This window comes from Neoaquamicrobium microcysteis (assembly GCF_008180155.1).
GTDB classification, from domain to species: domain Bacteria; phylum Pseudomonadota; class Alphaproteobacteria; order Rhizobiales; family Rhizobiaceae; genus Aerobium; species Aerobium microcysteis.
This window is the reverse complement of record NZ_VSZS01000054.1, coordinates 56,606-109,624: the sequence shown is the minus strand read 5'-3', so window position 1 is coordinate 109,624 and position 53,019 is coordinate 56,606. Positions and strand designations below refer to the sequence as shown.

Annotated in this window: 64 protein-coding genes (2 of these 64 only partly in view); 35 read left to right on the top strand and 29 right to left on the bottom strand. The window is 63.7% G+C overall.

Annotated elements, in window-relative coordinates; all coding sequences use genetic code 11:
• The 3 genes in view from FY036_RS03745 to FY036_RS03735 are tightly spaced (at most 2 nt apart) and all read left to right on the top strand, a layout consistent with a single transcriptional unit that may run on beyond the window.
• A protein-coding gene (locus FY036_RS03745) for a hypothetical protein (RefSeq protein ID WP_148913358.1) crosses the window boundary here: on the top strand, window positions 1-154 show its 3' end. The gene continues 470 nt to the left of window position 1, outside the view; only the last 154 of its 624 coding nucleotides appear in the window; its start codon lies off the left edge, out of view; the stop codon is at window positions 152-154.
• Entirely contained in the window at window positions 154-696 is a 543-nt protein-coding gene (gene hpt / locus FY036_RS03740) for a hypoxanthine phosphoribosyltransferase (protein WP_148913357.1), read from the top strand. Before FY036_RS03745 ends, hpt begins: the two co-directional genes overlap by 1 nt.
• Window positions 697-698: 2 nt before the next feature.
• Window positions 699-1,061, top strand: coding sequence for a response regulator (locus tag FY036_RS03735; protein ID WP_148913356.1), 363 nt, complete (start codon window positions 699-701; stop codon window positions 1,059-1,061).
• 1 nt (window position 1,062) lies between these two features.
• On the opposite strand, the gene FY036_RS03730 is transcribed toward FY036_RS03735, so the two are convergent.
• From FY036_RS03730 to FY036_RS03715, 4 genes are all read right to left on the bottom strand, one after another.
• The gene (locus FY036_RS03730; protein ID WP_148913355.1) at window positions 1,063-2,052 is read right to left on the bottom strand and encodes an esterase-like activity of phytase family protein; all 990 of its coding nucleotides are present in this window, start codon (window positions 2,050-2,052) and stop codon (window positions 1,063-1,065) included.
• Window positions 2,049-3,938: a cobaltochelatase subunit CobT gene (gene cobT / locus FY036_RS03725; protein ID WP_148913354.1), complete on the bottom strand. Its 1,890-nt coding sequence runs from the start codon at window positions 3,936-3,938 to the stop codon at window positions 2,049-2,051. The genes FY036_RS03730 and cobT overlap by 4 nt, the downstream gene beginning before the upstream one ends.
• 3 nt (window positions 3,939-3,941) lie before the next feature.
• Window positions 3,942-4,928: a cobaltochelatase subunit CobS gene (gene cobS / locus FY036_RS03720; RefSeq protein WP_148913353.1), complete on the bottom strand. Its 987-nt coding sequence runs from the start codon at window positions 4,926-4,928 to the stop codon at window positions 3,942-3,944.
• A 76-nt stretch (window positions 4,929-5,004) separates the two neighbouring features.
• The gene (locus FY036_RS03715) at window positions 5,005-5,622 is read right to left on the bottom strand and encodes a J domain-containing protein (protein WP_148913352.1); all 618 of its coding nucleotides are present in this window, start codon (window positions 5,620-5,622) and stop codon (window positions 5,005-5,007) included.
• Between the two features lie 141 nt (window positions 5,623-5,763).
• Here FY036_RS03715 and FY036_RS03710 point away from each other — a divergent pair, with 141 nt between their 5' ends.
• A complete protein-coding gene (locus FY036_RS03710) occupies window positions 5,764-6,066 on the top strand; it encodes a BolA family protein (RefSeq protein WP_148913351.1) in 303 nt (100 codons plus the stop codon).
• Window positions 6,067-6,068: 2 nt separating this feature from the next.
• Here FY036_RS03710 and FY036_RS03705 read toward each other — a convergent pair whose 3' ends face one another.
• The 5 genes from FY036_RS03705 to FY036_RS03685 all read right to left on the bottom strand — a co-directional run bounded on the left by FY036_RS03705 (window position 6,069) and on the right by FY036_RS03685 (window position 9,761).
• Window positions 6,069-6,467: a type II toxin-antitoxin system VapC family toxin gene (locus FY036_RS03705; RefSeq protein ID WP_148913350.1), complete on the bottom strand. Its 399-nt coding sequence runs from the start codon at window positions 6,465-6,467 to the stop codon at window positions 6,069-6,071.
• The gene (locus FY036_RS03700; RefSeq protein ID WP_148913349.1) at window positions 6,464-6,700 is read right to left on the bottom strand and encodes a type II toxin-antitoxin system Phd/YefM family antitoxin; all 237 of its coding nucleotides are present in this window, start codon (window positions 6,698-6,700) and stop codon (window positions 6,464-6,466) included. Before FY036_RS03700 ends, FY036_RS03705 begins: the two co-directional genes overlap by 4 nt.
• Before the next feature lie 66 nt (window positions 6,701-6,766).
• On the bottom strand, window positions 6,767-8,038 hold the full coding sequence (locus FY036_RS03695; protein WP_148913348.1) for an HlyC/CorC family transporter: 1,272 nt from the start codon (window positions 8,036-8,038) through the stop codon (window positions 6,767-6,769).
• Window positions 8,035-9,162: a 3-dehydroquinate synthase gene (gene aroB, locus FY036_RS03690; RefSeq protein WP_148913347.1), complete on the bottom strand. Its 1,128-nt coding sequence runs from the start codon at window positions 9,160-9,162 to the stop codon at window positions 8,035-8,037. Before aroB ends, FY036_RS03695 begins: the two co-directional genes overlap by 4 nt.
• Window positions 9,159-9,761 carry a shikimate kinase gene (locus FY036_RS03685; RefSeq protein ID WP_235897504.1) on the bottom strand — a complete coding sequence of 201 codons (603 nt, stop codon included), beginning with the start codon at window positions 9,759-9,761 and terminating at the stop codon, window positions 9,159-9,161. The genes aroB and FY036_RS03685 overlap by 4 nt, the downstream gene beginning before the upstream one ends.
• A gap of 199 nt (window positions 9,762-9,960) precedes the next feature.
• Between FY036_RS03685 and FY036_RS03680 the strand changes: the two genes are divergently transcribed.
• Window positions 9,961-10,110 carry a histidine kinase gene (locus FY036_RS03680; protein ID WP_148913346.1) on the top strand — a complete coding sequence of 50 codons (150 nt, stop codon included), beginning with the start codon at window positions 9,961-9,963 and terminating at the stop codon, window positions 10,108-10,110.
• A gap of 32 nt (window positions 10,111-10,142) precedes the next feature.
• Here the strand turns inward: FY036_RS03680 and FY036_RS03675 are convergent, their stop codons facing one another.
• The 4 genes from FY036_RS03675 to FY036_RS03660 all read right to left on the bottom strand — a co-directional run bounded on the left by FY036_RS03675 (window position 10,143) and on the right by FY036_RS03660 (window position 13,058).
• Complete coding sequence (locus FY036_RS03675; protein ID WP_148913345.1) at window positions 10,143-10,322, bottom strand: hypothetical protein; 180 nt, start codon at window positions 10,320-10,322, stop codon at window positions 10,143-10,145.
• A gap of 399 nt (window positions 10,323-10,721) precedes the next feature.
• On the bottom strand, window positions 10,722-11,672 hold the full coding sequence (locus FY036_RS03670; protein WP_148913344.1) for a sensor histidine kinase: 951 nt from the start codon (window positions 11,670-11,672) through the stop codon (window positions 10,722-10,724).
• A gap of 275 nt (window positions 11,673-11,947) precedes the next feature.
• Complete coding sequence (locus FY036_RS03665) at window positions 11,948-12,115, bottom strand: DUF1328 domain-containing protein (protein WP_148913343.1); 168 nt, start codon at window positions 12,113-12,115, stop codon at window positions 11,948-11,950.
• Between the two features lie 148 nt (window positions 12,116-12,263).
• Window positions 12,264-13,058: a response regulator gene (locus FY036_RS03660; RefSeq protein ID WP_148913342.1), complete on the bottom strand. Its 795-nt coding sequence runs from the start codon at window positions 13,056-13,058 to the stop codon at window positions 12,264-12,266.
• A gap of 217 nt (window positions 13,059-13,275) precedes the next feature.
• Between FY036_RS03660 and FY036_RS03655 the strand changes: the two genes are divergently transcribed.
• Window positions 13,276-13,494 carry a NepR family anti-sigma factor gene (locus FY036_RS03655; protein WP_148913411.1) on the top strand — a complete coding sequence of 73 codons (219 nt, stop codon included), beginning with the start codon at window positions 13,276-13,278 and terminating at the stop codon, window positions 13,492-13,494.
• Between the two features lie 2 nt (window positions 13,495-13,496).
• A complete protein-coding gene (locus FY036_RS03650) occupies window positions 13,497-14,045 on the top strand; it encodes a sigma-70 family RNA polymerase sigma factor (protein ID WP_148913341.1) in 549 nt (182 codons plus the stop codon).
• 7 nt (window positions 14,046-14,052) lie between these two features.
• Here the strand turns inward: FY036_RS03650 and FY036_RS03645 are convergent, their stop codons facing one another.
• Window positions 14,053-14,430 (bottom strand): response regulator, encoded by a 378-nt coding sequence (locus FY036_RS03645; protein WP_235897502.1) that lies wholly within the window; start codon window positions 14,428-14,430, stop codon window positions 14,053-14,055.
• A 147-nt stretch (window positions 14,431-14,577) separates the two neighbouring features.
• Between FY036_RS03645 and FY036_RS03640 the strand changes: the two genes are divergently transcribed.
• From FY036_RS03640 to FY036_RS03625, 4 genes are all read left to right on the top strand, one after another.
• Window positions 14,578-15,333 carry a Crp/Fnr family transcriptional regulator gene (locus FY036_RS03640; protein WP_148913340.1) on the top strand — a complete coding sequence of 252 codons (756 nt, stop codon included), beginning with the start codon at window positions 14,578-14,580 and terminating at the stop codon, window positions 15,331-15,333.
• A 62-nt stretch (window positions 15,334-15,395) separates the two neighbouring features.
• Window positions 15,396-15,731 (top strand): DUF883 family protein, encoded by a 336-nt coding sequence (locus FY036_RS03635; protein ID WP_148913339.1) that lies wholly within the window; start codon window positions 15,396-15,398, stop codon window positions 15,729-15,731.
• Window positions 15,732-15,734: 3 nt separating this feature from the next.
• Window positions 15,735-16,187 (top strand): hypothetical protein, encoded by a 453-nt coding sequence (locus FY036_RS03630; RefSeq protein WP_148913338.1) that lies wholly within the window; start codon window positions 15,735-15,737, stop codon window positions 16,185-16,187.
• Window positions 16,188-16,281: 94 nt separating this feature from the next.
• Window positions 16,282-16,491 (top strand): hypothetical protein, encoded by a 210-nt coding sequence (locus FY036_RS03625; protein ID WP_148913337.1) that lies wholly within the window; start codon window positions 16,282-16,284, stop codon window positions 16,489-16,491.
• A 5-nt stretch (window positions 16,492-16,496) separates the two neighbouring features.
• Here FY036_RS03625 and FY036_RS03620 read toward each other — a convergent pair whose 3' ends face one another.
• The gene (locus FY036_RS03620; protein WP_235897500.1) at window positions 16,497-17,420 is read right to left on the bottom strand and encodes a diacylglycerol/lipid kinase family protein; all 924 of its coding nucleotides are present in this window, start codon (window positions 17,418-17,420) and stop codon (window positions 16,497-16,499) included.
• A 227-nt stretch (window positions 17,421-17,647) separates the two neighbouring features.
• On the opposite strand from FY036_RS03620, the gene FY036_RS03615 reads away from it, so the two are divergent.
• The 10 genes from FY036_RS03615 to FY036_RS03570 all read left to right on the top strand — a co-directional run bounded on the left by FY036_RS03615 (window position 17,648) and on the right by FY036_RS03570 (window position 27,603).
• A complete protein-coding gene (locus FY036_RS03615) occupies window positions 17,648-18,715 on the top strand; it encodes a PRC-barrel domain-containing protein (RefSeq protein WP_148913336.1) in 1,068 nt (355 codons plus the stop codon).
• A 202-nt stretch (window positions 18,716-18,917) separates the two neighbouring features.
• A complete protein-coding gene (locus FY036_RS03610) occupies window positions 18,918-19,853 on the top strand; it encodes a VOC family protein (protein ID WP_148913335.1) in 936 nt (311 codons plus the stop codon).
• A 3-nt stretch (window positions 19,854-19,856) separates the two neighbouring features.
• Window positions 19,857-20,471, top strand: coding sequence for an alpha/beta hydrolase (locus FY036_RS03605; RefSeq protein ID WP_148913334.1), 615 nt, complete (start codon window positions 19,857-19,859; stop codon window positions 20,469-20,471).
• Between the two features lie 15 nt (window positions 20,472-20,486).
• A complete protein-coding gene (locus tag FY036_RS03600) occupies window positions 20,487-20,783 on the top strand; it encodes a GNAT family N-acetyltransferase (protein WP_148913333.1) in 297 nt (98 codons plus the stop codon).
• Between the two features lie 8 nt (window positions 20,784-20,791).
• A complete protein-coding gene (locus FY036_RS03595) occupies window positions 20,792-21,088 on the top strand; it encodes a GNAT family N-acetyltransferase (RefSeq protein WP_148913332.1) in 297 nt (98 codons plus the stop codon).
• A gap of 75 nt (window positions 21,089-21,163) precedes the next feature.
• On the top strand, window positions 21,164-23,005 hold the full coding sequence (locus FY036_RS03590) for a sensor histidine kinase (RefSeq protein WP_148913331.1): 1,842 nt from the start codon (window positions 21,164-21,166) through the stop codon (window positions 23,003-23,005).
• On the top strand, window positions 23,002-24,330 hold the full coding sequence (locus FY036_RS03585; RefSeq protein WP_148913330.1) for a sigma-54-dependent transcriptional regulator: 1,329 nt from the start codon (window positions 23,002-23,004) through the stop codon (window positions 24,328-24,330). The genes FY036_RS03590 and FY036_RS03585 overlap by 4 nt, the downstream gene beginning before the upstream one ends.
• A 222-nt stretch (window positions 24,331-24,552) precedes the next feature.
• On the top strand, window positions 24,553-25,530 hold the full coding sequence (locus FY036_RS03580) for a tripartite tricarboxylate transporter substrate-binding protein (protein ID WP_148913329.1): 978 nt from the start codon (window positions 24,553-24,555) through the stop codon (window positions 25,528-25,530).
• Window positions 25,531-25,628: 98 nt separating this feature from the next.
• On the top strand, window positions 25,629-26,078 hold the full coding sequence (locus FY036_RS03575) for a tripartite tricarboxylate transporter TctB family protein (RefSeq protein WP_148913328.1): 450 nt from the start codon (window positions 25,629-25,631) through the stop codon (window positions 26,076-26,078).
• 13 nt (window positions 26,079-26,091) lie between these two features.
• A complete protein-coding gene (locus tag FY036_RS03570) occupies window positions 26,092-27,603 on the top strand; it encodes a tripartite tricarboxylate transporter permease (RefSeq protein WP_148913327.1) in 1,512 nt (503 codons plus the stop codon).
• A gap of 8 nt (window positions 27,604-27,611) precedes the next feature.
• Here the strand turns inward: FY036_RS03570 and FY036_RS03565 are convergent, their stop codons facing one another.
• Genes FY036_RS03565 through FY036_RS03550 form a run of 4 tightly spaced genes read right to left on the bottom strand, consistent with a single transcriptional unit; the run spans window position 27,612 to window position 32,253 of the window.
• The gene (locus tag FY036_RS03565) at window positions 27,612-27,857 is read right to left on the bottom strand and encodes a hypothetical protein (protein WP_148913326.1); all 246 of its coding nucleotides are present in this window, start codon (window positions 27,855-27,857) and stop codon (window positions 27,612-27,614) included.
• On the bottom strand, window positions 27,857-29,086 hold the full coding sequence (locus FY036_RS03560) for an aminomethyltransferase family protein (protein ID WP_148913325.1): 1,230 nt from the start codon (window positions 29,084-29,086) through the stop codon (window positions 27,857-27,859). Before FY036_RS03560 ends, FY036_RS03565 begins: the two co-directional genes overlap by 1 nt.
• A 1-nt stretch (window position 29,087) precedes the next feature.
• Entirely contained in the window at window positions 29,088-30,647 is a 1,560-nt protein-coding gene (locus FY036_RS03555; protein WP_148913324.1) for a phytoene desaturase family protein, read from the bottom strand.
• A complete protein-coding gene (locus tag FY036_RS03550; protein ID WP_148913323.1) occupies window positions 30,634-32,253 on the bottom strand; it encodes a phytoene desaturase family protein in 1,620 nt (539 codons plus the stop codon). The genes FY036_RS03555 and FY036_RS03550 overlap by 14 nt, the downstream gene beginning before the upstream one ends.
• A gap of 153 nt (window positions 32,254-32,406) precedes the next feature.
• Here FY036_RS03550 and FY036_RS03545 point away from each other — a divergent pair, with 153 nt between their 5' ends.
• The 3 genes from FY036_RS03545 to FY036_RS03535 are packed head-to-tail and all read left to right on the top strand — an operon-like array spanning window position 32,407 to window position 35,022.
• A complete protein-coding gene (locus tag FY036_RS03545; RefSeq protein WP_148913322.1) occupies window positions 32,407-33,192 on the top strand; it encodes a class I SAM-dependent methyltransferase in 786 nt (261 codons plus the stop codon).
• A gap of 12 nt (window positions 33,193-33,204) precedes the next feature.
• Window positions 33,205-33,888: a TetR family transcriptional regulator C-terminal domain-containing protein gene (locus FY036_RS03540; protein WP_407941121.1), complete on the top strand. Its 684-nt coding sequence runs from the start codon at window positions 33,205-33,207 to the stop codon at window positions 33,886-33,888.
• Window positions 33,889-33,939: 51 nt separating this feature from the next.
• Window positions 33,940-35,022, top strand: coding sequence for an extracellular solute-binding protein (locus tag FY036_RS03535; RefSeq protein WP_407941124.1), 1,083 nt, complete (start codon window positions 33,940-33,942; stop codon window positions 35,020-35,022).
• A 19-nt stretch (window positions 35,023-35,041) separates the two neighbouring features.
• On the opposite strand, the gene FY036_RS03530 is transcribed toward FY036_RS03535, so the two are convergent.
• From FY036_RS03530 to FY036_RS03515, 4 genes are read right to left on the bottom strand one after another with little or no spacing between them, the layout of a single operon-like run.
• Window positions 35,042-35,470, bottom strand: coding sequence for a hypothetical protein (locus FY036_RS03530; RefSeq protein ID WP_148913320.1), 429 nt, complete (start codon window positions 35,468-35,470; stop codon window positions 35,042-35,044).
• Between the two features lie 13 nt (window positions 35,471-35,483).
• On the bottom strand, window positions 35,484-36,557 hold the full coding sequence (locus FY036_RS03525) for an ABC transporter ATP-binding protein (protein WP_148913407.1): 1,074 nt from the start codon (window positions 36,555-36,557) through the stop codon (window positions 35,484-35,486).
• Window positions 36,558-36,564: 7 nt separating this feature from the next.
• The gene (locus tag FY036_RS03520; RefSeq protein ID WP_148913319.1) at window positions 36,565-37,389 is read right to left on the bottom strand and encodes an ABC transporter permease; all 825 of its coding nucleotides are present in this window, start codon (window positions 37,387-37,389) and stop codon (window positions 36,565-36,567) included.
• Window positions 37,386-38,303 carry an ABC transporter permease gene (locus FY036_RS03515; RefSeq protein WP_148913318.1) on the bottom strand — a complete coding sequence of 306 codons (918 nt, stop codon included), beginning with the start codon at window positions 38,301-38,303 and terminating at the stop codon, window positions 37,386-37,388. The genes FY036_RS03520 and FY036_RS03515 overlap by 4 nt, the downstream gene beginning before the upstream one ends.
• Before the next feature lie 292 nt (window positions 38,304-38,595).
• On the opposite strand from FY036_RS03515, the gene FY036_RS03510 reads away from it, so the two are divergent.
• Window positions 38,596-39,990, top strand: a complete 1,395-nt coding sequence (locus tag FY036_RS03510) for an aminotransferase (protein ID WP_201744690.1) — start codon at window positions 38,596-38,598, stop codon at window positions 39,988-39,990.
• Window positions 39,991-40,068: 78 nt separating this feature from the next.
• Window positions 40,069-40,719: a LysE family translocator gene (locus FY036_RS03505; protein WP_148913317.1), complete on the top strand. Its 651-nt coding sequence runs from the start codon at window positions 40,069-40,071 to the stop codon at window positions 40,717-40,719.
• A gap of 6 nt (window positions 40,720-40,725) precedes the next feature.
• On the opposite strand, the gene FY036_RS03500 is transcribed toward FY036_RS03505, so the two are convergent.
• On the bottom strand, window positions 40,726-41,928 hold the full coding sequence (locus tag FY036_RS03500; protein ID WP_148913316.1) for an aromatic ring-hydroxylating oxygenase subunit alpha: 1,203 nt from the start codon (window positions 41,926-41,928) through the stop codon (window positions 40,726-40,728).
• Between the two features lie 244 nt (window positions 41,929-42,172).
• Here FY036_RS03500 and FY036_RS03495 point away from each other — a divergent pair, with 244 nt between their 5' ends.
• Window positions 42,173-42,484, top strand: coding sequence for a hypothetical protein (locus FY036_RS03495; protein WP_148913315.1), 312 nt, complete (start codon window positions 42,173-42,175; stop codon window positions 42,482-42,484).
• A gap of 18 nt (window positions 42,485-42,502) precedes the next feature.
• Here FY036_RS03495 and FY036_RS03490 read toward each other — a convergent pair whose 3' ends face one another.
• Both FY036_RS03490 and rfbC read right to left on the bottom strand, forming a co-directional pair.
• A complete protein-coding gene (locus tag FY036_RS03490; protein ID WP_148913314.1) occupies window positions 42,503-42,757 on the bottom strand; it encodes a GlsB/YeaQ/YmgE family stress response membrane protein in 255 nt (84 codons plus the stop codon).
• Window positions 42,758-43,085: 328 nt separating this feature from the next.
• Complete coding sequence (rfbC, locus tag FY036_RS03485) at window positions 43,086-43,640, bottom strand: dTDP-4-dehydrorhamnose 3,5-epimerase (protein WP_148913313.1); 555 nt, start codon at window positions 43,638-43,640, stop codon at window positions 43,086-43,088.
• A gap of 100 nt (window positions 43,641-43,740) precedes the next feature.
• Between rfbC and FY036_RS03480 the strand changes: the two genes are divergently transcribed.
• The gene (locus tag FY036_RS03480) at window positions 43,741-44,985 is read left to right on the top strand and encodes a DUF2793 domain-containing protein (RefSeq protein WP_148913312.1); all 1,245 of its coding nucleotides are present in this window, start codon (window positions 43,741-43,743) and stop codon (window positions 44,983-44,985) included.
• Window positions 44,986-45,025: 40 nt separating this feature from the next.
• Here the strand turns inward: FY036_RS03480 and FY036_RS03475 are convergent, their stop codons facing one another.
• Entirely contained in the window at window positions 45,026-45,397 is a 372-nt protein-coding gene (locus tag FY036_RS03475; RefSeq protein WP_148913311.1) for a hypothetical protein, read from the bottom strand.
• 192 nt (window positions 45,398-45,589) lie between these two features.
• On the opposite strand from FY036_RS03475, the gene FY036_RS03470 reads away from it, so the two are divergent.
• Window positions 45,590-46,069 carry a hypothetical protein gene (locus FY036_RS03470; protein WP_148913310.1) on the top strand — a complete coding sequence of 160 codons (480 nt, stop codon included), beginning with the start codon at window positions 45,590-45,592 and terminating at the stop codon, window positions 46,067-46,069.
• 10 nt (window positions 46,070-46,079) lie between these two features.
• Here the strand turns inward: FY036_RS03470 and FY036_RS03465 are convergent, their stop codons facing one another.
• Window positions 46,080-46,811, bottom strand: coding sequence for an SDR family oxidoreductase (locus FY036_RS03465; protein ID WP_201744688.1), 732 nt, complete (start codon window positions 46,809-46,811; stop codon window positions 46,080-46,082).
• Between the two features lie 72 nt (window positions 46,812-46,883).
• On the opposite strand from FY036_RS03465, the gene FY036_RS03460 reads away from it, so the two are divergent.
• From FY036_RS03460 to FY036_RS03435, 6 genes are all read left to right on the top strand, one after another.
• On the top strand, window positions 46,884-47,513 hold the full coding sequence (locus FY036_RS03460) for a TetR/AcrR family transcriptional regulator (RefSeq protein WP_148913308.1): 630 nt from the start codon (window positions 46,884-46,886) through the stop codon (window positions 47,511-47,513).
• Between the two features lie 317 nt (window positions 47,514-47,830).
• Window positions 47,831-48,622: a phytanoyl-CoA dioxygenase family protein gene (locus tag FY036_RS03455; RefSeq protein WP_148913307.1), complete on the top strand. Its 792-nt coding sequence runs from the start codon at window positions 47,831-47,833 to the stop codon at window positions 48,620-48,622.
• Between the two features lie 237 nt (window positions 48,623-48,859).
• The gene (locus tag FY036_RS03450; RefSeq protein WP_148913306.1) at window positions 48,860-49,306 is read left to right on the top strand and encodes a hypothetical protein; all 447 of its coding nucleotides are present in this window, start codon (window positions 48,860-48,862) and stop codon (window positions 49,304-49,306) included.
• Window positions 49,307-49,590: 284 nt separating this feature from the next.
• Window positions 49,591-50,913: a tyrosine-type recombinase/integrase gene (locus FY036_RS03445; protein WP_148913305.1), complete on the top strand. Its 1,323-nt coding sequence runs from the start codon at window positions 49,591-49,593 to the stop codon at window positions 50,911-50,913.
• A gap of 209 nt (window positions 50,914-51,122) precedes the next feature.
• The gene (locus FY036_RS03440; protein WP_148913304.1) at window positions 51,123-51,947 is read left to right on the top strand and encodes a hypothetical protein; all 825 of its coding nucleotides are present in this window, start codon (window positions 51,123-51,125) and stop codon (window positions 51,945-51,947) included.
• 131 nt (window positions 51,948-52,078) lie between these two features.
• Complete coding sequence (locus tag FY036_RS03435) at window positions 52,079-52,273, top strand: helix-turn-helix transcriptional regulator (protein WP_148913303.1); 195 nt, start codon at window positions 52,079-52,081, stop codon at window positions 52,271-52,273.
• 136 nt (window positions 52,274-52,409) lie between these two features.
• On the opposite strand, the gene FY036_RS03430 is transcribed toward FY036_RS03435, so the two are convergent.
• Window positions 52,410-53,019: the 3' portion of a hypothetical protein gene (locus FY036_RS03430; RefSeq protein WP_148913302.1), read on the bottom strand. It continues 74 nt past the right edge of the window; 610 of the gene's 684 nt are visible here — the last part of the coding sequence; its start codon lies off the right edge, out of view; its stop codon occupies window positions 52,410-52,412.

Here is a 53,019-nt window from a genome sequence, read left to right as displayed (position 1 = left end):
GACCGCCACGGACGGCGAGACGACGCGCTATTTTCTGGGGACAAACGGAGACGAACTCCAGCCCGGCGGCCGCTACTCCTTTTCCAGCCGGCTTGAGGCTCCTAGGAACGGGGTCAGATCCGTTTCGGTCACCTTTCAGGAGGTCATCCGCTGATGCCTGTCGTACGTGGCAAGGACATCGAAGTCCTTTTCAGCGCCTCGGCCATTGCCCGGCGCAATCTCGAACTTGCCAAGGAGATCGCCGAGCGCGAGTACGACGACCTGCTCGTCATCTCGATCCTCAAGGGCTCGTTCATCTTCGCAGCGGACCTGATCCGCGCGATGCACGACACCGGCCTGTCGCCGGAAGTCGAGTTCATCTTCATATCGAGCTACGGCACGGGCACCACCTCGGGTGAGGTCAAGGTGCTGCGCGACATCGACAACGAGGTTGCCGGTCGCGACGTGCTGCTGATCGATGACATCCTGGAATCGGGCAAGACGCTCAAGTTCACCCGCGAGCTGATGATGTCGCGCGGCGCAAAGAGCGTTTCCATCGCCGTGCTGCTCGACAAGCACACCAAGCGCCAGACGGACCTGACCGCCGATTTCGTCGGGTTCGACTGCCCCGACTATTTCGTGGTCGGCTACGGCATGGACGTCGCCCACGCCTTTCGCGAACTGCCTTTCGTCGGCGTGGTCAAGGGAGACGCATGACCATGGCCCGCATTCTCATCGTCGAGGACGATGAATCGGTGCGCTCGTTTACCGCGCGCGCCATCGCCGCCTCCGGCCATGAGGTCGAGACCGCCGAGGACGGCGACGAAGGGCTTGAGAACATCCGCAAGGCGGGCGGCGGCTACGATCTCGTGCTTTCCGACATCCGCATGCCGGCGATGGACGGGATAGAGATGGCCAAGAGGGCCGCGAGCGAGTTTCCCGGCCTGAAAATCCTGCTGATGACCGGTTATGCCGAGCAGCGCGAGCGTGCAGCCGACCTTGCCGGCATCATCATCGACGTGGTGCCCAAGCCGTTCACCCTCCACGAGATCAGGCTGAAGGTGGCGCAGGCGCTGCAATAGGCTACCGCGACAGCACGAACTCCAGATAGATCGTGCGTTGCAGGAAGGACTGGTTGTCGTCCGATATCAGCGACACGATCAGCGCGCCGTCGGCTCGCTCCCACACGTCGAGACCTTCCATATTGTCGATGCGATAGGCGAGGTCGGCTTCCATCAGCACCGGCCCGTCGACCAGCGCATCGCTGCGGATCGTATCGCCGGGAATACGCCGCAGCCGCATCGCCACGCCCTGCGCCAGCGAGAACCGGCGCTCGAGCAGGAGCAGGTCGCCATCGGGCAGGAAGACGCCGTCGGTGACGTCGAAATCGTCGCTGCGCACCACCTTGAAAAGGCCGCGCTCCGGCCCCTCGAGAATGGCGGCGAAGATGTTGCCGGCCGGATCGACGCTGCGTTCCGCAACCACGATGCGCGCGCCTTCCTGAACGCCTTGCGCAGGCGCACGCGCGACGGTCTCGAAGCCCTGATTGTGGCGTAGCTCGCGCCGGGGCACGATGAAGTCGAGGTCGCGCAGCGGCCCCCTCATGCGGGCCGGATCGATCGCGTATTCGGACACGCGCGCGATGCGCTCGAAAGCCACCGTGGCGACGCCCTCATGCACGTCCAGCCCCTCGGCATCCTTAGCCGTCTTGTCCTCGATGACGTTGCCCCTGCCGTCCACCATCGCCTGCATGGTGAAGTCGCGGACGCCGACGGGCCTGTATTCCTCATCGCGCTCTATGGCGCCGAAAAACCAGTAGCCGTGATCGGCCACGCCGATGAAATCGCTGCCCGGCGTCAGGAAGCGCAGCGCCGAAAGCTGGCCGAACACGCGCTCGCCGCGCCGCATCTCGAACCCGCCGACGAATTCCAGTTCGCCGAAGCGGGTTTCGGAAGACCCCATGCGAAAATGGGTGATGGGTGTCGCGCGAACCTCGATGCTCTGGCGGGCCGAGCCCTGCGCAAGGGATGGGGCCGGCAGAACCGCCAGCACCGCGGCAACAAGCAGCCTCACCGCCGGCCCGCGCTGCGTCGGGTCTCGCGCTGGGTTTCCTCGCCGAACAGCGCCGCAAGCTGCTCGGTCATCGCGCCGGCTAGTTCCTCGGCATCGACGATGGTCACCGCACGGCGGTAGTAGCGCGTCACGTCGTGGCCGATGCCGATGGCCAGCAGTTCCACCGGCGAGCGCGTCTCGATCAGCTCGATCACGCCACGCAGGTGGCGCTCCAGATAGTTTCCGGGGTTCACCGACAGCGTCGAATCGTCGACCGGCGCACCGTCCGAGATCATCATCAGGATCTTGCGCTGCTCGGGCCGTGCGATCAGCCGCTGATGCGCCCACAAAAGCGCCTCGCCGTCGATGTTCTCCTTCAGCAGCCCCTCGCGCATCATCAGGCCGAGATTGCGACGCGAACGCCGCCACGGCGCGTCCGCGGACTTGTAGATGATATGTCGCAGATCGTTGAGCCGGCCCGGATTGGCGGGCTTGCCGTCCTTCAGCCACTTCTCGCGCGCCTGCCCGCCCTTCCACGCACGCGTGGTGAAGCCGAGGATTTCGACAGAGACGCCGCAGCGCTCGAGCGTGCGCGCGAGAATGTCGGCGCAGGTGGCGGCAACCGTGATCGGACGGCCGCGCATCGAGCCGGAATTGTCGAGCACCAGCGTCACCACCGTGTCGCGGAACTTGGTGTCGCGCTCCTGCTTGAAGGAAAGCGGCTGCATCGGGTCGATCACGACGCGCACGAGACGAGCGGGATCGAGCGTGCCTTCTTCCAGGTCGAAGTCCCACGAGCGGTTCTGCTGCGCCATCAGGCGGCGCTGCAGGCGGTTGGCAAGCCGGCCCACGACGCCCTGGAGGTTGGCGAGTTGCTTGTCGAGGAAGGCGCGAAGCCGGTCGAGTTCTTCCTCGTCGCACAGCTCCTCCGCACCGACGGTCTCGTCGAAGGCGGTGGTGAAGACCTTGTAGTCGATTTCCTTCGGCAGGTTTGTGAAGGGGTTTTCCTGGCGGCGGGTTTCGCCCGGCGTTTCGGCGTCGAGATCGTCGTCGTCGGCCAGTTCGTCCGCGCTGGCGTCCGAGCTTTCGGTCTCTCCGGTCTCCTGATCCTCGCTGGAGGCGTCGCTTTCCTCGGCCTGCGACTGGTCGGAGCCCTGATCGTCCTGCCCGCCCTCCTCGCTCTGATCCTCGCCCTGCGGCTCGTTTTCCTCGTCCTGGCTTTCTTCGCTCTGCTCGTCTTCGCCCAGTTCCTCCGCCATCTCCATGGAGGCGAGCATTTCGCGCACGACACGGGCGAAAGCCTGCTGGTCTTCGAGTTTTTCGGCAAGCCCGGCAAGGTCGCCGCCGGCCTTGTCGTCGATCCACTTGCGCCACAGGTCGACGACGCGCTGGCCGCTGCGGGGTGCCGCGCGGCCGGTCAGCTTCTCGCGCACCATGAGCGCGACGGCTTCCTCGAGCGGGGCGTCGGCTTGGTCGGCCACGTCGGCCAGGTTTGCCTTGGCGTATTTGTCCTCGAGCATGGAGCCGATATTGTCGGCCACGCCCTGCATGGCGCGGCTGCCGATGGCCTCGACGCGGGCCTGCTCGACGGCATCGAAGATAGCGCGCGCCTGCTTGCCTTCGGGCGCCAGCTTCATGTGAACGCGGGGGTCGTGGCAGGCGCGCCGCAGCGCCATGGAATCGCCGAGCCCGCGGGTGACCGCGATGTCCTCGGCCGACGCCTTCTTGGGAAGGTCGGGCAGGCGCGCGCGGCTACCCGCAAGCGCGGGCTTTTCCTTGGCAAAGGAAACGTCCAGTTCGCCGTCGCCTGAAAGCGCGCGCATGCAAACCGTCACCGCACGCTTGAAGACGTCGGTGTCGCCGCCCTTGCCGGGCCTGTTGCGCGTGTTGTCGCCGGCGCTTGCCAAGGACTACCCCAGCACCACGTTTGCCGCGCTCTCGGGCAGTTCCTCGCCGAAGGCGCGCTGGTAGAACTCGGCCACGACTGACCGCTCGAGCTCGTCGCACTTGTTGAGGAAGGTCAGGCGGAATGCGAAGCCGACATCGTTGAAGATTTCGGCGTTTTCGGCCCACATGATGACGGTGCGTGGGCTCATCACCGTCGACAGGTCGCCATTGATGAAGGCCGAGCGCGTCATGTCGGCCACGCGCACCATCTTGTTGACGATGTCCCTGCCCTTCTCGGTGCGGAAATGCTTGGCCTTGGCCAGCACGATCTCGACTTCCTTGTCGTGCGGCAGATAGTTGAGCGTGGTCACGATGGACCAGCGGTCCATCTGCGCCTGGTTGATCTGCTGCGTGCCGTGATAGAGGCCCGTCGTATCGCCGAGGCCGACCGTGTTGGCGGTGGCGAAGATGCGGAAGGCGGGATGCGGGCGGATGACCCGGCTCTGGTCGAGCAGCGTCAGGCGGCCCGACGATTCCAGCACGCGCTGGATGACGAACATAACGTCCGGGCGGCCGGCATCGTACTCGTCGAACACCAGCGCGACATTGTGCTGGTAGGCCCAGGGCAGGATGCCGTCCTTGAACTCGGTGACCTGCATGCCCTCGCGCACGACGATGGCGTCCTTGCCGACGAGGTCGATACGGCTGACATGGCTGTCGAGGTTGATGCGCACGCAGGGCCAGTTGAGGCGGGCGGCGACCTGCTCGATATGGGTCGACTTGCCGGTGCCGTGATAGCCCGACACCATCACGCGGCGGTTGTAGGCGAAGCCGGAAAGGATCGCGAGCGTGGTCTGGCGGTCGAACAGATAATCCGGATCGACATCCGGCACATGCTCGTTGGCGGCCGAATAGGCCGGCACCACCATCGAGGAATCGAAGCCGAAAGTATCCTTCACCGAGACGGTGGTGTCGGGAAGGTTGGCGATGTCGCGATCGTGCCTGTTCATCATGCCTCCACGCGCGGAAGCAGTGCTGCCGCCGGTGTTCCTGTCATTTTCGGGGCGTCTTTAGCAGACCGGAGACCTAACACAAACCTGCTTGTTTGAGCACGCGATAGGCCTGCAGCACATCGCGGAAACGGTCTTCCGAACCCCTGTCGCCGCCATTCGCATCGGGATGGTGGCGCTTCACGAGTTCCTTATAGCGCGACTTGATGTCCGCGCCAGTCGCGTTCTCGGCAAGACCAAGCGTTTCCAGCGCCTTGGCCTCAAGGGTCTTGAGCTTGCGCGTGCGCGGACGGTCCTGGTCCTTGGCGCCGTTGAACATGCCGTAGGGGTCGCGCATGCGGTTGTAGTAGCCGGCAGCACCCGAGCGCTTCTGCGCGAAATTCGGCGTCGATTGCGCCTGGCTGTTGGCCCCCATCTTCCATGTCGGGCGATGGCCGGTCAGCGCTTCCTTCTGGAAGCGCGCTATGTCCGTGTCGGCAAGCCCGGAGAAGTAGTTGAAGCCCTTGTTGTACTCGCGCACATGGTCGAAGCAGAACTTGAAATACTCGCCCTCCGCCATGCGGCCGACGGGCGCGCGATGGGTTCCAGCCTCGTTGCACCCGTCCCACTGGCAGACCGGCGCGCGCGACTTCACCTCCGCCTGAGGGTCGGGGCGGACCTTTATCTTCTCGAAATATTTCGAATAGGGTTTCATCCGTTCCTGAACCCGAAGCTGCGCCTGATTATGGGCTCTTCGCAGTGCGATACAAGAATTGACATTTGCGGGATCATCCCCCAACCGCATGAATCATGCCGCCGGTGCGGGAGTGTCCTCATATGGTGAAGGAACAGGGTCTTGTCCATCCAGTCCACGATAGAAGCCAAGCTTGCCGAAGCATTTTCGCCGCAGCGTCTCGCCGTCGTCAACGAGAGCCATCTGCATGCGGGCCATCACCACACGGGTTCGGGACACCACGAAACGTTCGACGGCACGGGTGAAACCCACTTTCGTGTCCGCATCGTGGCGGAAGCCTTCGCCGGCAAGAGCCGGCTGGACCGCCACCGCGCCGTCAACGCACTGCTTGCCGACGAACTCGACGCAGGCCTGCATGCGCTCGCAATCGAGGCATCCGCACCGGGCGAACCGACGCGCTGGTAGGTCTACCAGATCGTCCGGATTTGGGGATAGTTCCTTATCTTCTCGTCGGCGGTGACCAGAGGAACGGACAGCTTCTGGCTGGTTGCAGCAATGAAGCGGTCGGCTGGGTCCTTGTGAAAATCCGGGCCCAGTCGTGCTCCAAGGATAGCGATTTCGTTGTCCAGAGGAACGAACTTCACCCTCCCCGAAGCCTCGACCTCGCCCAGCCACTTCCGGGCGTCTATCGACAGTCCTATCCTGCCCCGGTCGTGTAGAAGCGTGATCTCCCATGCCGAAATGGCGGAAGCCCGAATTGCCCCTCCGTGACCGGCGTCGTCGAGAGCATCCACCGCCGCGGCGCTGAGCCTCGATGTATCGCCGGCGACCCACCAGAGAAGCACATGGGTATCGATGACGATCACTTGAGCGTGTCCCATTCCTCCTCATCCACCGGATCGAACGGCCGATCGTAAAACAGCAAAGAGCCTCGCAGGCGCTCCAGCGGGTCTCTTGCAGGCTTCGCCCCGATGGGTTTGAGTTCCAGTGCGGGCTTCCCGTGATCGGTAATCACGATCGGCTCGCCAGATGCCTCCACCTGACGCATGAGTTCCAGCGCCTTCGCCTTGAACCGCGATTTTGAAACATGCACGACCATGGGGCATCTCCAGCTGGCAAGCGAATATGAAGGCGGCCATGACCATAGTCAATGACTATGGTCATTTTACGCCTCGTCCGCCGGCCTGATCCTGATGCGGGTGATTCGGTTCTTGTCGCGCTTCATCACGATGAAACGCTTGCCGTGGAAGGTGAAGGCCTGCCGCTCGTTGGGGATCGACTGCGTCTCGTGGATGACGAGACCGGCGATCGTGGTCGCCTCCTCGTCGGGCAGTTTCCAGTCGAGCGCACGGTTGAGGTCGCGGATCGGCACCGAACCGTCGACGACGACCGACCCGTCGGCTTCCTGCTTCACGCCCTGCACGTCGACATCGTGCTCGTCGGCGATGTCGCCCACGATTTCCTCGATGATGTCCTCCAGCGTCACCAGCCCTTCGACCTCGCCATATTCGTCCACGACGATGGCGAAATGCGCCTTGCGCCGCAGGAACGCGTTTAGCTGGTCGAGAAGCGATGTCGTGTCGGGCACGAACCACGGCTTCGACGCAACCTTCATGATGTCGATGCGGGAGGGTTCGTTGCCCACCTCGTGCAGCGCGCGCAGCAGGTCCTTGGCGTGAACAACGCCGACGATGTTGTCGCTGGCGCCCTTCCATACGGGCATGCGGGTGTGCGAGCTGAGCAGGATTTCGCGCACCAGAACCTCCGGCGGATCGTCGGCGTTGATCGAGCGCATGTTGGTGCGATGGACCATGATGTCGGAAACTTCGAGCTCGTGCAGGTCGAGCAGCCCGCCCATGCGGTCGCGGTCCTGCTTGATGACGGCGCCCTCGCGATGAAGCACGGCCACCGCGCCGCGCAACTCCTCATGCGCAGACAGCATCGAGACGTCGCTGCTGAGGTTGAGGCCGAAGAGGGACAGGAAGCCGCGCACGAACCAGTTTACCGTGCTCGACAGCGCACCGAACAGCACGACCACCACGCGCGCGAAGGGGGCGACGAACAGGGCGAACGGCTCGGGCCGCGCCAGCGCCCACGACTTCGGCAGGATTTCCGAGAACACGACGATGACCACCGTCATCAGGATGGTCGCATAGACCACGCCGCTCTGCCCGAACAGGTCGAGCAAAACGCTGGTAGCCAGCGCCGAAGCCAGGATGTTGACGAGGTTGTTGCCGATCAGCAGCGCGCCGATAAGCCGGTCCTTGCGCTCGATCAGGCTCTCCACGAGTTTTGCGCGGGCATTGCCGCCGACCGACAGCGCATGCAGCCTTGCGCGCGACGACGCCGTCATGCCGGTCTCCGTTCCCGAAAACAGGAAGGACAGGAAGATCAGGCAAAGGATACCGCCAACGGTCATCCAGAATTCCGGCGTCATGACGCGAGCACCTCTTTCAGGAACGAGAGCACTTCCGAGGCCGGCACATTCCTTGCGACGAAGGATTGGCCGATGCCACGGGTAAGGATGAAGGTCAGCGCGCCGCGCGAAACCTTCTTGTCCTGCGCAATGTAGTCCAGCATTCGCTCCGCGCCAGGCAGTTCGCCCGGAATCTCGTCCACCGACACCGGCAGGCCGACCGCGCGCAGATGCCTTTCGACGCGCACCGCATCGTCGGGACTGGCGAGATTGAGGCGGGCGGAAAACCGGTGCGCGAGCGCCATGCCGATGGAAACACCCTCGCCGTGCACCAGCCGCGCGCTGTCATAGGAGGTGGCAGCCTCCAGCGCGTGGCCGAAGGTGTGGCCGAGATTGAGCAGGGCGCGGTCGCCGGTCTCGAACTCGTCGCGCGCGACCATTTCGGCCTTCGCCCGGCACGATTCTGCGATCGCGTGGGTGCGTGCCGCGCCGCCGGCGAAAACGTCCCGCCAGTTCTCCTCCAGCCATGCGAAGAAATCCGGCCGGTCGATGAGGCCGTATTTGGCTACCTCGGCATAGCCCGCCCGAAACTCGCGCTCGGGCAGCGTGTCGAGCACGCCCGTGTCGGCGAGCACCAGCGCGGGCTGCTGGAACACGCCGACGAGGTTCTTGCCGTGGGCGGTGTTGATGCCGGTCTTGCCTCCGACGGAAGAATCCACCTGCGCCAGAAGCGAGGTGGGTATCTGCACGAACCGCATGCCGCGCCGCACGATGCCGGCGACGAAACCGGCCAGATCGCCGACGACGCCGCCGCCCAGCGCCACCACCACGTCGCCCCGCTCCAGCCGCGCGGCCAGCACGCCGTCCACCACCTCCTGCAGCGTGGCGAAGCCCTTGCTCCTCTCGCCGGGTTCCACGACGATCGTGGTCGAGGCGATGCCGGCGGCTTCAAGGCTTTGAGCCAGCGCGCCCGCGTGATGGCCGCCGACGTTGCGGTCGGTGACGATGGCGGCGCGTACGCCCGGAAGCCTTGCTGCGATCTCGCCGCCCGCACGCGCGACGAGCCCGCCGCCGATGAGTATGTCGTAGCTCCGCGCGCCCAGTTCCACCCGGACGTTGCGCGGCTCACCCCCGACTGCGCTCATTGCGTTTCCCCTGCACTGCCGCTCCCGGCGCGGCCCTGAAGATGGCTTGCCAGCGCCTGAAGAGTTTCCTCGGTGATGGTCTCGCGCCTCGCATCGCGGGTTTCGACGGTCAGGTCGGCCTGCGCATAGACGGGATAGCGGTCGGCCATGAGCTTGGCCATGACGGCGCGCGGATCGGCATTCTTCAGCAGCGGCCGGTTCTGCTTCTTGGCGACGCGCTCCATCAACAGGTCGAGATCGGCCTTGAGCCAGATCGACACGCCGAAGGAGGCGATGGCCTCGCGCGTGTGCGGGTTCATGAACGCCCCGCCACCGGTGGAAACCACGCGCGGCCCCTCGCGCAGGAGCCTTTCGATCACGCGCTGTTCCAGGGCCCGAAATTCGGGCTCGCCGTAGCGTTCAAACAGTTCCGGAATGGTCATGCGCGAGACGGTTTCGATCTCGTGGTCGCTGTCGACGAAGGGCAGGTCGAGCAACTGCGCGAGCTTTCGGCCGATGGCCGTCTTTCCCGCCCCCATCAGACCGACGAAGACGACGACCTTGCGTCCGAGCAGCGCACGGACATCGGTGGCGGAATGCGGCACGGCAGCGAGCGTCACCGCACGCACCGGGCGGTGAGAACCAGGTCGCTCCAGACAACCGGACTCTCGGCTTTCGTCATCAATTCCGTCCTTTCGGGGCGGTATCGACATGAAAAGGCCGTTCGCGTCAAGCATCGCAGTGCGATCCTTGAAATGCAGCCGCAGCCGTCCCATAACGGGACGGGCTTGGAAGACATGGAAATCGTACGGGCGAACTATGCCGACACTGTTCAGGTTCCTGATGACGCTGGCCATCCTGGCCGGCCTGGCCTATGGCGCCATGTACGCGCTGGTACTCTACGTCGAGCCGAACAGGGGCGAGATGACGGTGCGTATTCCGGCCGAGCGCCTTAATCCGCAGCGTTAGATCCTGTCACTCAGGATGTTCCGATAGACCCGTTAGCCGCTGGGAAATGCGGCGAAAATGGCAAGCCCCACCAGCACGACGGGGATCAGCAGCAGGCCGTAGCGGAAGCCGCCGCCCTGCGATCGCCTGCGCAGCAGGATGGGTTCGGCAGCGCGATGGTCGGCCATCGCGAGCCGGGCGGCGTTCTGCACCGCGTTCATCTGCGAAATCATGCTCCCCTCCACGCGCTAGAGCATGTTGCAGACGGGCGGAATCACCCCGCGTCGCATACATGCGGCTAAATCGATAAGCTAGACCATGATGTCGTCCGAAAACCGGTTCCCAATTTTCGGCATCACGGTCTAAGCGATCTGATCGCCTTTGAACGTTCCTCCGTCGGAGATGTTCCCTCAAAAATCTTCACCAATGGTGGAACCATATGGTCAATCACCCGTTATGTCGATGCAAGCGGTCGTTCGCAGCCCCCAATCGCCCCCCCAAATGCGAACGAACGCCCAAAGAGGTGCGATTTCCCCCGATCGCCTTCTTAAAAAGCCGGTCTCACGACCGGCTTTTTCTTTTGCGCTTGAATTGTCGGAGGCGCGGCCCGGGGTAGCCCGAGGCTGGCAGTGTCAGTCAGCCTCGAAATTAGCTGCCGGAACTTCCAGCCGGTAATTCAGGCGATCGTCGGTGAATTCGAACTCGGCCTTGCCTTCGAGCGAGAGCGGCACGACCCGCTCGAGCGCCACGCTGCCGAAGCGCTTTTCCTCCTGCATCTCCGAGGCGTCGGTATGCTCGCTCCACGTCAGCACGAGCGACGGGGCGGCGCCATCGCCCTCCCCCGGCTTGAGCGTGCTGACGAGCCTTGCACGGCCGTTAGGGTGCGCCAGCGCGCCGTGGCTCATCGAGTTCACGACGAGCTCATGAAGGGCCAGCCCGATATGCAGCGCGGCATTGGGATTGAGGTACACATCGACGCCTTCCAGCGTGACGCCGTTGTGAGCCTCGCCGCGGTAGCGGGCGATCTGTCCTTCCACGAGCTCGCTCAGCATGGCGCCGCGCCAGTTGGACGACGTCACCAGATCCTGTGACGACGCAAGCGACTGCAACCGCCCGCGAAAGCGATCGAGAAACGCGTCGATGCTCGGCGAGTAGCGGCCGGTCTGGGTCGCGATGCTCTGGATGATGGCGAGGAGATTCTTCGACCGGTGGCTGACTTCGCGCAGCAGCGTGCGCAACGTCTGCTCGCGGCGTTTGCGTTCGGTGACCTCGACGATCGTCGTCACCACGCCGCTGATGACGCCGTCGTCATCGAGGTCGGCGTCGATCCACATGTCATACCAGCGCCCGCCATCCTCGGTTCCGGCGCGGAACTCGAGCATCTCCGGCGCGCCGGAAGCCAGCACCGCGTGCTTGCGCTCGATGATGCGATCTACCGAATTGCCGGGCATGAAATCGCTGTCGGTCTTGCCCGCGATGTCGTCGGCAGACCATTCCGCAGGAACGTTCTGGCCCCACCGCACACGCAAATCGGTCGTCTGGTAGATGACGATGATGCCGGTGTTGCGCAAGGCGCGCAACATTCCCCGCCTCACTTCCACTGGCTTACCCCGACTTCCAGCGAATACATTTTCGCGTCCTCACACAATGGCATCAAGCCCGACGCATACGAAACCTATGCTCCCGCTTCCACCCCGCTTATGCAACGAAGCTTACCGCCCCGGGTTCCTCAGAAACGCCGCCGGACGACGCAAAGTTGATCCTTTGCATCGTCCGACGGTTGGCGAAGTGCGAGCTGAGGGGTCTGCGAACTCCGCCAGCCCGGTGATGCCCTAGGGCAGCCACCGAGACCTGTCCTCTAGCCTGCCCGGCGCATCAGACCCGCAATCAGCGAGATCACCAGGAAGGCGAGGAATATGAAGAACAGGATCTGCGCGATCCCGGCCGAAGCGCCTGCGATGCCGCCGAAGCCAAGCGCACCGGCGATGATCGCGACGACGAGAAACACGAGCGTCCAGTAAAGCATGGTCTATCTCCTTGGAATTTGTGCATGAAAACGCCCTGTTCCGTCTTTTGTTCCGTATGCGGCAAGGGCGGCGTTTAATGGGGGTCGAACGAAAAAAGACCGCCGAAAACGGCGGCCTTTCTCGCTTGGGAAGCATGATGCGCTGCGCTTATGCTGCCGCCTTCGCCTGACGGTCGAAGAACAGCGCCTGGCTGATGAGCGCCTTCACCATGTCCGGATTGAACGGCTTGGTGACGAGGAAGGCCGGCTCTGGCCGTTCGCCCGTAAGCAGGCGTTCCGGGAACGCGGTGATGAAGATCACCGGGACCGGGGTGCCGGCGAGGATTTCGTTCACCGCGTCGATGCCCGACGAACCGTCGGCGAGCTGGATGTCCGCCAGCACCATCTTGGGCCGCTTGCTGGAAAACAGCGCCACGGCTTCCTTGTGGGTGCGCGCGGTGCCGACCACGCGATGACCGAGGCTCTCGACCATTTCCTCGATGTCCATGGCGATGAGAGGCTCGTCCTCGATGATGAGAACGTCGGTAGCCACCTGCCGGGAGATTTCGTCGCTGGCTTGCGACAGAAGTTCGGAGAAGCGCGAGGGATCGACATCCAGCACCTCGGCGGCCTCGTCTTCGGCGAATCCTTCGACGGCGACGAGCAGAAACGCCTGACGCGGCAGCGGCGCTAGCGCCGACAGGTTTGCCGCAGCGCGGCTTTCCCAGCCCGCCGCGTCCTCGACTTCGGGCACCCTGATGCTCACCGAGGTGAAGAGCTTGGTGAAGACCCGATAGAGCGCGATGCGGTCGGATGACAGTTTTGGAAACACGCTCACATCGGCGATGATCGCCTCAAGCGTGGCGGCGACGAGTGCGTCACCGCTGTTCTGCGAACCCGTAACGGCGCGGGAAAAGCGCCGCAGGAATGGCAAGTGCGGCGCGATCCGTGCAGATAAACTCATGATAAGGCGTCTCCCTCAGTGACGTTCAAAGAAGGCCGGATTAGGCATTCGAAGACCTGAAACGTGGTTCCGGCAAAAAAGTTCCAGAATTTGCGGAACGATTTCGCAGACCATACGTTTGCCCATCCGACTGGTCGACCTGCGGGTGACCGAAACAAGCAACGCGGATATGTGCCAGGCAATGAATGATGCGGCACAGCGGGGGCAAGGAAACAGCATGAAGCCAAATATGTCGGCCGCAGCGGGTGGCCAGGGAAAAGCGGGAAACCGCAGTGATACTCTTGGGCCGAATACCGAGATTGGCCGCAAACTCAAGCAATATTATGACGAACTCGTCTCCGATGATGTGCCGGACAGGTTTGCAGACCTGTTGAAGCAGCTCGAGGACAGGGAAGAGCCGTCCCTTTCGCGCGAACCCGAACGCGAAGGCAAGTGAAGATGGCCGACGAATCGACCTTCAAGCAGGATTTGCTCGGCGCCATCCCCAGCCTGCGTGCGTTCGCCATGTCGCTGGCACAGAACGCCGACAAGGCCGACGACCTCGTCCAGGAAACCCTGGTCAAGGCGTGGGACAAGCAGGCCTCTTTCCAGATGGGCACCAACCTCAAGGCGTGGGTGTTCACCATCCTGCGCAATGAGTTCTACTCCCAGATGCGCAAGCGCGGCCGCGAGGTGCAGGACAGCGACGGCGTCATCACGGCAAGGCTCGCCGTGCATCCCGCCCAGCAGGGATCGCTCGACCTCGACGATTTCCGCGCGGCGCTCGAAACTCTGCCGGAAGACCAGCGCGAGGCGATCATCCTCATCGGCGCGTCGGGCTTCTCCTACGAGGAAGCAGCCGAGATCTGCGACTGCGCCGTCGGTACGATCAAGAGCCGTGTGAGCCGCGCTCGCAGCCGGCTTCAGGAAATCCTCAACGTTTCGGGTGAGGCGGACTACGGTCCCGACGCGATTTCCGCCCAGGTGATGGGGTCCAACGCCGCCTGACCGGCAGCTAGCCTTTATTGGAGCGGGCCATCGCCCGCTCCAGCGCGGCGATCAGTTCGGCGGCCGAATAGGGCTTGCCTACGACCTCGACGCCAGCATCCACATGCTCCTCGAAATCGGTGTAGCCGGTCGCAAAGACGAACGGGATGCGATGCTGCGTCAGCGTGCGGGCGAAGTCGGTCGTCGAGGTGCCGCCAAGCATCACGTCGAGGATCGCGACATTGACTTCCTGCTCTATAGAGCGGCCGCCAAGCTCGTCGAGCCGGCGTACGATCGTCACGTCCGCGGCACCATGCTCACGGCACAGCTCCTCGACATCCATGGCGATAAGGAATTCATCTTCCATAACAAGGACATGCATGCCGGCGAGCGGTGCGTCGTGCAATGATGTAGCCTCCGTAAATTGCAATATGTGTCGGATATTCGCTTTGCTGTCATTTAAAAAAGATGCAGGCGCAACCTTACCATTGGTCAGGCGTTCACGGGCACGAGTGCGAGTCTGCAACGTCGTCCAGCAAGCGGGGGTATTGAGATGAAGGAACCGGCGGCGCGCTCCGAGCGCAAGTTTCCCTGTGAGCAGTGCCCCCTCATGCGCCGCAAGGTTTTCCGCGACTTCAACAAGAAGGAACTGGACTTCGTATCCCGGTTGAAACGGGGCGAACTCTCGGTCGACAGAAGCGCGACGGTCCTCGCCGAGGGAACGCGCAACCCGCATCTTTATACCGTGCTCATGGGTTGGGGGTTCCGCTACAAGCTTCTTCCCGACGGCCGCCGCCAGATCGTCAACTACGTCATGCCCGGAGACCTCATCGGCCTTCAGGGCAGCCTGATGGGCGAGATGCAGCACTCCATCGAAACGCTCTCGCCGATGACCCTGTGTGTCTTCGAGCGTAGCGAACTCATGTCGCTCTATCGCGAGCACCCGGATCTTGCCTACGACGTGACCTGGCTTGCATCGCGCGAGGAGTGCATGCTCGACGAGAACCTGCTGAGCGTGGGCCGGCGCACCGCGCTGGAGAGGCTCGCCTACCTCATCGCGTTCCTCACCAACCGGGCAAGCGCGGTCGGCATGTTCAACGGTTCCGCGCCGCTGCTTCCGCTGACGCAGCAGCATCTTGCAGATACGCTCGGCCTGTCGCTGGTGCATACGAACAAGACAGTGCGGAAGCTGGTACAGAAAAATCTGATCCGCTGGCGAGACAAGGGCTGCGAGGTTCTGGACCTCGACCAGCTCGCCGCGCTGTCGGGATGGGACCCGTCCGACGAGGGCATCCGCCCGTTCATCTGACAAGGCGGAACCTGCGCTATGGTGGCGCGTTGTGAGGCGGCAATACAACAAGGAGTATCGAGATGGCGACAGCACCCAGGGCAACCAGAAGCGGCAACGGCACCAAAGCCAATCCCGAGGATCTGGAAGCCGAAATCGCACGTCTCCGCGAAGATGTAGCCCGGCTTGCCGATCAGCTGTCGAAGACGGGCGAGCACTCCTACTCTGCCGCTAGACGCGCGGCGGCAGAGGGTGCGGAGCAGCTTCGGGTCAAGGGCGAAGCGGCGGTCGAGAGCATCCGCGCCAACGCCAACGACATCGAGGCGCAGGTGACGGACGCGGTTCGCGAGAAGCCGATCACGTCGCTGGCGATCGCGGTGGGCGTGGGCTACTTCCTCGCCCTGCTTTCCCGCCGATAAAAAGTGCAGATGCTTGCAACCATACTGGCTTCGGTCGTTTCAGGTGAAGCGACCGAGGCTATCGGGCGGGCCCGGCGCACGGCCGTCGCGTATCTGATCGCCGGCCTGTTTGCGTTTTGCGGCGCGGTGTTCCTGCTTGTGGCGGGATATATCGCTGCGGCGCGCGAGTTGGGACCATTGCCTGCTGCGCTGTGGTTCGGCGGTGGCTTTGTCCTGCTGGCGGTACTGGTCATCGTCATTCACTCGATTTCGACCAGCGTGCGCAAGCGGCGTATAGCCAAGCGTCGGGAAACCGAGATGAAGGCAGTGGCGAGCGCGGCTGCGATTGCGATGCTGCCGGTGGTCGCCAGCCGCGTCGGCGGGCTGGGGCTCGTCGTTCCGGCTGTGGCCGCCCTCGCATGGGCCGTCTATCGCGAGAACAAGTCGCGAAAGCCCGGCGACACCGATCCACGCTGAAGCTGGGGTCCAACCCGCCCCCGAGATGACGGAACCGATGCGCCGCGCGGCGCATTGGGTTCCCGAATGCGTTCACGAATTTCCGGAGAATCCAATGACCAAGATCATCGACAAGAACAAGGCGCGACAGGGCCGGAGCGGCTGGCAGGTGCTGGTGATACTGGTTTGCGCGCTCGCTCTCGCGCTCGTCGTATGGTGGGGCGTGGGCATTTTCGGCAGCGCGATCCAGCCGGAAGATCCCGTCGGCGGTGCACCCGCCGAGCAGCCCGGCGAAGTGACCGAGCCCGCTCAACCCAGCCAGTAGGCCGCCTACGCTTCGGGCGGTGGCGTCAACACTTTGAGCGCGCGTGGATGGATGTGCAGCACGGTTTCGGTTTCGAGATCGCACAGCTCGCCGTCCATCGCGCAGCCGAAGCGTTCGTGACGCGAGAGCAGCCTTAGCGTCACCGTTCGGGCCTCATGGACGTCGACCTGCTGGTTCGACTTCCACCGCCCCAAAAGCATGTTCAGCGCCAGCCACACCATGTCGCGCTTGCGGCGCGTGCGGGTGACATACACGCCCAGCACGCCCCGGTCTGGTTCATCGGCGTAAGGCAGATGCCCCTCGCCGAAAAGATTGTTGGTGACGCCGACGCCGGCTGTCGCCATCAGGCGCTCTTCGCCCTCGTCTAGCGTGAGCCCGATCTTCATGCGCGGCGGGCTGAAGAAAGCCCTGAACCCGGCCCTGACCGAGGCCCACATCTTCCCCAGCCTCGAATCGAAATTGTCTTTCTCGCGCAGCCGGATGAGCTTGGCGTGGAGCCCGATCGAGAACTGATGGACGAATATCCGGTCGTTCGCGCTCGCCAGATCCACCTCGCGCACTTCGCCCTGGGCGAACACCTCCACCGCCTCGTCCAGGTCGAGCGGAATGCGAAGGCTGCGCGCGAACAGGTTCATCGTGCCCGCCGGCAGGATAGCCAATACCTTGTCGCTGTCCTTGAGCTTGCCGGCCGCGCACGAAACCGTGCCGTCGCCGCCGCCTACCATGACGACATCGCACTCGCCGGAGACGGCCTCCTCGATCGCATCGACGATGCCCTTGCCTTCGACGATGTGCGTCGAGACCTCGTGACCCGCCTGTTCGAGTGTGTTGGCGATGCGCGCGGCCAGATCGTCCACGTCGAGTGTGCGCAGGGTACCGCCGTGGCGGTTTAGGATCACGCTAAAGCGCATCTGACGGGAAGCCTCCATGCACTCGTGATCCTGACGCACCCGCCGTCACGGCCGTGCGAGGCGTTCGATAATGCGCGGCATCCCCATTGGTTCCCCGCCGAAAAGTAAGCCTCGATGCCAGGGAAAATCGGAACCAGAAGTTGTCGGGCACGTTGTGGCGATGTGAAAGGCCGCGCCCCGACCTCCCCTGCGAAGTTTGGTCAAGGCGCGGCCGTGCAAAGGAACATGCACAAGGAGAGTATATCATGATCCGCAATCTCTTGGCGACTACCGCAATCGCGACCCTCGTTGCGACCGGCGCATACGCACAGACCACCACCGAGCCGGCCCCCATGGCACCGACGGAGCAGGCTGCTCCCCAGGTCAAGCACGCCGAAGGCCATCTCGCTTCCAACATCATCGGCCAGACCGTCTATAGCAGCTCGGCCGACGATGCAGAAAACATCGGCAGCGTGAACGATCTGGTTCTGTCGCCGGAAGGCGATGTCGAGGCGATCGTCGTCGGTGTCGGCGGCTTCCTCGGCCTTGGCCAGAAGAACGTCGCTCTCGAATACGACCTGATCGAGTGGACAGAGCGTGACGGCAACGAGTGGCTGGTCGTGCAGACCAACCGCGAGGCCCTCGAGGCTCTGCCTGACTTCGATACCGCGGCATACGAGCCGCAGGCTGCCGACGCCGAGGTGGGCAACACGACGCCTGCCACCGCAGAAGAGCTTGCAGCGGCCCCGGCCCCGGCAGCTGACGACGCGGCCGCTCCGGCTGACGACATGGCCGCCGCTCCGGCTGATGAAGCTGCACCGGCTGACGACATGGCTGCTGCCCCGGCTCCGACCGACGAAGCAGCTCCGGCTGACGACATGGCCGCTGCACCGGCTGACGAGGCTGCACCGGCAGACGATATGGCTGCCGCTCCGGCCGAAGAGCCGGCGATGGGCACGGACGAGACCGAGACTTCGGCTATCGACCGCTCGACCCTGACGGACGTTGAAGAAACCGGCCTCAGCGCTGACGAACTGATCGGCACCACGGTCTACGGTGCGAACGACGAGAACGTCGGCTCGATCAGCGATGTCATCCTCACCGGCGACAACGCCACCGATGCGGTCATCATCGACGTGGGCGGCTTCCTCGGCATCGGCAGCAAGTCGGTTGCGGTGGATATGGACAACCTCGCCTTCCTGTCGGACGCTGACGGTAACTACTACCTGTACACGCAGTTCACGCAGGAGCAGCTCGAGGCTCAGCCCGAGTATGACGAGGCTACCTTCGCCGAGAACCGCGACGATCAGCTGATCGTTGTCCCGGCGCAGTAATCCAGTCAGGCTGCGATGACACGAGGCCCGCGCAATTTGCGCGGGCCTTTTCATTTATGTCACCAAAGTGAACAATGGCGTTTTCATTGTTCATCAAATGAGAACGGTCCTTTGCCCTGTCCCGCCCTTCCGCAACGCTGTATTTGAACGACATATGACGGCGAACGTCGCGATCGGGCGACGGCAAGGAAGGAGCCTCATCATGCTCGGACAGATCAAGGGACTTCACCACGTCACGTCGCTGGCGCGGGATGCCCGCGAGAACAACGATTTCTTCACCAACAAGCTCGGCCTGCGCCGCGTGAAGAAGACGGTGAACTTCGACGCACCGGACGTCTATCACCTCTATTACGCCGACGAGTTCGGTACGCCGGGGTCGGTGATGACCTATTTTCCGTTTCCCAACGCCGCGCGCGGCAGGGCAGGCACGGGAGAGGTCGGCGTCACCGCCTTTTCGGTGCCCCGGGGAACGCTTGCCTACTGGGAACAGCGGCTTGCCGACCAGGGCGTCGCGGGGCTGAAGCGTTCGGATCTCTTCGGCGAACAGCGCCTCGCCTTCGAGGGGCCCGACGGCGACGGTTTCGCGCTGGTCGAGGTCGATGACGACGACCGCGCCGCATGGACCAATGGCGGCGTCGGCGCCGACGAGGCGATCCGCGGCTTCCACTCGGTTTCCATGCGCCTTCAGGACGGTGGCGCGACGGCCGAACTCCTCAAGTTCATGAACTATGAGGAGATCGACAAGTCCGGCTCCGTGCGCCGTTTCGCGGTGAAGGGCGAGGGCAACGGTGCCGACGTCATCGACGTCGAGACGCTGCCCGTGCTGAGCCATGCGCGGCAGGGCGCCGGCTCGGTCCACCATGTCGCTTTCGCGGTCGAAAACCGGGAGCGCCAGCTCGAAGTGCGCAAGGCGCTGCTGGAAACCGGCTATCAGGTGACGCCGGTGATCGACCGCGATTATTTCTGGGCGATCTATTTCCGCACGCCGGGCGGCGTGCTGTTCGAGGTCGCCACCAACGAACCGGGTTTCGACCGTGACGAGGACACGGCGCATCTCGGCGAGGCGCTCAGGCTGCCCCGCCAGCACGAGCATCTGCGACCCTATCTGGAAAGCCACCTCCAGCCGATCGAAGGATAAGGCATGACGACCGACAGCTACACCTACAAGACCGCCGGCGCGCCCGGCGGTCCCCTGCTCTTCGTCTTCCATGGCACGGGGGCCGACGAAAACCAGTTTCTCGGGCTGGGCGGCGAGTTGCTGCCCGGCGCAACGGTCATCGCCCCGCGCGGCGACGTTTCCGAGCATGGCGCGGCGCGCTATTTCCGCCGCACCGGCGAAGGCGTCTACGACATGGCCGACCTTGCCCGTGCAACTGAGAAGATGGCCGGTTTCGTGCGCGCCCATGTCGAAGCGGCGAAACCTTCGGCGGTGGTCGGGCTCGGCTATTCCAACGGCGCGAACATTCTCGCTTCCGTGCTCTTTGCCGCTCCCGGTCTGTTCGACGCGGCCGTGCTGATGCACCCGCTGATACCGTTCGAGCCGAAGGTCGACGGGTCTCTGGCGGGCACGCGGGTCCTGATGACGGCGGGCCGCAGAGACCCCATATGTCCTCCGGCGCTGACCGAGCGCCTCCATGGCGGCCTGCGCCATCTGGGCGCGGAAGTCGAGCTTGTGTGGCATGATGGCGGCCATGAAATCCGCCAGACCGAGCTCCTCGCCGCGCAGGCCTTTCTGGAGCCCTATCGCACGACATAGCGAGGAAACCTGGACATGAGCGAGCAACCGAAGATCGAGATCGAGGACAACGGTTCCAAGGGCCGTTACGTTGTCAGAGGTCCAGACGGCGCCGAGGCCGAGATGACCTTCACGAAGATCGGCGAGCGGCAGCTCATCATCGACCACACCGGCGTGCCGGACGCCTTTCGCGGACAGGGCGTCGGCGCGCTTTTGGTGGCGCGCGCGGTGGAGGATGCGCGTGCGGCTGGCAAGACCATCATCCCGCTCTGCCCCTTCGCCGCGGCCCAGTTTCGCCGCCATCCCGAATGGGCGGACGTGCTGAAGAAGTGAGCGGCGCAATGAACGACTTCCCCATCCAGCTTGAGACCACCGAAAAGGGCGGCCGCTACTTCGTGCCGATGCCGAACGGCGACGATGCGAGGCTGACCTTCGTGCGGGTCTCCGACACGCACTGGATTGCCGATCACACCTTCGTTCCCGTGCCATGGCGCGGCCAGGGCATCGCGGAACGCATGGTCGAAAGGCTGGTTGCGGACGCACGGCAGGCAGGCGCCACGATCACGCCGACCTGCTGGTTCGTCGCCGACGAATTGCAGCGCATGAGCCCGGCATGGGACGACGTCCGGAGGGGTTGAGTCCGACCCATTCGACACCGCGCACAACCCCGCGCTATAAGTCGCCGCAGGGACTTTGCGAAACGGTTGGCGCTGATGAACGGGCTGTGGCGGCGACATTCTGTCATTCTTGGCTTGGCAGCCGTGCTGCTTTGCAGCCTGATCGCGTTCTTCGGCACGCGCGCGATGACCGACTACTATCTCGACAAGGCCGCCGCGCGCAGTTCCAACACGCTTGGCCTCGCCGTCACGGCCCTTCGCGGCCAGCTCGACCGCTATGAGAAGCTGCCCGAACTCATTGCCGATCATCAGGACATCAAGGATCTCGTCGTCAACGCCGACGATCCGGTTCGCATCGATGCGATCAACCGCTATCTCAAGACGATCAACGACCTGCTGGAATCGTCCGACATCTACGTGATGCTGCCGGACGGCATAACGGTCGCTGCGTCGAATTTCGACCAGACCCCGACCTTCGTGGGCGAGAACTTCTCCTACCGGCCCTATTTCACCGACGCGCTCGCGGGCGGCAAGGGACGCTTCTTCGCGCTCGGCACCACCTCGCTGAAGCGCGGCTACTACTTCGGCGCACCGATACGCGTGGAAGGTTCGATCGAAGGCGTCGTCGTCTTCAAGGTCGATGTCGATGCGATTGAGAGCTCCTGGCGAGGCGGCGACTACGAGATCATCGTCACCGATCCCGAAGGCATCATCTTCATGACCGGGCGGCAGGACTGGCTGTTCACCGCCATCCAGCCGCTGACGCGCGGGAGGCTGGCGCGCACGTCCGCGACCCGCCGCTACGCCAATGCGCAGCTGAAAGAACTGCCTGTCAGCCGCTCGTCCAACGCCGGTGGATACGACCTGCTCACGATCTCCGATGAGAGAGGTGCACGCGAATATCTCGCTGTGACCGAAACCATGCCGGTCGCCGACTGGACGGTAAAAGTGCTGCTCGACACCGCATCCGCACGCGCACAGGCGTTGACGGTGGTTGCCGCACTGGTGCTTCTCGTCGGGCTGGGGGCGATGGGAGCCGCGGCCTGGCTGCAGCGCCACGCCCGCATCGCCGAGAGGCTGCAGGTGCAGCGTGAGGCGCAGGAGCTTCTGGAACGGCGCGTCGAGGAGCGCACCGCCGACCTCGCATCCGTTAACGCGCGACTGGAGGAGGAAGTGGCCGAGCGCCGGGCGACCGAGCGCGCGCTGCGCAAGACGCAGTCCGATCTCGTCCAGGCCGGCAAGCTCGCAGCCCTCGGCCAGATGTCGGCCGCGCTCTCCCACGAATTCAACCAGCCGCTTGCCGCCGTGCGCACCTATGCCGACAACGCCGCATTGCTGATAGACCGAGGCCGGATCGACGAGGCCAGCGACAATGTCGGCCGCATCTCCAAGCTGGTGGATCGCATGGCCTCGATCAGCCGGCATCTGCGCAACTTCGCCCGCAAGCCCAACCAGAAGCTGGGGCCGGTCGCGCTGGACGACGTGGTGAGGGATACGCTGGAAATCGTGGCATGGCGCCTCAAGGCGGCCGATGCAGAACTCGCCATCGATCTCGGCACCGTACCACCCGTGGTCCGTGCCGGCTCGGTGCGGCTGCAGCAGGTGCTTGTCAACATCGTCTCCAACGCGGCCGACGCCGTGGAAGGCCTGCCCGACCGCCGCATCGACCTTTCGGCAGCGCGGATCGGCGACAACGTCGCCATCACCGTCCGCGACAGGGGGCCCGGCGTGCCCGAGGCGATCGCCGAGCGCATCTTCGATCCGTTCTTCTCGACCAAGGGCGTCGGCAAGGGTCTCGGGCTCGGCCTTTCGATCTCCTACAACATCGTCAAGGATTTCGGCGGCACGCTGTCGGTGGAAGCACACCCGGAAGGCGGCACGGTGGCGACGATCGTGCTGGCGGCGGACGTGTTGCCCGTGCGCGAGGCGGCGGAATGAGGTTGCCGGGCGTGCTCCTCGTCGACGACGAGGAAGAGATCAGGCGTTCGACGGCGCAGTCCCTGCAACTCGCAGGTTTCGACGTGCGCGAGTTCGGCGCGGCCGAAACCGCGCTGGACTACATCACCCCCGGCTTCGGCGGCGTCGTCGTCAGCGACATACGCATGCCCGGCATGGACGGCATGACGCTCCTGGCCCGGATACGCGACATCGACCCCGACGTGCCCGTCATTCTCGTCACCGGCCATGGCGACGTGCAGCTTGCCGTGCGCGCGATGCGCGAAGGGGCCTATGATTTCCTCGAAAAGCCCTTCGCCGGCCAGCATCTGTCGGATGTCGTCGCGCGTGCGATCGACCGCCGCTCTCTGGTTCTGGAAAACCGGCTGCTGCGGGCCGCCGCCGGCCACCCTGACGATCTGGAGACCCGACTGCCGGGCCGCTCCCCGGCGATGATAGACCTGCGCTATCGGCTGCGCGCGGTCGCCGGCACGGAAACCGACATTCTCATCGTAGGCGAGACCGGCGTCGGCAAGGAGGTGGTCGCGCGCGCGCTGCACGACATCAGCGGCCGCGCCGACCGGCCGTTCGTCGCGATCAACTGCGCGGCGCTGCCGGCCAACCTGATCGAGAGCGAGCTCTTCGGCCACGAAGCAGGCGCATTTCCCGGCGCGCTGCGTCCGCGCTACGGCAAGTTCGAGCATGCCCGCGGCGGCACGGTGCTGCTCGACGAGATCGGCTCCATGCCGCTCGATCTTCAGGCAAGGCTCCTGCGCGTGATCCAGGAACGCGTGATCGTCAGGCTGGGCTCCAACGAGCCGATCCCGCTGGATGTCCGCTTCATCGCCACCAGCAAGGTCGAGCTTGAGGACGAGGTGGCCGCAGACCGCTTTCGCGCCGACCTGCTCTACCGGCTCAACGTGGTGACGCTGCGCGTGCCGCCCCTTGCCGCTCGCCTTGAGGACGTGCCGATCCTGTTTCTCCAGCTGGTGCGCGAGGCTGCCGGGCGCTACCGCCGGCCGATGGTCGATGTGCCTGCCCACGTGCTGGAAGGGATCGGCCGGCGCGGCTGGCCCGGCAATGTGCGCGAACTGCGCAACGCGGCCGACCGCTACGTGCTCGGTCTCGGCGCGGAAAGCCTCGACAACGAGGAGAGCTCGGAACGTCTGGCCGATCGCGTCGCCCGGTTCGAGCGCTCGGTGATCTCGGGTGCCTTGCAGGCCCACAATGGCGCGCTCAAACCGGTCTATGAAACGCTCGGCATCTCCCGCAAGACGCTCTACGAGAAGATGCAGCGCTACGCGCTCGACAAGCGCGACCACGGCTGACCGACCAGCGCGGCTGCCCCAATGTGTCGAGTCTCACACATCGCTTGGGGCGTATGTTACGAAATCCACACATTCGGCGCGGCTGCCCGCATTTGTGACGGGCAGGAACGCATCCGCTTGTTGTAATCCCCGCACCGGGCGGATCGTACTGGCCTCCCCATGGCCGGCGACGGGAGGATCACCGCCGCCTGGCCGAATGCATATTTCTTCGGGAGGATCATAATGAAGAAGCTTATCGCCGCGCTTGGCGTCGCCACCGCGCTCACCCTCGCACCCCAGATTGCGGCAGCGCAGGATTTCCCCGCCCAGCCGATCACCATCGTGGTTCCGTTCGCCGCTGGCGGCCCGACCGACACGGTCACCCGTCTCGTCGCCCAGGCGATGAGCCAGGATCTCGGCCAGCAGGTCGTGGTCGAGAATGTCGGCGGTGCCGGCGGCACGCTCGGTGCTGCGCGCGTCGCCCAGGCCGAAGCCAACGGCTACACGCTGTTGCTGCACCATATCGGCATGGCCACAACCGCGACCCTCTACCGCGAGCTGCCCTACAACGCGATCGAGGACTTCGAACATGTCGGCCTCGTCACCGAGGTGCCGATGGTCATGGTCGGCCGTCCCGATCTCGAAGCCAATTCGATGGAAGAAGTCGTTGCCTACGTGCGCGAGAACGGCGAGGACGTGATGTACGCCAATGCCGGCATCGGCGCGGCGTCTCACCTGTGCGGCCTCCTGTTCATGGACGCAGTCGACACGCAGATGACGACCATCCCGTATCAGGGCACCGGCCCTGCGCTCACCGACCTGATGGGCGGCCAGGTCGATCTGATGTGCGACCAGACCACCAACACCACGAACCAGATCCGCGACGGGTCCATCAAGGGCTTCGCCGTGACCGTGCCGGAGCGTCTCGACGCCCTGCCGGACATCGCCACCGCCGCCGAGAGCGGCCTTGACGGGTTCGAGGTCACCATCTGGCACGGCGTCTACGCGCCCAAGGGCACGCCCGAGGATGTCGTCGCAAGGCTGAGCCAGTCGCTGCAGGTCGCTCTGCAGGACGAGACGGTGATCGAACGCTTCGCAGATCTGGGCACCGCGCCCTCGTCGCAGGAAGACGCGACGCCTGAGGCGCTCAAGGCCAAGCTGGAAGCCGAGATCAACCTGTGGCGTCCGATCATCGAGGCGGCCGGGGTCTACGCCAACTGACGAACGGCTTTCTGCCTGATCTTCGCATCGCCCGCGTCGGTTCATCCGGCGCGGGCGAAAACCGATAGGGCGGGGCTTTAAGGGGAGGAAGGACGACAATGCTTTCGCGCGACTACAGAGACATCATAGGCGGGGCCATTCTGCTGGTGTTCGGCCTATGGGTGGCCTGGTACGCCGGCCAGCACTACGAAACGGGAACGTTCCGCCGGATGGGGCCCGGCATGTTTCCGATGATTCTGGGCCTGATCCTTGCCGGTTTCGGCATCGCGGTCGCCATACCCGCATTCTTCCGGACGGGCACAAAGCTCGAAATCCGCTTGTGGACACCGCTCTTCGTGCTGCTGGGCGTTGCATCCTTCGCCCTGCTCGTTCGCCCCTTCGGGCTTTTTCCCGCGATCGTCAGCGTGACCGTGATCTCCTCGCTGGCCGAGCTTCGCTTCCGTCCGGTCACCCTCGTCCTGCTGTCGGCTGCCCTTTGTCTGATGGTGTGGCTGATATTCCGCGTCGGTCTTGGCCTGCCCATGGCCATGTATCGCTGGCCGTTCTGAAGGAGCTGCAAGGATGGACCTTTTTTCCAACATTGCGCTGGGCCTGAACACGGCGCTTTCGACCACCAACCTGTTTTACTGCTTCATCGGCGTGTTCATCGGCACGATCATCGGCGTCATCCCCGGCGTGGGCGCGATCTCGGCCATTTCGATGCTGCTGCCGATCACGTTCTATCTTGAGCCGACCACGGCGCTCATCATGCTGGGCGGCATCTGGTACGGCACCACCTATGGCGGGTCGATCGCCGCCATCCTGCTCAACATTCCCGGCACGCCGGCCAATGCTGTGACATGCATGGACGGCCATCCGATGGCGCGTCAGGGCCGCGGCGGCGTGGCGCTGCTGACGGCCGCTCTGTCTTCGTTTGCAGGCGGCTCTATCGGCATCCTTCTGCTGATGCTGTTCGGGCCGGTGATCGCCACCTACGCGCTCAGCTTCGGTTCGGCCGAATATTTCGCGCTGATGGTGATGGGCCTCGTCGCGGCCTCCACCATCTCCGACGGGTCGGCGATCAAGGGGCTCGCCATGGTCGTTCTCGGCATCCTTTTCGGATGCGTGGGCGCGGACATCTACACCGGCACCCCGCGCTTCAACTTCGGAACGCTGGAACTGACCGACGCCATCAGCCTCGTGGCGCTCGCCATGGGCATCTTCGGCGTCTCCGAAGTCATCGCCTCCGTGCGCAACGTGCACACGAGCAGCATCGATCCAAAGAGCGTGACCTTTCGCGCGATGAAGCCGACGCGCGACGAGGTCAAGCGTTCGGCGGGGCCGGTCCTGCGAGGCTCGTCCATCGGAGCGTTCTTCGGGGCCTTGCCCGGTACGGGACCGTCCGTGGCGGCCTTCATCGCCTACGCTGCGGAAAAGCGTATCTCTCGCCATCCCGAGAAGTTCGGCAAGGGCGCAGTCGAGGGCATCGCGGCGCCTGAATCGGCAAACAACTCGGCCGACCAGACCGCCTTCATCCCGACGCTCTCGCTCGGCATTCCCGGCAGCCCGACGATGGCGCTCATGCTCGGCGCCCTGATGATCCACGGCATCGCGCCCGGGCCGAGCCTGGTCAACGAGCAGCCGTCACTGTTCTGGGGCCTCATCATGTCGTTCTGGATCGGCAACGTGATGCTGGTCATCCTCAACGTGCCGCTGATAAGCGTCTGGGTGCGGCTGCTGACCATCCCCTATCATCTGCTGTATCCGGCCGTGCTGGTGTTCATCTGCATCGGCACCTATTCGGTGCATCAGTCCTCGTTCGAGGTCGGGCTGGTCGTGTTCTTCGGCTTCATCGGATACATGATGCGCATTCTCGACTGGCCGGCCGCCCCGCTGCTGCTGGGCTTCGTGCTGGGCCCGCTGATGGAGGAGCACTTCCGGCGCGCCATGCTTCTGTCGCGCGGCGACTTCATGACCTTCATCGACCGGCCGATCAGCGCCACCGTCATGGCCATCACGGCTTGCCTGCTCATCTGGGGCGTCGTCGCGGCGCTGCGGGAACGCCGCAAGGTGAAGTTCAGGAACGCCGAATAGCGATTCGGTCAGGCCTGATCGAACCGCTCGAGCCACCCCTTGCCGATCCCGCGCTGGCGGATGATCGGCAGGGGGTCTTCATTGTCGAGGCGCGAGCAGAGGCGATAGACCTCCAGCGCCTCGGCGCTCATCTCCCCCTTCTTGTAGAAATACATGGCCGCCGCATAGCGCGCGCGCCCCGACCATTCCTCGCCCAACGGCGTGGTCACCAGCGCCCACTGGGCGCGCCATTCCGCATCGCTCTCGGGGTCCATCAGAAGTCGCCCGGCGGCGTCGCGCTGCGCCGCGCCAGCTTGACGAAGGGGCGCTCGACCACCCTCGCCCGCTTCATCAGTTTCACATAGCGAAGCTCGCGCATCGCATAGATTTCGACCCACAGATCGTCCGTGACCGTATCGCCATAGGGCCGGTCGAGCGACGCGATGGCGATGTTGCGCTTGGCCGTCGGCGACCAGATCGCGGCCGACACCAGCCCGACCTCACGTTTGCCCTTGTGATAGACGATGGCGTGCTCGGCCGGCACGTTGCCCTCCACCTCCAGCCCGACGAGCACATGGCGAAGGGCCCCCTTCTCGCGGGCCTTCAGGATGGCGCGCCTGCCGTTGAAATGGCCCTTCTCCCTATCCACCATCCAGCCGAGCCCGATCTCGTCGGGCATGCGCACGCGGTCGGCCCGCACCGCATGTTCCGCCGTGACGAAATCGGCATTGGCGACGATGAACCCCGCCTCGATGCGGGCGCGGTTGAGGGCGGTGTAGCCGATGGCGCGGATGCCGTGCACCCGGCCCGCCTCCATCAGCCGGTCCCACAGCGACAGCGCTTGGCGGGCATCGACGAACAGCTCGTAGCCGAGATCGCCGGTAAAGCCGGTGCGCGAGATGGTCACCGTCCCCCGCTTGTGCGGGAAAGTAGCGAGATCGAACGGCTTCAGCCTCTCGACACCGTCGAGACCGGCGGCCCGCAACACCGCGAAGGATGTCGGCCCCTGCAGCGCAAGGCCGGCAATCGTCTCGGTTTCCTCCTCCACCTCCACGTCGAAGCCTATGGCGGAATCCATGAGCCACGGCAGATGCCGTTCCTGGCAGCACAGACGAAACCGGTCGGCCGACAGCCGGAACAACGTGCCGTCGTCCAGCACATGGCCGTTCTCGTCGCACCATGCGGTGTAGTGCACCCGTCCGGGCTTCAGCTTCGCCACGTCGCGCAGGGTCAGCCGGTTGCAGAAGGCTTCGGCGTCTGGCCCCTCTATCCGGTATTTTACCATCGGGGAGATGTCGAACAGCGCCGCCTGGCTGCGGATGGCGAAATATTCCAGCTCCTCGTCCCACAGGGAAAGCGGCGCCTTGTAGCCTGCCCATGTGTACCAGTCGTTCTGCTGCGACAGCGCTTCGAGCCGGGGATGGAAGGGCGTTTCCAGCCGCAGCATTTCGATGTGCGCTTGCGCATCGCGACGGGCGGAGGTCGATTTGGTTGCTTTCGCCATCCTATTTCTCCGCCAGCACGCGCCGCGCCGCGTTCATGCCCGGCACGCCGGAGACCCCGCCGCCCGGATGCGAACCGGCACCCGCCAGATAGAGCCCGTCGATGGGCGTGTCGTAGCCGCCCGCGCCGAAGACGGGACGCGACATCAGCATCTGGTCGGGCTGCAATTCGCCGTGGTGCCAGTGCCCGCCCGGCATCCTGAACCGTGCCTCGATGTCGGCCGGCGTCAGCAGTTCGCTGGCAAGGATCGTCTTGCCGATACCTTTGGCACATCGCTCCAGCTGCGCCACGATCGCCTTGAGGAATTTCGGCTTTCCCTTGTCCCAGCCGCCCTTGAGCGCATAGGGCGCGAACTGCACATTGGCCGAAAGCACGCACGCACCGCCGGGCGCAAGCGAGGGGTCCGACAGGCTGGGCAGCACGATCTCCATCGCCGGCTCGGGCGAGAACTCGCCATACTTGGCAGGGTTGAACGCATTTTCGACCGCGTTGCTCGACGGTGCGATCACCAACCGTCCCGCATGGTCGTCCGCCGCCACGCCCGCAAAACTCGGCACGCCGTCAAGCGCCAGATACAGCCGCGCGACGTTGCCCTTCATCCGCACATTGAGGATCTTGCGCAGGAAGCCCGTGTCCAGCTCGCGCGGCCCGACGAGATCGGCAAACGTCGTGCGCGGGTTGATCGCCGACACCACCGTCCGCGCGCGGATTTCCTCGCCGTCGGCCAGAACGACCCCGACAGCCCTGCCCTTCTCGATCAGGATGCGGCTCACGGGCGCTTTTGCGCGGATGGTCACGCCGCGCCGCTCGGCTGCCGCATGCATCGCCTCGATCACCGCGCCCATGCCGCCTTTGGGCAGCATCTGGCCTCCCTCGGCCCCGCCGATTTCACCTGCCAGACGAAAATAGAGGCCGATCAGCGAGGTGGGCGAGCGCGGCCCCAGATGGCTGCCCTGCACCGCATCGAACGCCAGCAGGCCTCGCAGCGCATCGTTTTCGACGAACTCCCCGGTCACGTCATCGACGTTCATCAGCAGCATGCGCAGGAAGTCGCGCATGCCTTCCTTGCCGAGCCGCCGGAGCGACAGCGCGACGCCGCCGAGCGCCAGCTTCTCCGACAGTGACATCGCTTCCAGATCGGGCGCGCGGCGCGCCAGCAGCGGCTTCAGCACGCCCACCTGACGAAACAGCAGCGCGCGCAGCTCGGCCCATCCGGCCGCGTCGGAAAGCGAGAGACCATCGACCGTTTCGCCATAGGCGCCGCGCAGCACGACCGGCCCGGCATCAGGCGCGAGCGCGATCGTCGGCATCGTACGGCCTTCGAGCGTCAGGCCGAGCCTGTCCAGTTCCAGCGCCTTGACCACATCGGGGTGAAGGCGATTGAGCACATGCGCCACCGACGACACCCGGAAGCCGGGATGGAACTCGTGCTTGCGCGCAGCCCCGCCGGTCTCGTCTTCGGCCTCCAGCACCAGCACCTTTCGACCGGCCTTGGCCAGCACGGTCGCGGCAACCAGCCCGTTGTGCCCGCCACCGATGACGATGTCGTCAAATGACGTCATGGGCTTCGCTCATATGCTTCGTCGGCTTCTTCAGGTCGCGCAGGATTTCGGCGGCCGCGTTGCGCCCCGGCGCGCCCATCACGCCGCCGCCGGGATGGGTCGAGGAACCGCACATGTAGAGCCCGTTCACCGGCGAGCGATACTGCGCATAGCCCGGCACGGGGCGGTTGAAGAGCAGCTGGTCGAAGGTCAGTTCTCCCTGGAAGATGTTGCCCTCGGTAAGCCCCACCTCGGCTTCCAGCTCGCGCGGGGTGCGCACCTCCATATGCACGATGCGGTCGCGGAAGCCCGGCGAATAGTCGGCGATCTGGGAGATGACCGTTTCGGCAAACGCATCGCGGTCGGCATCGGTCCAGTCGCGCCCGTCCACCTTCGGCGGGCAATACTGCACGAAGCAGGACATGAAATGCTTGCCGGGCGCAGCCATCGTCGGGTCCAGCGTAGTGGGCATGACCATGTCGAGAAAAGGATCGGCCGACCAGCGCTCGGCCTTCCAGTCGTCATAGGCGCGCTCCATGCGCTCGACGCTGTCGGTGAAATGCAGGTCGCCGCGCAGGCACGGGCTGTCCTTCGGCAGCGCCGGAAACTCCGGCATGGAATCCAGCGCGATGTTGACCTTGCCGGACGATCCCCTGATCTTGAAATTGCGCACCCGCCGCAGGAACGGGTCGGGCAGTTCCTTTTCCTCCACCAGCTTGAGAAAGGTTCGCTTAACATCGGCGTTGGAGACGACGAGGCGGCCAAGCACTTCCTCCCCGCCGGCAAGCACGACACCCTTCGCTTCCCCGCCTTTCACCAGCACGCGCTCGACCTCGGCCTCGGTGCGGATCGTCCCGCCCGATGCGCGAAACGAGTCGGCCAGCGCCCGCGTCACCGCGCCCATGCCGCCGCGCGCATAGCCCCACGCGCCGACCGAGCCGTCGACCTCGCCCATGTAGTGATGCAGCAGCACATAGGCCGTGCCCGGCGACATCGGGCCGAGCGCGGTGCCGATGATCCCCGACAGCGCCAGATAGGCCTTGATGACATCCGTCTCGAAATACTCGTCGAGGAAGTCCGAGATCGACATGGTCCAGAAGCGCAGCATCTCGGCCATCTCCTGTGCCGACAGCCCGGCGAACTTCCTGCCCAGATAGACCAGCTCCGAAACGTCGCGCGGGCGAAAGCTGGTCGGGTCGGGCGCGGTCCGCATCAGCAACGGCTGGATGAAACGGCACTGCCGCGTCACGTCGCGGGCATAACGCTCATAGGCCTCGGCGTCGCGCGGCGACCATCTGGCATATTCGCGCCGGTGGGCGTCGTGGTCGCGGTAGCTGGCGAGATAGTCGCCATCCTGCGTCAGCACCGCCCCGCCCTCATAGGCGATGACCTGAAGTCCGTGTTTCGGCAGCTCCAGATCGCGCATGATCTCCGGCCGGAACAGCGAGCAGACATAGGAGCAGTTGGAATAGAGGAAGCCCGGCGTCAGTTCGCGGCTCACGGCGGCGCCGCCGATCCAGTCGTTCTTCTCCACCACCAGAACGTCGAGCCCGGCGCGCTGGAGATAGCAGGCATTGACCAGCCCGTTGTGGCCCGCGCCGATTATGATAGCGTCATAGGTCTTCATGCAGCAGCCGCAAAGATCCCCCTTGATGGGGGAAATCTGGCACGGCGAACCCGGCCCTGTCCATCCATTTTGAATGAATGTTCAACAAACACGATTGCGTTTTCATCAATGTGGGTTAGGCTTTGAGCCGAAATTCGAGCGACGGGATGAATGATGACCGACGCACATGAAGCCGAATACGACGACACGGCGATACGCTTTCTGGCGGCGCTGTGGGGCGAGGGCTACCTCTCGCCCGGCGGGCCCGACGAGGTGGACCGGGTTCTCGAAGGCATCGACCTTTCAGGCAGGAACGTGCTCGACATCGGTTGCGGCGCGGGCGGCATCACGCTGCATCTGGCGAGAGCCCACAACGCCGCGCACGTCACCGGCTTCGATGTCGAGGAACCGGTCGTAGCCCACGCGCGACGGGCTGCGGAGACGGCCGGCCTCGGCGATCGCGTCACCTTCGTTCAGAGCCCGCCCGGTCCCCTTCCCTTCGCGGATCGCGCGTTCGACGTGGTCTTCTCCAAGGACGCGCTGCTTCACGTGCCCGACAAGGACGCCCTGTTTGGCGAGATATTCCGCCTCCTGAAGCCGGGGGGCACCTTTGCGGCCTCCAACTGGATGATCGGACATGACGAAGAGCCCAGCCCGGACATGAAAGCCTATATCGAGGCGGAAGGCCTCTCCTTTTCGATGGCTTCGCCCGCCCGCTACCGGCAGGCCATGGAGCGCGCGGGCTTCGTCGATGTCGTCACCGTGGACCGCAACGGATGGTATCGCGAGGTTGCGCGCGGCGAGCTTGAGCGGCTGAAAGGCCCCCTCTACGACACGGTCTCCGCGGCGGTCGGCAGCGCCTATGTCGACAAGAACATCCGTACCTGGACAGCCATGCAGAAGGTGCTTGACTCGGGCGAGCACCGGCCCACTCATCTGCGTGGACGAAAGCCGGTTTGAGGAAGCGCCGGCATGCTGGAACAGGATCTCTTGATGAAGAACGATGCGGCGACGGCGGCCCGGCCCGCCGAAGGCGAAAGGCGTGGCCGCAAGGCCTCCAAGGAAACGCGGCGGCTGCAGCTGATCGAGGCGACGATCGATTCGCTTGCCAGACGCGGCTATTCCGAAACGACGATGGCCGACGTGGCGGACGGGGCTGGCCTGTCTCGCGGCATCGTGAACTTCCATTTCGAGAGCAAGGAAAAGCTGCTCGTCGCCACCTTGCAGCACATGGCGGAGGAATATTCCGCCCACTGGCGCGGGGCGCTGGGCAAGGCCGGGCCGGAACCTGCGGCGCGGCTTGCGGCGCTCGTGGGCGCCGATTTCGACCGCGCGATCTGCAACCGCAGGAAGCTGACCGCCTGGTGCGCCTTCTGGGGCGAAGCACGGTCGCGCCCGACCTATCAGGCTTTGTGCGGAGCCAGTGACGAAGCTTACCACGAGGCGCTGACAGCCTTGTGTGCGGAGATGATCGAGGCTGGCGGATACGCGCTCGATGCGCGCCAGACGGCGATAGCGATCGAGGCGACGCTCGAAGGTCTGTGGCTGCGGCTGATGCTGCGGGGCGGAGACATCACGCGCGAGAAGGCGCACGACGCGGCCAAGACCATGCTGACCGCCTTTTTTCCACGGCACTTTGCGCGAAAGGCCGGCTGACGACGAGCAAGAACGGGAACACGAACTGCAACGGGAGATGGCAACATGAAAATGCTGAACGAAAGCAGGCGACTGAAGATCACGCTGGCGCTGGCCGCCGCGCTCGCCGCCGGCACGGCAGGCCTTGCGCTTGCGGCGGATGGCGAGTTGACGGTGTTCGACTGGGCCGGCTACGAAGACCCCGGCTTCCACCCCGCCTATGTCGAGAAGAACGGCGACTCGCCGACGTTCTCCTTCTTCGGCGATGAGGACGAGGCGTTCGAGAAGCTGCGCGCCGGCTTCAGGGCCGATCTCGCCCACCCCTGCTCGCAGAACACCCTCAAGTGGCGCGATGCCGGCCTTCTCCAGCCGCTCGACACCAGCCGCATCGAGGCTTGGGACGATATATTGCCCGGTCTGAAGGCCATGCCGAACCTGATGACCGATGCCGAAGGCAATGCCTGGTTCCTGCCCTTCGACTGGGGCAACACGCTCGTCACCTACCGCACCGACAAGGTCGAGGAAGCCGAAATCCAGTCGCTCAAGGCCTTTGCCGATCCTAAGTTCGAAGGCCGCGTCTCGCTGCCCGACAATGTCGACGACGCCTACGCGCTGGCGGCGTTGGCCACCGGCCACACCGACTGGACGAAGATGACCGACGCGGACTGGGACGCGGCATCCGCCTTCCTGCGCGAGGTGCACAAGAACGTTCGCATCTACTGGCTCGACAACACCGAGCTTTCGCAGGCGATGGCCGGCGGCGAGGTCGATCTGGCATGGGCCTGGAACGAGACGGCGACGACGCTGGCTGCCGACGACGTTCCGGTGGCGATGAAGCGCGACACCGATGAAGGCCTTTCGACCTGGGTATGCGGTTACGTCCACCTCAAGGACGCGCCGGGCAGCACGGACAAGGCCTATGACTTCCTGAACTCGATCCTGACGCCCGAGGTTGCAAGCTACCTCGTCAACGACTGGGGCTACGGCCACTCCAACGCAAAGGGCATGGCCGAAATCGACCCGGAGGTCCTCGACGCCACCGGCTACGGCGACCTCGATGCCTTTGTCGACAAGACGCTGTTCTCGAGCCCATTGCCGCCGGAGACGAAGGCGAAGCTCATCGCCGAGTTCGAGCGGATCAAGGCGGGATACTGACCACCCGAGGGCGGGATCGTCACTCCTCGATCCCGCCGACGATGCGCGCCAGCGTATCGTGGTAGAACGCTTCGCGTTCCAGCAGCCACTCGCGCGCGGCCGGCCATGTCGCCCGGTCGGTCGTGGCGTTCGGCAGCCGGCTGAGATAGGGGCATCCGTCCGCCAGCGGCTCGACGCCGAGAGCAGCCGACAGGCGCGGCTCGTGCAACGACAGAAACCGCGACGCGCCCTTCAGCGAAAGCCCGCGCTCGCCGCGCACGAACATGCCGACGCTGCGATTGGTCAGGTAAAGCGCGATGAAGAGGTCCGTGCCCGCGACGGCGCGCCAGCGCGAATAGTGGTTTCCGCGCAAGAGCCGCAACCCCGGCCGCAACGCCGCATATCCCACCCAGAACTCGTCGCATTCGCGCACCGACAATCTGCGCAGGCCGCGTGGTTCATCGTCCATCGACGCCAAGGGCTCAATCCGCCATAGCCACGAGCGCGTCGGGATCGTAGGCGAGCCTGATGGGCGCGCCGACGGGAATGTCGTCCGCGCCGAAATTGTTGGTCTCGGTCACCGACAGCGGGGCCTCGAAACCCGGTATCTCCACCACCAGATGCGTGATCTCGCCGAAATAATGCCGGTCCACCACCGTGCCGGAGACCTGATGTTTGGCCGTCTCCTCATCCCACAGGACACGCAGGCGCTCGGGCCGGATACCCAGCGTCGCAGAACCGTTCGACGGCGCGAACTGGCGCGGGCGTTCGGCCCGCACCTGCCCGAACCCCGGCGTGTCCACGACGATATGCCCCTCCGCCTCGCCGACAATCCTGGCCCGCACGAAATTCATGCCGCCGAGAAAGTCGGCGACCTGGCGGTTGACCGGGCGCTGGTAGACCTGCTTCGGCGTATCCACCTGCGCGATCCTGCCGCCGAACATCACCGCGATGCGGTCGGACATCGCCAGCGCCTCGTATTGGTCGTGCGTCACCAGGACGAAGGTGATGCCGACGGACTGCTGGAGATGGCGCAGCTCCACCTGCATCTGCTCGCGCAGCTTCTTGTCCAGCGCCGAAAGCGGCTCGTCGAGCAGCAGCACCTTCGGCCGCATCACCAGCGCGCGGGCAAGCGCGACGCGCTGGCGCTGGCCGCCCGACAGTTCGCCCGCACCGCGCCTGCCGAGCCCGCCCAGTTCCACCTGTGCCAGTGCCTCGTCGACGCGGCGCTTTTCTTCGGCCTTCTCCAGCCTCAGTCGCTTGAGCCCGTAGCCGACATTCTGCTCGACATTGAGATGGGGGAAGATGGCATAGCTCTGGAACACCATGTTGGTGGGTCGGCGGTTGGCGGGGATGCCCGCCATCTTCTGGCCGTCGATGAGGATCGCCCCATTGGTGGGCGTGTCGAACCCGGCGATCATCCGCAGGAGCGTGGTCTTGCCGCATCCCGACGGGCCCAGCAGCGAGAAGAACTCGCCCTCGCGTATCGTCAGCGACGCATTGTCCAAAGCCTTGAAATTGCCGTAGCTGCGCGTCACGTCGCGCACCTCGATCATCGGGCGGTCAGACAAAAAGGCCTCCGTCGGTTTTGGTCCGGGCGACCGCGCGCCGGCGCAGCAATTCGGCGATGGTGACGAGCAGGAAGGAGCCGATCAGCATGATCGTTCCCAGCGCCAGCACCGCCGGCAGCCGCGAGGCGAAGCGCAACTGCCCCCAGATGTAGATCGGCAGCGTCGGGTCGGTCCCGCTGAGGAAGAACGCGACGATGAACTCGTCGAACGAGATGGTGAAAGACACCAGCAGGCTGGCAAGGATGGCCGGCGCCACCATCGGCAGCGTGACACGGCGGAACGTGCCGAATGCGGTTTCGCCCAGATCGGCCGAGGCTTCCTCGAGGCTCCTGTCGAACCCCTCGAAACCGGACATCAGCACCACCATCGAATAGGGCAGGCAGATCAGCACATGGCCCAGCGTGACGGTCACCAGCGACAGGCTCATGCCGAATGCCAGCAGCACCAGCAGCAGCGAGATGGCGACGATGATCTCCGGCAGCACCAGCGGCGCCATGATGAGGCCGCTCATCGCCCGTTTTCCGGCAAAGCGGTAGCGCGTCACCGCCCGTGCGCCGCAGATGCCGAGAACCGTCGACAGGATCGCCGCTGCGAGCCCGACGCGCACGCTGTTCCAGGCCGCGTTTATCATCTCGCGGTTGCCCCAGAGCTGCTCGTACCACTTCCATGTGAAGCCGGCGAACGGCAGGGTCGGCGTCGCGGAATCGTTGACCGAGAACAGCGGCAGCAGCAGCACCGGCCCGTACAGAAACAGGATGTAGAGCGCCGCATAGGCCGGCAGCCAGTTGATCGCGGCCCTGCGCAGCACGGCATTCATCGCGCCAGCCTCGCAGCAGCGCGCAGGATGAAGACGGCAACCAGCGCCATGGCCGACACCGCCACCATCGTCGTCACCGACAGTGCCGCACCCAGCGGCCAGTTCGCCGCCCGGCCGAACTGCGCCTGAATGGCGTTGGCGATCATCACGCCCTCCGTGCCGCCAACGAGGCGCGGCGTGACGTAGTCGCCCACCGTCGGGATCATCACGATCAGCAGCGCCGCGATCACGCCGGGCATGGATAGCGGCAGCGTCACCCGCAGGAAGGTCCGCACCGGCCCGTCACCCAGGTCGCGCGCCGCTTCCAGCAGCGAGCGGTCGACCTTCTCAAGCGCGACGTAGATCGGCAGGATGGCGAAGGCGGCCCACGCATGCGTCAGCGCGATCACCACGGCGGTGGTGTTGTAGAGGAAGGCGTTCGACGGCTCGTCGATGATGCCCACGCCCACGAGCCCGGTGTTGAGGACGCCCTGATAGCCGAGGATCACCTTCCACGCCATCACGCGCAGAAGGTAGCTGGTCCAGAACGGCACCATGATGATGAACAGCCACAAATTCTTGTGCCGCCCGCCGTGGAACGAGATGAAATAGGCCACCGGATAGGCAAGCAGCACGGTCGCGACGCTGACTGCGAACGAGATCGCCATCGAGCGCATCAGCAGGTCGCGATACATCGGCTCGGTCAGCGCCTCGCGGTAGTTCTCCAACGTCAACGTACGGTCGATGGTCAGATAGTCCTGCGTCCAGAACGAATGCGCGATCACCACGAGGATCGGCAGAAGCAGCAGGATTAAGGCGTAGAGGAAGGTCGGGCTGATGAGGGCGAGGCCCTGCGCCTGCTCGCCCTGCAGGAAGGAACGCCGCGGTAAGACGCCAGGCTCGACGGGACGGGCGCTGTCCGCGGCCGCCGTCATTGGAGCGCACCCGGTGCGGGTTCGATGACGGTCGAATGCAGGCTTTCCATTGCCTCGCCGGTTTCCGTTCCTGCTGCATCGCGGCCACCGGGCCGACAATGCCTGTCGTTGGAGCGAGCAGAGCGCATAACCGGATTGAAATCAAGGGGCATCTCTGCGATATTGATTGAACGGATATTCAATATAAGACGATTAACTTCGTAATTTCGACTAGTTGGCGATTGCCATTTCACCAAGTCGATAAACGATGACCCGAGGTGCAGGCGCAATGGCGGCGATCAGGAAACAATCGATGGTGCAGGCTGGCCGGCCACGTGCCAATACGACGGAGGAAATTGCCCGCCGCCACCTTCTCCAGCCATGGCCGGTGGCCGGTTCGATCGGCGCGGAAGCGCGCGGCCTCATCGGCGAGGGCGACGGCATCTACGTGGTCGATGGCGAGGGCCGGCGGCTCATCGACGGCCCTGCCGGCATGTGGTGCACCAATGTCGGCCACCGCAACCAGGAGCTTGCCGGGGTCATGTACGAGCAGGCGATGGCGCTGTCCTACAACACCCCGTGGTACACGATGAACGAGCCGTCGGCCGCGCTTGCCGCACGCATTGCCGCCCATGCGCCGGGCGACCTCGACCACGTCTTCTTCACCACCGGCGGTTCCTCCGCCGTCGAGACGGCGCTGCGCTTCATGCAGTTCTACAACAACGTTCGCGGCCGCCCCGACAAGAAGATGGTGGTGTCGCGCGGCGGCGCCTACCACGGCTCCACCTATCTTTCCGCCTCGCTCAACGGCCGTCCGCGAGACCGCGACTGGATGGACGGGGCCGACGGCCTCGTGGTCAAGCTCTCCTGCCCCGACCCCTTCCGTCGCCCTGCCGGCATGAGCGTCGAGGCGTTCCGTGACCTTCTCGTGCAGGAGTTCCGCGACACGGTCGAGCGGATCGGCCCCGACAGGATCGGCGCTTTCGTGGGCGAGCCGGTGATGGCGTCGGGCGGCGTCATCGTGCCGCCCGAGGGCTATCTGCCGGCGATCCGCGACATATGCCGCGAGAACGACATCCTCTTCATTGCCGACGAGGTGGTGACGGCTTTCGGCCGGCTGGGCCACGTCTTCGCCTCGAAGGATGTGTTCGGCATCGAGCCCGACATGATTACCTTCGCCAAGGGTGTCACGTCGGGCTATTTCCCGCTCGGCGGCGTCGTCATCTCCGGCGCGCTGGTGGAGGAGATGCGCCGCTCCAACCATGCCGACGCGATGTTCGCGCACGGACTGACCTATTCCAGCCACCCCGTAGGCTGCGCCGTGGCGCTGAAGAACCTCGATCTGCTCGAAAACGGCATCCTCGAACACGCCGGAGCGATAGCGCCCTATTTCCAGCAACGGCTGAAGACGCTGGAGGAACTGCCCCTCGTTGGCGAGGTGCGCGGGCTTGGCCTCATGGCCTGCGTCGAATGCGTCGCCGACCGCGAAAGCAGGAACCCGCTTGCGCTCGACAACGAGGTCGGCAAGCGCATCGACGCCCATTGCCACGAACTGGGCCTGCTGGTGCGTCCGCTGATCCACATGTGTGTGATGAGCCCGCCGCTCATCATCACCCGCGACCAGATCGACGACATGGTCGCCATCCTGCACGAGGGCATCTCGCGCACCATGGACGACCTGCGCGCCGAAGGGCTGTGGCAAGGATAACTTGGTACGAATGCGGATTGACAGCGGGCTCGCGAACGAGGCTTGCTGTGCCGGCATGCCACCTTCGGAGACTGTGCTATGGAGTTCATAGTGCCCGGCGCGGCGAGCTTGGGCCTGTTCATCGCCGCCGCCCTCGTTCTGCTGGTCGTTCCCGGTCCCGCCGTACTTTACATTTTTGCTCGCTCGGTGGAGCAGGGCCCTACGGCGGGACTTATCTCGATCCTCGGTATCCACACCGCAACGCTCGTACACGTTGCCGCCGCCACGCTGGGCCTCTCTGCCATCCTCGCTTCGTCGGCGCTCGCGTTCAGCATCGTCAAGTATGCCGGCGCTGCCTATCTGATCTGGATCGGGTTGCGCAAGATATTCGGCCCCACCGACCCGCTTCAGACGGACGGGATCAAACCAGCCGTCAGCCACCTCAAACTCTTTCGCGAGGGTTTCGTCGTCAACCTGTTGAACCCGAAGACGGCATTGTTTTTCCTGGCCTTCCTGCCACAGTTCGTCCAGGTCGAATTGGGCGGAGTCGCGATGCAGATCGCGTTCCTTGGCCTGCTCTTCACTGTCTTCGGCATCGTGACCGACAGCTGCTACGCGCTTGCGGCCGGCGCCTTGGGTGGATGGCTCAAGCGTAGCCCGGTCTACTTTAAGGCCGAGCGTTGGGTCACGGGCATCGTCTTCATCGGCCTTGGCATCACTGCAGCGCTGGCGGGAAACCACAGGAAATAGGCGGCCCTAAAACCTTCTTGCCGCCATCGCCGCGTTCAGCCCGGCAATATCCTTCTCGTCCGGCGCATCCTCCAGATCGAGCACCGGCAGCGCCGCGCGCAGATGATCGTGATGCGTGCGCACGCCATATTCCAGATCGGACAGGAAGAACCCGTCGAAGGCCTCCGAGCGCATCGATTCGTTGGACCAGATGGTCAGTTGCACATCCTCGGCCGTGGTGTCCCTGTCGATCCGCATCGACAGGTAGCGGGCGGCTGCGGCCTGCCGATCCTCGTCGCGATAGCGGTACACCGCGCCGCGCAGCAGCGTACGGTCGATCGCCAGCGGAAACTCCTGATAGAACTGCACTGATTCCGGCGTCACCGCGATCACCGCATTGGGGAAGATGCCGTAATAGACCCACGCGCGGCCCAGATGCTCCGGCAGATGGTCGGGCTGCCGTGAAAGCTGCACGTAGCGCTTGACGCTCCAGCGCCGGCCGGGCTGCTTGTTGAAGCTCGCGAACGAACGCGACACCCCGTTGACGAAGGGCTCGTCGTAATAGGTCGCGCCGTAGAGATCCTGCAACGCGGGATGAGCCATGGCGACGTGGTAGCCTTCATTGTCCACGTCGCGCACCGACTTCCAGTTGACCGGGCTTTCCTGGGTCCACATGCCTGTGGTCGGCACCACGGTCTCGGAACGGTAATGCGCCATCTCGTCCTCGACCGGCTGCATCAGCTCCGCGACCGAGGGCTGCGGCCCCGGCCGGAACCGCACGAAGATGAAGCCCATCCACACTTCGAGGTCGAGCGGCTTCAGCCCGAACTCGACCTTGTCCAGCTCGGGAAAGCTGCGCGGCCGCGCGGCGCCCCGCAGCGTGCCGTCCAGATTGTAGACCCAGCCGTGAAACGGGCAAACCAGCGCGCCCTTGCAGCTGCCGCGCTCCTCCGCCACCACCCGGCTGCCACGATGGCGGCAAAGATTGTGAAAGCCGCGCACCACGCCGTCCTTGCCGCGCACGATCAGCGCGCGCTCGCCCACCATGTCGAGCGTCAGGTAGTCGCCCGCCTCGGCCACGTCGCTGACATGGCCGGCGATCTGCCAGTGGCTGCGAAAGACATGTTCCTTTTCGAGCTCCAGCAGGGCCTTGCTGTGATAGCTCCAGCCCGGAAGGCCCCTGCGGTCCCAATCGTTCGGTATCCGCGCGTCCAGCATCGGCTGCGTCATGGATCGCCCCGTTATTATTGAATATCCATTCAATATAGCCGATATTCGATATTAAATGCAATAGGTTACGATTATTCAAGCTCTGTCGCGATCTCTTGGACGGCCGGAAAGCGGGCCAAAACAAGGAGATAGGCCGCGCCGGCCCAACCGACATCCGCCGCGCGTTCACCAGCCCCGGCCGCCCGGAACCATATGCCACGAAGGCCGTTGGGTATCGCGATTCCAGATATGGGGAGTTTTCGAGATGGCGCTTTTTTCACGCAATGACGATGTGCTTGACCTTCACCGTCAGATCGCCTTGCTGCGCAAGGAGATGGCGACGCTCAGCCGGTCTGCAGCCAAGCGTGGTGCGAGCGCCTATCGCGATACCCGCGATGAGGCCGGCGATCTTTACGGCGAGATCGTCGAGCGCGTTTCCGACGCCCTTCCGGTTATCCGCAAGCGGGCGCATGATCTGGAAGAGACCATTCGCGCCAACCCGCAGCGCACTGTGGCCGTAGTGGGTCTGGCCGCCCTCGCGGTCGCCGCGATCGCCCTGTTCGGCAGCCGGCGATAGAGGCGGCCAGAGCCTTCGTCAGGCCTGCTTGATGAGGCGGATGAGCACGAGCAGGATGACCGCGCCTATCGTGGCATGAATGATCGCCGCGAGGATGCCGCCGCCGAGGCTGATGCCGATCGCTGGAAACAGCAATCCGGCGATGAACGCGCCGACGATGCCTACGACGATGTTGCCGAGCAGGCCGAAGCCGTACCCCTTGACGAGCTGCCCCGCCAGCCAGCCGGCAATGGCACCGATAAGAATGAAAACGATAAGACTTTCAACGCCCATGAACAGCCTCCCTTTGCTTGAGACGGCTCGATCATGAACTGCGTCGCAAAACCTGTCCAGCCGCCGCCGCAGCCTCGCTGGCAAGGTGCAGGTTTCCGGCCTGGATGATGCGGCGGAACGGCGCAGCCGTTCGCGCAAGGCAGCCATGCGTTTTCAGCATTTGCAATCGCGTCGCCCGGTTCCTATTTCACTCCTGTCGGTGATCTACCTCCTCCCAGAGAGCCGACACCCAGCGCGACGAACCTCCTCCCTTGTCGCGCTTCAGATAGACCCGCCGGACCTCCTCCCCCGGCGGGTTTTTCTTTGCCGGCCTTTCCATCGACCTGACTTATCGAAACCAGTCTTCGATATCCGCGAAGCGTGGTTGCGCCCTGTCCTTGTCCGACAGCGTGACATCTGCGTCGCCCACCGGCCAGTCTATGCCGAGATCGGGATCGTTCCACAGCACGCCCCTGTCATGCGCGGCGGAGTAGTGGTTGCTCACCTTGTAGATCACCTCGGTGTCGGGCTCGAGCGTGGCGATGCCGTGGGCGAAGCAGGCCGGCACGAAGATCTGGTTGCCCTCGCTTGCGCTGATGACCGCGCTGACATGCCGGCCGTAGGTGGGTGAGCCGACCCGGATGTCGACCGCGACGTCGAGGATGGCGCCGCGCGCCACGCGGATGAGCTTGTCCTGGCCGAATGGCGGTATCTGGAAATGCAGCCCGCGCACCGTGCCCTTGCGGCGCGACAGCGCGTGGTTGTCCTGCACGAACTCCGTCTCGATGCCGCATTCGGCCAGCGTGCGCCGGTTGTACGTCTCGCAGAAGAAGCCGCGATCGTCCTGATGGCGCACCGGCCGCAGCACCATCACCTCGGGTATCGCCAGCTTCTCGACTTCCATGAAACGCCCCTGATGCGCGGACGGCCCCGCCCTTTGTCCACACCCTGCCGGTGCAGACCTATGCTTCGCCGCCGGGTCGCACGCAAAGGAGCACCAGATCGTGGAAGAAACCGCCAATTTGAGCCTACCCTACATCATGCCCTCGCAGGCGCAAAAGCACGTCACCCACAACGAGGCGCTGCGCATGCTCGACGCCATCGTCCAGCTTTCGGTGGTGGACCGCGACCGCGCGTCTCCCCCGGCGGAACCGTCGGACGGCCAGCGCCATATCGTCGGAGACGACGCCGTCGACGCGTGGGAGGGCCGCGAGAGCCAGGTCGCCGCGTGGCAGGATGGCGGCTGGACGTTTCTGTCTCCGCGCACCGGCTGGCTGGCCTGGGTCGCCGGCGAGCAGGCGCTGCTGGCGTGGGACGGCAGCACGTGGCTGTCCGTCGGAGCCCAGCCCATGGCCGACAGTCTGGAGATGCTCGGCGTCGGCACGATGGCCGATGCCGAGAACCCGTTCGCCGCCAGGCTGAACGCCGCGCTGTGGACCGCCCGCTACGATGCGGAGGGCGGCAATGGCGATTTGCGCTACGTGCTCAACAAGGAAATGCCGGCAGGCATGCTCAGCGTGACCATGCAGACGGGATGGTCCGGTCGCGCCGAAATCGGGCTTCTCGGCGACGACCATCTCGGCATCAAGGTCTCCCCCGACGGCGAGACGTGGACGCAGGCCATGCGCGTCGATGCCGCCAGCGGCAACATGCGGGTCAAGTCGATCAGCGTCGGCACCGACAGCGCCGACGGGCACTTCATGACCCTGCTGGACGACACCGGCGCCAACATGCTGGTCGATCTCTACGCCAACGGAAATACCGGCCTGCGCAGCACGCGCTACAGCGACAATGCCAACGGCCCCATCCAGGCGATGAGGAAGGCGCGCGGGACGCTTGCCGCCCCCGCCGCGGTCCAGTCGGGCGATCTGATGGGCTCGGTCATCTTCAACTACTACACCGGCGCGACATTCAACACCTCCGCGCGCATCGACGGGCGATGCGTGGCTTCGAGCCCTTCCGGCGGCGACGGCGAAAGCCGGATCGAGTTCGCGGTCGCACCCGCATCGTCCGGCGCGGCAAGCGAGATCATGCGGCTGGACCACGCCGCAGGCCTGTCGATGTTCGGCGCGAACCCAGTGATCGACGCCAACCGCCACCACCGCCTTCGCCCCTACACCGTGGCCGGCCTGCCCTCTGCATCGCCTGCGGGCCAGCTCGTCTACGTCTCCAACGGCTCGGCCAATCGCCGGCTCGCCGTCTCGGACGGCTCCAGCTGGCGCTTTCCCGACGGCGCGGTCGTGTCGTAAGCGGGACGGATCGAGGCGGCGGCAGCCGAATTTGCCGCCTCTATCCGCCGACCGTCGACAGGCAGGTCAGGAGCGCACCCTTCTTGCCCGAAAAGGCGATGGTCGCCTCCTGCCCGCCGCCGAGGAAATTTCCCGTGGCATCGAGAACCTTCAGCGGACCGTCGCCCGGCAGCAATTGCGTGCCGTCGACGCTGTAGGAGCCGGCGCCGTTCTGCTGCAGGGCCGGGTCTGCGGCCCAGTCCGGCGTGCTCGTGCCGATCATCTGGTACATGCCCTGCCCGTCCAGCAGCAGCGTGCCGAAAGGCGCCATGCTCGTGTCGTGGCAGCGGAAAATCCCGATCGGCGGTTCCTGCGCGAGCGCGGGAGCGGTCGAAAGAGCGGCAAGGGCAAGAGCGGCGGCAACACGGCGCATGGCGGCATCCATCTGAAAGGTTGAAGCCGCGCTGGATAGTCGCGGCAGCACCTCGCCGCCACCCGCCAGGCGCTATGCGCGCGCGCCAATCGCTATGCTTGCAGGGCTCGCGCCTCCCGCTACGCCTTTTGATCGCCTTCGCCGGAACTTCGCCGCATGCGATGATGCTGCCTCGCGACCGCGGGGATGCAGATGGCGACGTGCAACGTGTGCGCCGGCTACGGCTGGACCTATGGCGACTACCCGCCCTGCTATTCGTGCGGAGGCAGCGGAACCGGCGGTTTCACGCACATCGCCTGCGCGGCCTGCGGCGGCAGCGGGCGAGGTTCCAGCCGCCAGCAGAACACCTGCATCGGCTGCGGCGGCTCGGGGACGATCCCCGGCACGGAAAGCTGGGCTGCGTCGTCATCGACCGCCGCACGATCCGCACCGGCCGCCCCGTCCCGCCGCAAGCCCGCGCCGCCTCCTCGCCCGTGGACGAGAAACGAACTCTACGCGCTCGTTCCGGCCTTCGGCGTGAGCGCCGCTGCCCTCCACGCATATATGGAGGTCGCCGGGTGGTGGCTCGCATCCGCCATCATCCCCGCAATCATCGTCGTCCGGGCATGGAAGTTCCTGCTGGCTCTCGCCATCGTGGCGGCCGGCCTCTGGATCGCCGCCGATCGCCTGTAACCGGCGCGAGCTACCACGGCGCGTTTCCGGCCGGCTCGACGAAACGGCCCGACACGGCACCATCGCCCAGCAAGGCATACTCCACCGGCAGGCGCGCACCCTCCTCCGCGGTCATGAACCCGTTATTGCCGGTCAGGTCGGTTTTCACGTACCCCGGCGCCACCGAGTTGACCGCAATGGAGGTGTCCTTCAGCTCCGCGGCCAGTTGCACGGTCAGCATGTTGAGCGCGGCCTTCGACGCGTTGTAGCCGATCAGCCGCGCATCATAGTAAGGCGAGGTCGGATCGCCATTGATCGAGAGCGATCCCAGCGTCGTGGCCAGGTTGACGATGCGGCCGGCCGATGACCGTCGCAACAGCGGCAGCATGGCCTGCGTCACGGCGAGCGTGCCGATGAAGTTCGTCTCCATCAGCCGGCGGGCGGCGGCGGCGGTCGCGACCGATGGCGGGCCGTCTTCCGCATCGACGATGCCGGCATTGTTCACCAGGATATCGAGCCCGCCATGGCGACGGCCGATCGCCTCCGCCGCCGCCTCGATCGTCTTCTGGTCGTTGAGGTCGATCTCGATCGCCTCGACATCGAGCCCAGCCGAGGCGAGCGATGCGACCGCCTGGCGCCCGCGGGCGACATCTCGCGCCCCGAGCAGCACGTGGACGCCGGTCTGCGCCAGCTGGCGGGCGATCTCCAGCCCTATTCCCTTGTTCGCGCCGGTCACCAGTGCGATTCTCTGCGTCGTCATCATCGAATTCCTTCAAAAACTGGTCAGATGCCTGACGAGAATATATGAAGGATCATTCGTGTTTTGGATTCGCATATGGACGTTCCAGCACCCAGGCACCTGAATGCCCGCAAAAGGCCGCGCCAGGCCCGCTCGGCGGTCACGGTCGACGCCATTTTCGAGGCGACCATTCAGGTTTTGCTGGCCGAAGGCGTGCACCGTTTGACCACCACGCGCGTGGCCGAACGTGCCGGCGTATCGGTGGGCACGATGTATCAGTATTTCCCGCACAAGCAGGCTCTGCTCTACGCCCTCAACGAACGCTACCTCGATCGGCTGGCCGACCGCATTGAAGCGGTCTGCCTCAGCCACCACGGCAGGCCGACCGCCGCGATGGTCGCAGCCCTGATCGAAGCCTATTGGGACGCCAAGACGGAGCGCAGCGATGTCACGCGCGTGCTCTACAGTTCGGCCGTCGAACTCGACAACGAAGCGCTGATCGAGGCCTTCGCCCACCGCATGGACAAGGCGACGGCGGCAATGCTCGCCACGGCCCCCAATGCAGCCTATGCGAACCTGGATCTGGTCAACGCCACGCTGCTCTCGGTGATCTTCGGCACCGTGCGCAACGTCTTCGAGCGAAACCTGCCGGCAAAAGCCCAGGCCGCCATCCGAAAACAGCTCGTCGCCATGTGCCTGACCTATCTCGAAGGCGCCGGCGGCTAGCCGCAGCCGCCGCGCGCCAGCGATGTCGCGCTATATGCGCAGCTTGCCGCCCCCCGTAGGCAATGGCAGCTTTCGACCCAATTTCTGCCATCCGATTTGTTCCGAAGCATTCAGTAAAGCGGACATGGCAAGCCGGTTTTCCGGTTGTTCAGGGGGATGCCTTGCCACCAAGAAGCTCGACAGCTAGTTTCGGGTCATGATGATGTTTAAGTCCACATCCTTTCCGCTGATCTGACGGCCAGTGTCGTCGCGGCACCTTGGTGCCACTCAGAGCATAACGGCCCGTCCTGCGTGGAGGCCGTGCGGAGATTTATTGAATGTCGGAAGCTTCTCATTCCGGTCTGAGCCCGGCTCAGATCGAGCAATTCATTGATCAAGGTTATGTAAAACTGAAAGGCGCCTTTGATGGCGATTTAGCCCAACAAGGGCGAGACCAGCTTTGGCAAGCCATGGGGCTTTCCCCTGACGCGCCAGAGACATGGACACAGCCTGTTATCCGGTTGGGCTTCATGACTGGCGGGCCTTTCGTAGAGGCCGCCAACACTCCGATGCTGCACGCATCGTACGATGCCTTGGTCGGCGAGGGCCGCTGGGTGAGGCCCAATGGTCTCGGCACTTTCCCGGTGCGTTTTCCGTCGCCAAATGATCCGGGCGATGTGGGATGGCACGTCGATGTTAGCTTCGGCACCGACAATCTCGACTTCATGCAGTGGCGGGCCAATGTGAAAAGCAGCGGCCGCGCTCTGCTGATGTTGTTCCTGTTCTCCGACGTTGGGGAATTGGATGCACCGACGAAAATCCGCAAAGGCTCGCACCGCGCTATTGCCAAGCAGTTGCTACCGGCCGGAGAGAGCGGTCTCACGCTTGGCGAGCTGGCCGCTGATGACTTCGCTTCCACTGCGAACTGCGAAGAAGTGCTGGCAACCGGGGAGGCTGGAACAGTTTATCTCTGCCACCCTTTCCTAGTTCACTCCGCACAGCCGCATCGAGGCTCCAGGCCTCGTTTCATGGCTCAGCCACCGCTCCTGCCTAAGGGTGAATTTGACCCGTCACTACCACCGTCTGCGGTGCAAACAGCCATCCGCAAGGCCATTGGGATGGAGCTCTAATGTCAGGGGCCCGGGACATATCCGTTCCGGGCTCCGCCAGCTGAAATGGCCGCTAACGCGGGGCATTTGCTGAAAGCCGACATTCTGCACCCCACCCAACACTCCCCGTCCCCGCGTCGCTTCCGCTCGCAGCCGGACACATCCCCTTGTCAGCATCGGTCAGCAGCGCGCCAGGTATCCTGTCCACCTCCCTCCGCCCCTCACGGACAATGCCCGCCGGACAACGGAGCGGCGGCAATGGACTGGAACGAGGCACTGGAGGAGGAGCGGGCGGCGCTTGGCCGCATCGTCGCCCTGCTCTGTGCGCTTGCGGTTCTGGCCGAGCGCGCCGCCGGGCGGTCGCCCGTAGTCCGCAGCGTTGTCCTGTGGTTGCTGCGGCGGGCCGAGGCCGTGGCGCGTGATTTCGTCGAAGGCGACACGGTATGCGGCGCGATGCCGGTAGTGCGGGCAGGCACAGGCCCGGCGGATGCCATGAGGCTCGCCGCAAGCCTTCGCGCGCTGGCCCGGCAACTGGACAGGCAGGCAAGGCTGTTTTTCGCATCATGCAGGCTGGCCAACTGCGAAGCCGCCGCATCGCCGTTCGTCCGTATGCCGGCGCTGCGCGATGCTTTGGGCTCCCTGCTCAGGCTCGCGGCGGCAGCCCTTGGCGCACCGCATCTCAGCCCCGCGCCAGACACCTCGTGACCGACCGGTCCGTTTTCCAGCAGATAGTCCGCCCGAACTTTTCACCGCCGATCCGTGCCAGAGGTCGCGCGCCGCACTTTGCGTGCGTCGCTTATGGCGGGGCTCGCCAGCTATGGCCAGACTGCGAAACGCTGGCGATCCCGACAGGATTCGAACCTGTGACCCCCAGATTAGGAATATTAGTTCCTATACCCTATTCGGCACCAAGAAACCCTATAACGCATTGAAAAACCTATTGATGAGCCACATTGAACATACTGTAGCACGAGCTATTTTTAGATGATATGGTAGCTCTTTGGTATTGGAAAATACTAAATAGGTTTAACGGCATATTGAGGGTGACCATGCCAAAACGAAGCTCAATTACAATCACGAAATCTCGTGTGGACGCACTTACTATCGGTCAACAGTTGTGGGACGCCGGCACTATTGGTTTTGGGGTTGTTGCGAATGCACACTCGAAAACGTTCAAGCTGAAGTATCGATACAAGGGCCGTCAACGAATGCTAACCATCGGCCGATATGGCCCATTGACGGTAGATGCAGCCCGTAAGCAGGCCATTACATACCTGGCGGAGTTGAACGCGAATGTTGATCCCGCCACTAAGAAGGTCAACCTAGCCTTCACAGTCGCGGACCTCTGCAACGAGTACATGCAGAAGCACGCTAAGGTAACGAAGAAAGCCTCAAGCGCCGCTCAGGATGCCAGCAACATAAAGAACCACTTAAAGCCGCTCCTTGGGAAGATGGCGGTTGCCGACGTGACCTCAAAGGAGATTGATGAGTTCAAGATCAAGGTTGAGACGGGCAAGACGGCCCCGACCAACCCCAAAGATGTCCAGAAAGCCCAGAAGGGTGGATCTCCGGTCAGGGGAGGAAAGGGAGTTGCCAACCGGTGCCTTGCCCTCTTGTCGAAGATGTTCAATCTCGCGGAGAAGTGGGGGTACCGGCCTCAGCGTACCAATCCTACGGTCGGGATATCGAAGTACAGGGAGAATGCGAAAGAGCGCTACTTGTCTGACGAGGAGCTGAAAAACCTCTGGTCGCACCTCGATAGGATGGAAGCCGAGAAGGGTGCTGATGTCTATGCCATCGCCTTCTTTCGATTGCTAATCCTGACGGGTGCGAGAAGTTCGGAAATCAGGACGTTGAAGTGGTCTTCCGTCGATCTGTCAGCCAAGCGGCTTATACTTTCAGACTCCAAGACCGGCAAGAAAACCATCCACCTGTCTGACGTTGCTGTGGGGGTTTTGGAGGCCCTTCCACAGGTCACAGGCAACGGGTACGTTATAGTAGGCGCTAAGCTTGGAAAGCCCCTCCAGAACGTCAGGAAGCCTTGGGTAGCTATCAGGAAGGCTGTCGGGCTAGACGATGTGCGGCTTCATGACCTTCGCCATAGCTTTGCTTCTTTCGCTGCCGCCCAAGGCATGCCGCTGAAGACAATCGGGGCGCTTATGGGCCACCTGAATGACGGAACAACATCTCGGTACGTGCATCTGACCGACCAGTATCTTCAGAAGGCCAACGATGAGCTTGGGGCGCGAATGAAGGGTGTCGTGGGCGGCAGGACGGAGCCGTTGCCAACCGAAGACCAGCCGAAGCAGTGAAGGGCTCTGGTTGATTGCTCCGCCAGTCACCTTCCCGCTGCTAAAAGAGCAAGCTTCAACGAGCCGGTGAATGCCGGAGCCTATATAGGTTGAAGCACTGGCGTGAGACGGTAATCCGAGCGCGCCTACCATGCCAAATCAGCATTTCTTCTCTGGTTGCATTTGCAACCGGGGTAGGTTCGTTTTGACAAAAGAGGAGAACGAAAAACATGAAAATTCCAACCGGAGAACGGAAAACAAATCTCCCTGAAAGATCCAACCTACGAATATCCGAGTTGATGTTCCCAAAGAAGTCTGCTTATCGACTAAGTTTTGAGCAGCGGTCAGCCTCTGAAAAATGGTTTCGAGACCTGATCGCGGCCTTTTACAGACGTAATAACACCTCGAAGTATGCTAACCAAGTTGATTTTCTAGAATCCTGCGCGTTCTTTACCACGATGACGTTTTCGACCTACCGCGTTGAACGCGAGAAACGAAAGCTGGGGCTGGCAAAGAATGACTTCTCCGTGGAAATGGATAATTTTCAAAAACTCTATAACGGCCTCGCCCGAAAGCAGTTTGGCTCTGGATATAACTTATCGAAGTTCGAAAAGAAGTTGCCTTTGGCGATCGCCTGCATCGATTACGAGGGTTCGAGGTACTATAACGAAATACCTGAGAACCCTAAGAACATCCATGTACATGCTATATGGGTTGTACATCCCGAAGAGATTGATGAGTTCCTCAAGATCATCAACGGAGCGTGGTTCAAGCTGAAATTCCAGAACGGACTGCATACCGACCGCATCCGGTTCGATCCATATCTTGAGAGAAAAGACAAAAAGGGCCGATGGGGAGGCTATGCGGCCAAGACGTGGATCAAAATGGCGAGCCTACCCAATGGAGCGGCTGACCTCCTGAGGATATACCCGAATTCAAACTATGGCGGGAAGCCTTACCAAGCCCAGCACAAATACGGGCGTACAAACAAAATCCTAGAGCTTATGAGACGTATCAATGCTGGGTATCGGTCCAACTCGGGCTCTCACAGATGACCTACCGCGACTGCCTACGCTGTAAATCAGCCGTTAGAAATAGGATTTTTCAGGAAACATTTTACGAAACATAGCCTTCTGGGTCACTGCCAGGTACTTTTACATATCAACCGGCAACCAAAGGAGGCGCCATGAAAGAAAATACATATCTCACTCAATTAGAACTCGCTGACGTCATTAAAATCTCCCCGAAGACTTTGGAAGCCATGCGACAAAAGGGAACTGGTCCGATCTACCGCAAATTTGGCCGTCGGGTCCTGTACGCAACGAAGGACATTGATGCCTTTCTGAACGACCACTCCTTCCGGTCAACCTCCGAGTACTGACCGGGAATCTCGGCCCTACACTTTCAAAGCATTGCGCGCTCCAGAGGATTTCTGGGTTGCGCAAACCCTTATGAAACAAGGATTATTTAAAGCTTGAATTTGGACGCTCCGAACGACGTCGCTCTTTATAAAGTAGCTAGGAGGGCCTGCTACCGTAAGATATCTGGAGTCCTTTGTTACCGTGTCTGCCGATCTGCCTGTAGACGTGAATGAACTCGCCAAGCGTCTTAAAGTCCACGTACTCCCCGTTTTGGTAATCTGACCCTTCGAACGTGTATTTCAAGCGATACGCGTTTTTGAACGGATAACTGCATATCTTCGAAATGTCCTTGGCTATCGTACTGCTCACTTTCGGCCGCCTGAGAGGCTGGACGTATAGCTGGCGATGCCGGTGATAGTGTTTGCGAAGAACCGAGAAGGCGCTTCCTCTCGTTGATTGACGGCCACCTTCCCTGGTGAGGCCGGTCGTGTCGTCCAATCCAACCATCAACGCATGCCAGTGGACGAGAACGACCATCTCGTCATCACCGTACATCGGGCGAGTAAGTGTCCCACTGAGTAAATCCTCCAATGAGGTCTTCTTCTCGGGAGAATAGAGGGGGCTCATCCGATCCATGTGCTTGAAGTCAACAAGTTCAAGCTCAAATGCTCCTTCCGCCTTGAACCAAGGGCGACGGTGCGCAGCTCTTTCAAACACCTCCCTCGCCTGCTTGATGGCGAACCGAATATCGCTTGGTTGAAGCGCT

What these genes read in the sequence shown, in the direction of transcription:
- FY036_RS03615 (WP_148913336.1), top strand. Translation starts at nt 17,648, where the DNA reads ATGATCCGCAATCTCTTGGCGACTACCGCAATCGCGACCCTCGTTGCG.
- aroB (WP_148913347.1), bottom strand. Translation starts at nt 9,162, where the DNA reads ATGAGCGCAGTCGGGGGTGAGCCGCGCAACGTCCGGGTGGAACTGGGC.
- FY036_RS03585 (WP_148913330.1), top strand. Translation starts at nt 23,002, where the DNA reads ATGAGGTTGCCGGGCGTGCTCCTCGTCGACGACGAGGAAGAGATCAGG.
- FY036_RS03460 (WP_148913308.1), top strand. Translation starts at nt 46,884, where the DNA reads ATGGACGTTCCAGCACCCAGGCACCTGAATGCCCGCAAAAGGCCGCGC.
- FY036_RS03515 (WP_148913318.1), bottom strand. Translation starts at nt 38,303, where the DNA reads ATGACGGCGGCCGCGGACAGCGCCCGTCCCGTCGAGCCTGGCGTCTTA.
- FY036_RS03495 (WP_148913315.1), top strand. Translation starts at nt 42,173, where the DNA reads ATGGCGCTTTTTTCACGCAATGACGATGTGCTTGACCTTCACCGTCAG.
- FY036_RS03675 (WP_148913345.1), bottom strand. Translation starts at nt 10,322, where the DNA reads ATGATTTCGCAGATGAACGCGGTGCAGAACGCCGCCCGGCTCGCGATG.
- FY036_RS03715 (WP_148913352.1), bottom strand. Translation starts at nt 5,622, where the DNA reads ATGAAACCCTATTCGAAATATTTCGAGAAGATAAAGGTCCGCCCCGAC.
- rfbC (WP_148913313.1), bottom strand. Translation starts at nt 43,640, where the DNA reads ATGGAAGTCGAGAAGCTGGCGATACCCGAGGTGATGGTGCTGCGGCCG.
- FY036_RS03550 (WP_148913323.1), bottom strand. Translation starts at nt 32,253, where the DNA reads ATGAAGACCTATGACGCTATCATAATCGGCGCGGGCCACAACGGGCTG.
- FY036_RS03505 (WP_148913317.1), top strand. Translation starts at nt 40,069, where the DNA reads ATGGAGTTCATAGTGCCCGGCGCGGCGAGCTTGGGCCTGTTCATCGCC.
- FY036_RS03455 (WP_148913307.1), top strand. Translation starts at nt 47,831, where the DNA reads ATGTCGGAAGCTTCTCATTCCGGTCTGAGCCCGGCTCAGATCGAGCAA.
- FY036_RS03640 (WP_148913340.1), top strand. Translation starts at nt 14,578, where the DNA reads ATGAAGGAACCGGCGGCGCGCTCCGAGCGCAAGTTTCCCTGTGAGCAG.
- FY036_RS03670 (WP_148913344.1), bottom strand. Translation starts at nt 11,672, where the DNA reads ATGTTGCGCGCCTTGCGCAACACCGGCATCATCGTCATCTACCAGACG.
- FY036_RS03620 (WP_235897500.1), bottom strand. Translation starts at nt 17,420, where the DNA reads ATGGAGGCTTCCCGTCAGATGCGCTTTAGCGTGATCCTAAACCGCCAC.
- FY036_RS03475 (WP_148913311.1), bottom strand. Translation starts at nt 45,397, where the DNA reads ATGCGCCGTGTTGCCGCCGCTCTTGCCCTTGCCGCTCTTTCGACCGCT.
- FY036_RS03465 (WP_201744688.1), bottom strand. Translation starts at nt 46,811, where the DNA reads ATGATGACGACGCAGAGAATCGCACTGGTGACCGGCGCGAACAAGGGA.
- FY036_RS03545 (WP_148913322.1), top strand. Translation starts at nt 32,407, where the DNA reads ATGACCGACGCACATGAAGCCGAATACGACGACACGGCGATACGCTTT.
- FY036_RS03595 (WP_148913332.1), top strand. Translation starts at nt 20,792, where the DNA reads ATGAACGACTTCCCCATCCAGCTTGAGACCACCGAAAAGGGCGGCCGC.
- FY036_RS03665 (WP_148913343.1), bottom strand. Translation starts at nt 12,115, where the DNA reads ATGCTTTACTGGACGCTCGTGTTTCTCGTCGTCGCGATCATCGCCGGT.
- FY036_RS03525 (WP_148913407.1), bottom strand. Translation starts at nt 36,557, where the DNA reads ATGATCGAGGTGCGCGACGTGACGCGCAGCTACGGCAATTTCAAGGCT.
- FY036_RS03655 (WP_148913411.1), top strand. Translation starts at nt 13,276, where the DNA reads ATGAAGCCAAATATGTCGGCCGCAGCGGGTGGCCAGGGAAAAGCGGGA.
- FY036_RS03580 (WP_148913329.1), top strand. Translation starts at nt 24,553, where the DNA reads ATGAAGAAGCTTATCGCCGCGCTTGGCGTCGCCACCGCGCTCACCCTC.
- FY036_RS03500 (WP_148913316.1), bottom strand. Translation starts at nt 41,928, where the DNA reads ATGACGCAGCCGATGCTGGACGCGCGGATACCGAACGATTGGGACCGC.
- FY036_RS03535 (WP_407941124.1), top strand. Translation starts at nt 33,940, where the DNA reads ATGCTGAACGAAAGCAGGCGACTGAAGATCACGCTGGCGCTGGCCGCC.
- FY036_RS03660 (WP_148913342.1), bottom strand. Translation starts at nt 13,058, where the DNA reads ATGAGTTTATCTGCACGGATCGCGCCGCACTTGCCATTCCTGCGGCGC.
- FY036_RS03680 (WP_148913346.1), top strand. Translation starts at nt 9,961, where the DNA reads ATGCCGACACTGTTCAGGTTCCTGATGACGCTGGCCATCCTGGCCGGC.
- FY036_RS03555 (WP_148913324.1), bottom strand. Translation starts at nt 30,647, where the DNA reads ATGACGTCATTTGACGACATCGTCATCGGTGGCGGGCACAACGGGCTG.
- FY036_RS03700 (WP_148913349.1), bottom strand. Translation starts at nt 6,700, where the DNA reads ATGGTCGTGCATGTTTCAAAATCGCGGTTCAAGGCGAAGGCGCTGGAA.
- FY036_RS03470 (WP_148913310.1), top strand. Translation starts at nt 45,590, where the DNA reads ATGGCGACGTGCAACGTGTGCGCCGGCTACGGCTGGACCTATGGCGAC.
- FY036_RS03520 (WP_148913319.1), bottom strand. Translation starts at nt 37,389, where the DNA reads ATGAATGCCGTGCTGCGCAGGGCCGCGATCAACTGGCTGCCGGCCTAT.
- FY036_RS03530 (WP_148913320.1), bottom strand. Translation starts at nt 35,470, where the DNA reads ATGGACGATGAACCACGCGGCCTGCGCAGATTGTCGGTGCGCGAATGC.
- FY036_RS03625 (WP_148913337.1), top strand. Translation starts at nt 16,282, where the DNA reads ATGACCAAGATCATCGACAAGAACAAGGCGCGACAGGGCCGGAGCGGC.
- FY036_RS03490 (WP_148913314.1), bottom strand. Translation starts at nt 42,757, where the DNA reads ATGGGCGTTGAAAGTCTTATCGTTTTCATTCTTATCGGTGCCATTGCC.
- FY036_RS03565 (WP_148913326.1), bottom strand. Translation starts at nt 27,857, where the DNA reads ATGGACCCCGAGAGCGATGCGGAATGGCGCGCCCAGTGGGCGCTGGTG.
- FY036_RS03635 (WP_148913339.1), top strand. Translation starts at nt 15,396, where the DNA reads ATGGCGACAGCACCCAGGGCAACCAGAAGCGGCAACGGCACCAAAGCC.
- FY036_RS03575 (WP_148913328.1), top strand. Translation starts at nt 25,629, where the DNA reads ATGCTTTCGCGCGACTACAGAGACATCATAGGCGGGGCCATTCTGCTG.
- FY036_RS03735 (WP_148913356.1), top strand. Translation starts at nt 699, where the DNA reads ATGGCCCGCATTCTCATCGTCGAGGACGATGAATCGGTGCGCTCGTTT.
- FY036_RS03610 (WP_148913335.1), top strand. Translation starts at nt 18,918, where the DNA reads ATGCTCGGACAGATCAAGGGACTTCACCACGTCACGTCGCTGGCGCGG.
- FY036_RS03600 (WP_148913333.1), top strand. Translation starts at nt 20,487, where the DNA reads ATGAGCGAGCAACCGAAGATCGAGATCGAGGACAACGGTTCCAAGGGC.
- FY036_RS03590 (WP_148913331.1), top strand. Translation starts at nt 21,164, where the DNA reads ATGAACGGGCTGTGGCGGCGACATTCTGTCATTCTTGGCTTGGCAGCC.
- FY036_RS03450 (WP_148913306.1), top strand. Translation starts at nt 48,860, where the DNA reads ATGGACTGGAACGAGGCACTGGAGGAGGAGCGGGCGGCGCTTGGCCGC.
- cobS (WP_148913353.1), bottom strand. Translation starts at nt 4,928, where the DNA reads ATGAACAGGCACGATCGCGACATCGCCAACCTTCCCGACACCACCGTC.
- FY036_RS03570 (WP_148913327.1), top strand. Translation starts at nt 26,092, where the DNA reads ATGGACCTTTTTTCCAACATTGCGCTGGGCCTGAACACGGCGCTTTCG.
- FY036_RS03445 (WP_148913305.1), top strand. Translation starts at nt 49,591, where the DNA reads ATGGTAGCTCTTTGGTATTGGAAAATACTAAATAGGTTTAACGGCATA.
- FY036_RS03510 (WP_201744690.1), top strand. Translation starts at nt 38,596, where the DNA reads ATGGTGCAGGCTGGCCGGCCACGTGCCAATACGACGGAGGAAATTGCC.
- FY036_RS03650 (WP_148913341.1), top strand. Translation starts at nt 13,497, where the DNA reads ATGGCCGACGAATCGACCTTCAAGCAGGATTTGCTCGGCGCCATCCCC.
- FY036_RS03560 (WP_148913325.1), bottom strand. Translation starts at nt 29,086, where the DNA reads ATGGCGAAAGCAACCAAATCGACCTCCGCCCGTCGCGATGCGCAAGCG.
- hpt (WP_148913357.1), top strand. Translation starts at nt 154, where the DNA reads ATGCCTGTCGTACGTGGCAAGGACATCGAAGTCCTTTTCAGCGCCTCG.
- FY036_RS03605 (WP_148913334.1), top strand. Translation starts at nt 19,857, where the DNA reads ATGACGACCGACAGCTACACCTACAAGACCGCCGGCGCGCCCGGCGGT.
- FY036_RS03435 (WP_148913303.1), top strand. Translation starts at nt 52,079, where the DNA reads ATGAAAGAAAATACATATCTCACTCAATTAGAACTCGCTGACGTCATT.
- FY036_RS03695 (WP_148913348.1), bottom strand. Translation starts at nt 8,038, where the DNA reads ATGACGCCGGAATTCTGGATGACCGTTGGCGGTATCCTTTGCCTGATC.
- FY036_RS03540 (WP_407941121.1), top strand. Translation starts at nt 33,205, where the DNA reads ATGCTGGAACAGGATCTCTTGATGAAGAACGATGCGGCGACGGCGGCC.
- FY036_RS03440 (WP_148913304.1), top strand. Translation starts at nt 51,123, where the DNA reads ATGAAAATTCCAACCGGAGAACGGAAAACAAATCTCCCTGAAAGATCC.